Source organism: Photobacterium sp. AWH4_225 (assembly GCF_056158405.1).
The window spans coordinates 1,036,645-1,094,315 of the sequence record NZ_JBSWTF010000001.1 but is presented as its reverse complement, the minus strand read 5'-3'; the positions used below and the strand labels follow the sequence as shown (position 1 = coordinate 1,094,315).

The following is a 57,671-nucleotide window of genomic DNA, read 5'->3' as shown; positions in this document are numbered from 1 at the left end:
AAATCAAATCAAGCATCCGTTTACCGTGGGGATCGTCGATGACATCACCCACTTATCGCTACCTCAACCGAATACAATCGACATTGAGCCTGCGGGACGACTGCGTGCACTGTTTTATGGCTTGGGAGCCGACGGGACGGTCAGTGCCAACAAGAACACCATCAAGATCCTCGGTGAAAATACCCCGCTGCACACGCAGGGTTATTTTGTCTACGACTCGAAAAAGTCTGGCGGGATCACCACCTCGCACCTGCGCATTGACCCACAAGCCGTGGAAGCACCCTACCTGATAGAACAGGCTGATTTTATTGCCTGCCATCAGTTCCAGTTCATCAACAAACTGGAAATGTTCGAGAAAGCAGCGCCTAAAGCAACCTTGCTCATCAACAGCCCCCATGATGCCGACAGTGTCTGGCAACACCTGCCACGGGAAGTGCAGCAGGTGATCATTGGCCGCCAATTGAAACTGTATGTCATTGATGCCGTCAAACTTGCCCGTGAACTTGGGCTGAAAAACCGAATCAACACCATTATGCAGGCCGGTTTCTTTGCCCTTAGCAACTTGATGCCTCTTGAAGACGCACTCGCTCAGCTCAAAACCGCCATTGAGAAAAGCTATAGCAAACGCGGCCCGGCGATTGTTAAAGCCAACCATGCCGCGGTGGATGCCGCCGTTGCCCATCTGCAGGCAGTGGCTATTCCGGATGAAGTCACCAGTATTTTCCGTCGTCCACCGGTAGTCAGTGAAAATGCACCGGACTTGGTTAAGCGTGTCAGCGCCATGATGATGGCTGACAAAGGCGATCAATTACCAGTCAGCGCCTTCCCGGTTGATGGCTGTTGGCCGACAGCAACGACCCAGTGGGAAAAGCGTAACATTGCCCAGGAAGTGCCTGTCTGGGAAGAAGATCTGTGTACCCAATGTAATATATGTACCTTGGTGTGCCCACATGCAGCTATCCGCGCTAAAACCGTGTCCCCGGGTGAACTGATCGATGCACCTGACGGTTTCAAGCATACCGACTACAAACAACGTGATTTCAAAGGCCAGGCGTATACCTTGCAAGTGTCACCAATGGACTGCACCGGCTGTAACCTGTGCACCACGGCATGCCCTGCCAGTGACAAAGACAACCCAGCCCGCAAGGCTATCAATATGGTGCCGAAGCAGGACGTTGTTGAACAGCAAAGCACAAACTATGAGTACTTCTTACAACTTCCAGAAGTGGAGCGTATTGATATCAAGCGTATCGATGCCCGTACCAGCCAGCTTCTGCAGCCATTGTTCGAATATTCTGGCGCCTGCTCGGGTTGCGGCGAGACATCCTATGTCAAATTGCTTACCCAGCTGTTCGGTGATCGCTTAATGATCGCCAATGCAACTGGCTGCTCATCTATTTATGGCGGTAACTTACCGACCACACCGTATGCTGTTAACAGTGATGGACGTGGCCCTGCTTGGGCTAACTCGCTGTTTGAAGACAATGCCGAATTTGGCTTGGGTATGCGCTTGGCACTGGACAGTAAGCGCAACAATGCTCTGTCATTGCTTGATACCGCGCGCGATATTATTCCGTCAGAGTTGATTGAGCAGATCCGCGAGGATGCCTTCGATAGCAGCGAAGCCGCTGTTGTCCGCCAACGTAGCAACCTTACCCGGCTGCGTGCCGCACTGCCTTACTCTATGCGCCAGCTCGATGTTTGTGCCGACGACTTGGTAGCGAAAAGCAACTGGATTGTTGGTGGTGACGGCTGGGCCTATGACATCGGTTATGGCGGCTTGGATCATGTCCTTGCCGGCGGCGATAACGTCAATGTCTTGGTTATGGATACCCAAGGCTATTCCAATACCGGCGGCCAGCAGTCAAAGGCGACGCCAACCGGCGCGGTAGCCAAATTCGCCACCCAGGGCAAAACCAGCCAAGGCAAAGATTTGGCCCTCAATATGATGATGCATGGCAATGTCTACATCGCCAAAATCGCGCTGGGCGCCAACATGAACCAGACCATCAAGGCCCTGCAAGAAGCGGAAGCCTACCCTGGCCCATCTTTGGTGATCGCTTACTCACCTTGCATTACCCATGGCTTTGACATGGCAGAAGGCGTCGAGCATCAGCAACTCTTGGTAGATTCTGGCCTATGGCCGCTGTTCCGCTTTGACCCGCGCAGGATTGCCAAAGGCCGTGCCGCGCTGCAGATGGACTCCAAGCCAGCTAAGAAAGACATCGAGGAACTGATTGGCCGTGAAGCACGCTTCACCCAAATCAAGCGCAAAGATCCGCAGCGCTACGAGCAGAACCTCAACCGCCTTCGCCAGCAGGTTAACCACAAGCACCAGCTGCTTGAACAGCTAGCACAGTGGAAACCGGCGAAAGACACAGACAATTAATCCAAATTTATATCAACCCGCATTACAAAGCGGCTGGCCTAAGTCCCCCCCGACGGCCAGCCAGCAAAATAGTTAGGAGAATACATTATGGCTAACATCGGAATTTTCTTCGGTAGCGATACGGGCAACACAGAGAAAGTAGCAGAAAAGATCGCAACCAAGCTGACTTTGGAAGCTCAGGATATCGCAGGCAACAGCAGCGAGATCTTTGATGACTACGATTTACTGATCCTCGGTACACCTACCGCCAACTACGGCGAGATGCAGCCTGACTGGGATTACTTTGTCCCTGAGCTGGAAGATGCTGATCTCAATGGTAAAAAGGTGGCCCTGTTTGGCCTTGGTGATCAGGTCGATTACCCAGACAGCTTCCTCGATGCGATGGGTGAGTTGGCTGATATGGTTGAAGAGGCAGGCGGCGAGTTGATCGGCGAATGGCCAACCGATGGCTACGAGTTCAATGACTCACGTGCAATCAAAGACGGTAAATTTGTCGGCTTGGCTCTCGATGAAGACCGCCAGCCAGAATTAACCGATGATCGCATCGCAACGTGGCTGGCCTCTCTGGGTCTCTAACCGCTAAATGCGCTACGTAAAATAGAACAAAGGCTGCATCACACCTATGCAGCCTTTTTTGACCTGGGTTTCTGAGCCTATGCGCTCAGGTTTAGCGAAATGGCTATAACGGTTACTGTTGCAATGAAGAAGAAGGAGTATCGACGCATTCACCACGACGCATGCAGTCGAATTTAAACTTTAGGGTTTGCAAAGGACGCCGCCATACCAGTTTCGGCATAGCCCATCGCAGCACATGGTTGAAGTGCAGGCGTTTGGCTGGCTGATAACAGTGATTTTTGCACTGGATACAGTTAGGCTTTTCGTTACCAAGGCGGCATTTTTGTACGCGGCTTTCGACATACTCAATGAGCCCTTCACACTCAGGGCACATAATGGCACCACGGTGCAGCGTTTTGCAGTAAAGGCGAATCATCGCCTTTGCAGTATCCAACTCACGCTGCTGACGAGCTGGACTAGAAGTTTGAGAGATCATAGTGGCGCTATTATCCACTCAAGCAGCCGCATTTATATGATCTCGATCAAACCCGGCAGGCGAACAAACGAATCGCCCAACGAATTCACGGGGTACTAAAATAAAATTCTGCTTTCAACCTTCGCGTTTTTCCCTCATTAACCCAAAAGCATTATGCCCCTACCGCAGACACCGACAGGTAAGCCTGTGCACTTGCGATAGTCTGGTTCAAGGTTTGCTCTATTTCTTGGCACTCTTCAATCGATACTGGCTCATTTTGCTTAAATTTGGCTTCGGCCACACCACAGCATTCACGCAGAGGTCTTGCACTGAGGTTTGCAGCAACCCCCTTCAACGCATGGACAATATTAAGCGCATGCTCTTGCTGGCCGGGCTCCGAGGCCGCTGCAACCAAAACCAGCCCTTTCCCCGCATTGTCCTCGATAAAAATCTCCAGCAGCATACAGACGGTTTCCTCATCACCATCCATCGCTTCCCGCAAGGCATCCACATCGAGCCATGGCGAAAAAGCTGTTGTTTCAGATCCTTCATCTATACGAGGTGGCTCCGCTGTCATCACACGTGGGTTGTTAGCACTTGGCTTGTTGGCATTCGAGTCAGTTACAACGTGATGAGCCGTCTCTTTATGGCTAACTTCCTCTGGCTGCTCACTCTGTGGGTTCTCTTTCTGAGTCATTTCTCGAGACTTGATATCCGCACTTTCATCCAGAAAAGCTTGAATCGCCAACGCCGCTGGGGTGAATACCATCTTCAAAAGCTCACAGAGATTTTCCAGCTTTTGACTATCGGCTTGTTTTTTTACTTCACGCTCAACCTGCTCAGCCAAGGTATGGATTTGCTCGGTGCCCAAACTGGCGGATACACCTTTCAAGCTATGCGAAATCATCTGCACCTGATCGAAATCGCCGGCCTGCAGAGCCTTCACAATCTTATGGCCATCATCAAGGTGCTCGTCAACAAACACCTCCAGTAGCATGGTGACCATATCACGGTCACCATCCATGGTATCTAGTAAGTATTCGCTATCAAAAACCACCATGGCTTCCACGTCAGCAGACAAGCTTAACGGCTCAGATACCGGCTCAATAGTTGGTTTCATTTCGACCACCGAACCAGATAAGGCCTCTGCGTCCAATGGCGTTTCACCTCTGTTCTTCACCAGCAGGTTATACCCAGTCCCCAAAGCGGCCACCAGCGCCATCACAGAAAAAGCTATCAATGAATAACCAACAACTCCGGGCATGGTGGCTCCAAGATAGAGACTCGGCAACGCAACCACAATCAATCCGATGCCAATGACACTTAGTGTTGAATGACGAGAGGGCTTAGGGGAAGCAGAACCTTTGCCGGAAGCGTTTTTCATGGTCACTCCTGTCCATTACTACCAATGGAAAATACCTCAACCTTGGTATGGAAAAATAATCATATGAGTATAAAAAGCCATACAGATACTGTAGGCAAAAAAAATAGAGAGGTACAACCAAAATCGGGACTCGAACTAAAAAATACGCAACCAAACACTTAATAAAAATGGGCAACTCTGAGAGCTGCCCATTAATCATTATGTTAGCTGTCGCTATTAAGCCTGCGCAGCAGCTGATCTTTTAAGTTTGGCGGGGTACCTTTCAAGGTTAAGGTGTCGGTGTCGGCATCATAAAAGACGCGCTCGCCAAGCAGCATGCCATCAAAGTTGATGGTTACCCCGCCACCAGAGCCAACAAACTTAGTCAACTTTCGCATTGCGGTTCGGTCGGCAGGAAAACTTTCTTCCAGCTCATAACCTTGTTGAGATGTGAACTGGTAGAAGTCAGTACCGTCGTCCGATTCCGGAAGCTCGGCAGCCAGCTCTTTGACAGTGACTTCATCACCGGCCTGTAGCTGACTATTACAGTAGTCATACACCTGTTTGCGGTATTCCTGCTTCTCTTCCTTATCCATGCGAGAGTCGGCACAGAAATCTTCCACAGCTTGCATCAGCACTTGGTTTTGCTCTTTGACATCCAAACCTACTTCCGCCTGGAGGAAATCGAGGAAGAAATCAGCGATCTTGCGGCCAACACGCCCTTTGATATAAGTCAGGTAACGGTTCGAGTCTGCATCTGTCTCCCATGAAGACAAGTCGATACGGGCAACAATATCCATCTTAGAGACATCCAGATAGTCCGTCGCACTGATATCAAGCTGCTCTGTCACCTTCATGCTATGGCAAGTCGGCAGCAGGCCGATAAATAGGTAGTCAGTGGCCAGCGATTGGTATTCGGCAATCACCAGCGTACCGGTTTCGGCAAACGGATATTTCGCCAGTTCCGCCTGCAGGCGCTGGGCTGATTGGTTAGAAAATGTAAGAAAATCCAACTCACCACGACGAGCCTGTTTCAGCCAGTGGCCAAATTCGCTATCGTCAGAGAAGTGGCCGAACCCTTTGGCACCTTTGCTGCTGTATACACGGTGGAGCTCGGAAACCAGCTCCTCAGTTGCCGTGTTATTTTCAAGGGATTGTTTTCGTAGATGAATTTCCAGTTCATCGTTGTCATTCTTAACCAGTTGGTGAAGAATGACATTGGAAAGCGTGAGACTCATAATGGAAAAATTTCAGTAATTCTAATGTGTAGGTTATTATAAGTCGCTTTCCTTAACATTAAACAAGACTTCCTATGCCAATTACTTCAAAATACACCAATAAAAAAGTTGAACAAATCATTGAAGATATGTTCGATGTATTAGAGAAGCATGATGCTTCTGCAGAACTTGCACTGATGATCGTGGGTAACATCGCCACTAACATCATCAATGCAGATGTTCCTGCATCGCAAAGGAAGGCTATTGCAGACAAATTCGCACACGCTCTGCAGTCTTCCATTAAAGAAGATTAATCTTGTTTGCTTGTGACACAGCTATATAGGACTGGGAAACACTGACATCTATGGTCTCCAGCGGTAACAATTACAAAGAGAAAGTCTCTCAGCTTATCAGCTGGGGACACTGGTTCAGTTTTTTCAATATTATCGCCGCCATGCTTTTGGGTACGCGGTATATTGCCCATTCTGAGTGGCCAGCGTCCCTGCTTGGCCAACTCTACATGCTGTTCAGCTGGGTTGGCCATTTTGGCTTCCTGGTATTCGGGTTTTATATCCTAATCCTGTTTCCAGCCAGTTTTCTGATTCCATCACAACGCCTGATGCGACTGTTTGCCGTGTTAGTTGCCACTATTGGCCTAACCGGATTACTGCTCGATACCCATGCGTATGAGTCCCTTGAACTCCATTTGAGTCCTTTGGTGTGGGATCTCCTGCTCAGCGGCGAGCGCACCGAGCTCAATGCCCGCTGGCAATACCTGTTTATCACTGTTCCGGTGATTTTCCTGCTTCAGTTAGTGCTCTCCGAATGGTTGTGGCGCAAACTGAGAAAACTGACCCGCAAACATGTTGGGGTCCCTATCGCAACCGTGTTTGGGGTTTGCTTTATCAGCAGCCACTTGATGTACATCTGGGCAGACGCCAACTTGTACCGTCCAATCACGGCTCAGCGATCAAATTTCCCGCTGTCATATCCTATGACGGCGAAGACTTTCATGGAAAAGCATGGCTTGCTTGACCGTGAAGAATATACCGAGCGCCTTAACGCCCAGGGGATAGAAACCAGCGAACAGCTGCGTTACCCACTGGAAAAAATGGCTTTCGACGATCCGGGCACGGGCAAAAACCTGCTGGTTATCATGATTGATGGCCTGCGGAGCGATATGGTTGAGGCTGAAACCATGCCTTACCTATCGGCGTTTGCCAGCCAAAATTTATCTTTCGAGAACCACTACAGCAGCAGCAACGAAAATACCGCCGGTATTTTTGGCTTGTTCTATGGTTTGCCGAGCAGCTACATCAACAGTGCGCGCTCCAGCAACACCAAGCCTCTGGTGGTCAGCACGCTTGAAAAACGTGGCTATCAGTTCGGCTTATTCGGCGGCGACAACATTAGCCAAGATCCGATTTATTCCGAGGCGATCTTCAGCGGGCTGCCGCTCGAAGATATGACAGGCACAGATCAAGATGCCGAAGCGGTAGACAACTGGGCCACATGGCTTGATACCCAAGACAGCGACAAGCCTTGGTTTAGCTATATTGAGCTGACCTCGGTACAGAACTTCGAAGAAGGTGGTGATTACTCACCAAAATTCGAACCGTCATTGGGCTCGAACAATGTATCAGGACAAAATACCAACCTGATCCTGAAGAACAGTTACCGTAATGCCGCTTACTTTATTGATGAGCAGCTAATCCAGATCTTTGACCAGCTGGTAAGCCAAGACGTGATGGATGATACGATCGTTATCATTACGGCAAACCATGGCACCGAGTTCAACGAAACAGGCAGCAACAGCTGGGGTGCAAACAGCAATTACAGCCAATACCAGCTGAAAGTACCTTTGGTGATCCATTGGCCAGGCAGTGTTTCTTCTGTCAGCGACAGGCTAACGAGCCACCTTGATATTGCGCCAACACTGATGGAATCGCTATTCAATACCACTACACCGGCAACGGCCTACAGTAGTGGCAACAGCTTGTTCACCAACTCGACCAAGCGCCGTTGGATTTTGGCGGGTAACGAAAAAGACATTGTGATGATCCAGCCGACATCAACCACAGTAATTGATAAATATGGCAATTACTTGGTCTATGACCAAGAGTACAAGCGATTAGACTCTGCCAAACCTAAGCTTTCTACCCTGATGCAGGCCATGCACGAGATGAAACGCTTCAATAAAGCAGATTAATCTATTACCTCGCTAAATATTGAAAGAGGGCAGCCTAGTGGCTGCCCTTTTTATTGTCTGGCGATATGCGGGGGTGAACGCTATCAGAGGTAATCTTTATTATCGGCGTAGCATTGATCGTAGCCGTCATTCCAGCCATAAGCGTATTTATTATCCGCTTCCATTCTTTCCGGATCTTGGCGAAACCCCTCAAGGTGAGTGGCTGGTTCATTCTTGCGGCTAAAGCAGCCATCTTGGTAACCATCCAGATAAGGACGGGTAAAACCCAATTCGGACAGAGTCTCATGGCGGGTCTCGGCACAGCCCAAAAGTATGGCGGAAAAAAACAATATCCCCACAAGCTTCATTAAGTCAGTCATAAACATCCGTATATGAATATAAACACCTAAAATGTAGCCGAGTACACCTCACTCACCTGTCTTAGTTTCAATACTTCCGCTATCTTATAGCTCAAAGTGACTTGGGTTTATAAGGATCAAAAATGAACAAGACTGTCTTAATTACCGGTGCAAACCGTGGCGTAGGGCTGGCATTAGCCGTGGCTTATCTGGAATCCGGTTGGCAAGTCTTTGCAACCTGCCGGGATATTGCTAGCGCCGATGAGTTAACCCGCAGGCAGGATGTCTTTCCAAACCTGACAATTGCAGAGCTCGATGTCACAGATCATCAAGCCATCATGCATCTCGCCCAGTCCATGGAAACGGTAAACCTCGATTTGCTTATCAATAATGCCGGTTACTATGGCCCCAAGGGCTATGGATTTGGCAATACCGACGCCGAAGAGTGGCGCAGGGTGTTTGAAATCAACACCATTGCGCCACTCAAAATTGCCGAGGCCTTTTACCCCCAACTCAAGCAAGGCACACCGGGTGTTCTTGCCTGCTTGTCTTCCAAAGTTGACGGGTATTATTCACAAACTTTACACTAAGCCTATATCCTAATCAGATGTAGGCTTTTTTATTACATGAAGACAGCAATATCTTTGATACGAGTTTCAAAGGAGACTCAACAACACGGTCACGGTCTTGAACGTCAAGAGGATGATGTAAAGTTGTGGTTGAGCCGTAACCCAGAGTTTAACCTAGTCCATTCAATAGAAGCCCGTGGTGAGTCTGCTTACTATGGTAAACATTTAGAGCGTGAATTTGGTCGAGTGCTATCAGAGATAGAGCAAGGTTTACGCCCTGCCCCAGATGCTTTGTTAGTAGCAGAGTTCTCACGATTATCGAGATTAGATTACTTCACAGCTAATGCTTTAATCAGTCGAATCATTAACGTAATCCCTGAACTTGTTATCTGTGATACAGATTCTAGATACTCGAAAGAGAAGACGTTGACGACTGCTAAAGCGGTTGACCTAGTGATGAAGATTCAGCTTTCACACGAGGAGTCACACAACAAATCGAAGCACATCCGAAAGGCAAAGGCTGCACGAGTTGAACCTTTGAGAAGTGGAGAAAAGAGGGTTCACCAGTTACCGTTTTGGTTACATGACACAGGGACTTCATACGAGTTGCTACCTGATGGAGTTGCAGCCGTTCAACGTATCTATGAGTTGTATGTTGAAGGTAATGGTATTGTGTCCATTGCAAACAAGCTCAATGACGAAGGTTACAAGTTAACGACTTTCAGAGGTGCTAGTAATTGGGGTAAATCCACGATTGAAAGAGTGCTGTTTCAGACACCTCAAGTCATAGGTCACCATGTAGTCAAAGTCTCTTACACCCCAGAGCAAAGAAGAGTTAACCCCGACTTACCAAAGTTTGACCGTAGCAAAGATATTACTTTAGAAAACCTGTTCCCTGCTGCCATTGATACAGCCCTCTATGAGCGTGTACAGACGATGTTTAAGCTAAAGAAAGGCATTGGCAAGGGTAGACGTTCAACAACGAATACAAACGTGCTGAGAGGCTTATGCTCGTGTACATGTGGTTATGTAATGGCAATCACTACGAATAGACGAAAGTCTTCTAAAACTGGTGAAGAGGTTGTGTATTACTACTACAAATGCACTCGCAAGAATGGTGAAGGTTCTAGAAGTTCATGTAATAACAAATCCTCTAGATACGAGGCATTTATCCAGAAATTGCTTTACACCTTGCTAGATGATTCACTTTTTGTAGCAGATGTTTCACTACCTCAGAGGCTTTCAGACAAGCGCAATGAATTGGAAGTGTTAGAGCAGACCGAGACTACAATCATGCAGCGTTTATTGAATCCTGATTTGTCTAAGAGTATGGAAAAGATGCTGTCAGATGAATCATTGAAAGTTGAGTCACAGATTGAGTCACTAAGAGCAGAAATAACAGATTTGGAGTTATCCAAGTTGAACACTGCTGACCAACGATTCACGAACCTAGAGAAGTTAGATATATCGACTGTAGAAGGACGCTCAAATTTGCATAGAGCATTAAAACAGTTGTTATCGAAGGTAGAGGTTAATTTCACAGATGACGTTTGTAATGTGGTCTTACAGAGTGGTAAGAGCTACACCTTCAAACCTAGTGAAGTAGATGCTGGTGGATTGCCAGAGGCTTATGAAGCATTCATGTTAAGACAAGCAAGCCAAGAAAATGCGTTATCAGACTTTGAATTCAATAAATAGTGCTATTTGCTTGCTTCATTGACCTGCTCGACCTCAATATCTCGTGAAAAAAAAAAAATTCCTATCCGAGGGGGGGGTAAAGTGACGGGGTACGGTATAAGTTCCAACGCCTGTTTTCAAAATTGACAGAGACCGAGTTCCAACGCCTGTTTTCAGAATTGACAGAGACCGAGTTCCAACGCCTGTTTTGTAGATATGTATAGTGTTGCATATATTTACACATCCTTGTGTCTAGACGTAAAAAAGCCGCCCTATTATGGACGGCTTCTGTAGCTGGTGGAGGTTGTCTTGCTTACTTTTTCTGTAGTCTGTTAACAGTAGAAGGAGAGATACCCAATTGACTAGCCACCTTAGAGATTGACAGCCCTTGAGCACGTAATTCTTTCACCTTTTCGGCTGTAACCTTAGACGGTCGCCCTAGATGCTTCCCTGCTGCTTTAGCTGCTTCGATACCTTCTTGTTGACGTTCACGGATAAGCTCACGTTCCATTTGTGCCACACTTGCCAAGATACCAAGAACACCTTTTTGCGCTGCTGACATTTTACCGTTGAATGTAAGACCTTCCTTGTGAAATACAATGCTCACACCTTTGGATTGCATAAGCTCTACAATCTCGATTGCATCCCCTGCACCAGAACGACAAACACGGTCAAGTGAGTGAATGTGAAGAGTATCCCCTTCTCGCACATAATCAACCGTCTGACTCCATACAGGACGGTCAACAGTCTTAGCACTACATTTCTCCTCGAATACCTTATCAAGTTCAACCCCTGATAATTGACGGTCTGTGTTTTGGTCTGCTGTAGATACTCGGATGTAACCAACGTGTGACATGATTAAGCCTCCTTAGCTTCAAGGTAGTCAAAGTCTGCATAGCCAAAGTGTTGCTGTGCTGCTTTATGGATAGCGTAACTCTCACAGATTGCTTCCACTGTGAAAGTCTCCATTGAGTAACGCTTACGAACTACAAAAGTCTTCATGGTTGGTATCTCCTATGTCAAAACCTCTAAGACCTTTTCATTATACCTATCCCATAAGTGCATTCAAGACCTTTTGACATAGAATAATGAGATTATCTCAAAAGGTATACTTTTGACATACCCCACAGGTGTCAGAAGAAACAAGACACTCTCCACCAGCTTACTTTAATAATTATCTTACAGAACACCGTTCGTATTTCAGTACTTATAGAGCTTTCATAACTTCCACAAATTACAGAGGGTAAACCGCTATGAACATCCTTACTCCTTTTTCAAGATTACAAGCGATTATGCAAATGGGTGAATCTGAAAGGGCAAGTATCGCTCCATGAACGCCAGAAAAAGCCTCTTAGATATTTCTGACTCAGCACAACCAAAGTCATTATTTAAGTGACCTCTTTTTGGGCGGGGGAATTTGGAGTTGTTAAAAAAACGTTAGCTGTCTGTACAAGAATGTAAATTCGTGCTATACTCTTCTATGTGGTGCGAGTTGCATCCCCTTCAAAATACCCTCTTTTCAATATCGTTCAAAACTAATAAAAATCAACGCTCTAAAAGTCGTCATCCAGTGTTGTTCCTGACTGGCAGCTAACCTTTGTCTGTAGTTTTTCTGTTTTAACTAACATGCAAAAGTTATCAGGTTTGTTTCTGGCAAGTGACGCAAATATCCCTTAGTAATTCAATAACAAACATAAGAGGTATTTATGGCAAGACCCAAATCCCCTAAGTCTAAGTCTGCTCGTTTTGATTTAAGACTACATCCAGATGAGTTAGCGGTTTATGAGCACGTATCAAAGATTCTAGACAAACCAATTTCTCAGATAATCCGAGAAGAGATGGCTTCATTCTGCTCACAATTTGAAGGAGTAAGTTTGAATGACTAATAGTGAACTCAAAGAATTAGCTCGAAGTGAACTAGTAAAGATTTTGCAAAGTGATTCAGACAAAGCATTCACAGCCAAATGTAAGCTAATCCAATTAGTGCTAACCGACCAACTAGAGCCACCACAAGCCCCAGAAGCTTCGACCTCAGAAGTAGTGATAGAAGAATCTAGCACTCATGGGGATGAGTTACCCGACAACGTTCTTCAAATGATTAAAGAGGCAAGAGCTAATGCGTAGACCTATTGACCAACTAGCCCACGTAGCTAAAAAGCTAGGTTTAGTTGTGACAGAGGTTTATGAGCATGATTGGGACATAGACTTTTTAGCATGTGATGAATCTTTACTGCTGCTAGATGAAAGCAAGATACATTCAACCTCTTTCAGTGTAGTAAGTAGAGATTATCTAACTATCGCAAACTTAAACTTTCATCCTCGTGTTGATTACAGCAACGAAGAGCAAGCTTTTAAGGACTCAGTACAACAATTAATGAAACTAAAGGAGAGCATCCGATGAACTATGAATCAATAAAATACAGACAAGCCCTAGCAGATTTCAACTTGGCTAAGTCACGCAAACAGACACTTTCGACTCAACTACAGAAGGCTATGGGTTCAGAGCGTTTCCGCTTAGGTCGAGAGATAGAGCAAGCCAATAAAGAAATCCAAGAGTGTTCAGATAACCTTGAGTTAATCAAGAGTGCTGACAGTGCGCTCCACCAGCAACGCACCTCTAGCGGTCTACAACGAGCTTTAGTTTAGCTTATGAAGTATCAACAGAGCCTTGAAACCAAGAAGCTTGATTTAAAACTGCTTAGATTAAATCGACGAATCCTAGAGCTTTCCGAAACTATCTACAACGAGAGGCAAAAGCTTCTACGTTTGGAACGTAAAAGAAAGCTTCTACGAGAAGAAATAGAGTTGTCAGATGATTTAGACAGGATGACTTCAAGCAAAGCCAATAGAGCCTTACAGAGGGAGTTTTGAGCCAATGAGCCATTATCAATTAAAGACACAGCTTCAACGCAATCAACAACACATAGAGGCATTAGGCATCGAGTACAACTATAGTGAGTCGGCAATGACTCCAAGAGACTACGAGACCCTTTGCAAGTTACGTTCAGATTGTAGACTCATCAAAGCGAAGCTTTACCCTGCTGATGAAAACCTCATGAACGAGGCTATTTGCAAAGCAGACCGACTATTCAAATAAAACCAATCGCTCACTTTTTAACCAAAAATTTCACACCATTTCACACCAATTTCACACCAAATTTCCACCTAGTGTGTAGTGTTTATTCTATTACTATCAGTGCTTTACCGTTAAATTTCACACTTTTCACAGTAGCAACGAGAGTTTATTTAAAGACTGTAGTAATCACCTTTTTCACATGTTAAAATTTTGTGTGTGAAATTATTGTGAAATGACAGAGGAAACCCAATGAAACTTTACTTAAATCAATCCTTGCTAGATGTGGTTATGCCCTTGGCAAGACATTACAGCTTGAAGCCGATTGAGGTTTTAGAAATCGCCTTAACAGACCCAACCAAATACAATTCCATGATGGAGACCCTAAATGCAGACAGAGCCGACTAACCAAGAATTGCTATCAGCAATCGAGCACTTATCAGAGCGTCTAGATTTATTAACAGAGAAGCACAATGAAACAGAGACTCTTCTCGAAGTCACAGACAAGAATTTTCACGTACTTTCTAAATGTTTAAACAGCGTGACCGAGCATGTTACAGACTCTTCTTCTCAAGATTCAGATTTACCAGAGATTTCTTATTCAGAGTTTAGACGCCTAGCAACAAAGTATTTGAAACGTTTCCGAGCTTTAGAGCAAGGCTTGAAGGAACAGACGAACCAGTTTTACCCTGCTTCGGTAATGGCAGAGGTGAACAGGCATGTTTACGCAGTGGTGAACGGTACAGGTAACCGAGTTTACAAAAGCAAGGATAGCCACCAGCTAGTGAGTGCAGAGACCGTTTTCAATCTTTGCAATCGTTACGCTTTAGAGCAGAGATTATCGAAGCCTCATGCATGGCAACGTTGGTCAAAGAAATCCCAAGAGAATTGTTTAGGTTTGATTCATGAAGTTACGGAGGAAGTTTACGAGCCTCACACGGATAGAGTTTCAAATCTAGAAAAGACGGATTACGGCACATACATTTTAAACAAGTACGTCCCTAGTCCAATTACCCCGATAGCAAGTGCTCCCTCTTCACAATGGTTTGAGACCTTAGAGAGATTGTTCCCAGATGCAGATGAGCGTCATTACATGGTTAGTTACATGAAGCACATGGTTTCGCATCCAGAAACCCCGATGAACGTTTGCCCGTTGATAACAGGCGACCAAGGAACGGGAAAGACTTTTCTGTTTGAATCGGTGCTTGCAAAGTTGGTAGGTTTAAACAATTACAGTGCTCCCCGATGGAAAGACATGATAGCGACTCATAACGGTAGTTACTTCGATTCGGTTTTGGTGCTGGTGGATGAGGTTTACGCAGATAAGAAAGACAGTGCAGACAAACTCAAAGCTTTAGTAACGAACGAGTATTTGTTGAAACGAGTAATGAACAAGGACGGTCAGACCGAGCGTAGAACGTTTAATGCAGTAATCACCTCAAACGATGATAAGCCGTTGTACATGGAAGCAGACGACAGACGTTATTACATGCCAAGACGAATAGAGCACCTGAAAGATGTATCAGAGTCTGCTGATTTCTTTAGTGGTTACTCAGACATTTTGACAGATGAAGACAGTTTCGAGCTTCACAAGATTTTGCATTGGTTACTGGATTATTCGACAGATTTAACGGATTTCAAACATGCACCGATGACGGTGACAAAACAAGCGCAACTTGCAACAGATGTGAAAGGAGAGCGTAGAGCACTGTTAGAAGAAGCCTTGAAACATGAAGATGTAATTTTGGTTCACCCTGCTTCCTTAGCTGCTGCCAAGATTGGTTTAAGTGAGGGAGACATCCGCAAAGTTGTAAACGGTCTTCCTGATTGGTCAGAAGCCAAGAAAACAGGTAGTAAGCGAATGCACCAGAAACACGGTAAGAGTGGTTACAGTAAGCAAGCCCCTTTTGCTACAGATTGGATTCTGCACTACTTGAACGAGTTAGATTCAACGATGCCTCAACCGTCATACAAGTTTACTCAAGAGTTCGCTAGTTTACTGGACTTCGACTAATTAATTATTTTGTGATAAATACCTTTCATCTAAAGTCGGCAGCATGGCTGAAAACACCAGTGGTGGCGGCTATATCTACCGCTCCTCCAAAGCCGCCCTGAACTCAGTGGTCAAGAGCCTATCCAATGACTTGCTCCCCGAAGGCATCATTTCGATTGCCCTACACCCTGGCTGGGTACAAACTGAAATGGGCGGGCCAAATGCACTTATCGACAGCCAAACGTCAGCCCTTGGGTTGAAAAAGGTTATCGACAACCTAACGCCTGCCGATTCCGGTTTGTTCATGGATTACCAAGGTAATTACCTGCCTTGGTAACTATGATTATCTAACCAATAGCTCTAAGTACATCCTAACCCCAAACAAACCGTGATCTTGCTTCCAAGCAAATAATTACTGGCTGAGCAATCAGCCAGTTACACCCCTTTGTGTTATGCGTCGCATTTTTGCTAACTTACCAACAAAAATACGCTAATTTGCTGTATCCATTGGCCTTTCATCGTAAAAAATTCGCAACAATAGCATGAAATAGCCCTCGGATACGGTTTCTCGCCCAGCAACCGAACACAGACTTCCAACGCTAACCAACAAGGATGGAAGTAATTCGTACTACGCAACATTCTATTTTCTGGAAGGTCATTTGGCTCAGAGTACGCACATTCAAGACTTCTACGATCGGGTACTTACCTTAACCGGCAAGTCGCACGGCTTACGAACCACCTGCGAACAAATATGTAGGAATCTCCTGCTGAGCTTTGCGGTGGAGAACGCCACCTTGGTCGTCGCTTACAAATCGCACTGGAAGACCTTGCTGAATGTTGGAAACAAGGGAATCGAGTATCTTTTCCCGCCTGTTGAATATCAAGAGAACGAGACGTTTCCGTTTTACCAGATCACCAAGGCGATCAGATTAAAAAAAACCACCTTAACTGACCAAGAAGGTGTACGCCGACTATCGCTTCCCCTTGAGAGACGCTCGCAGGTTATTGGCTGCCTCATTGCTGATTTTCCCAAAACCGATCTCACTGAGCAGCTTGATGCCAAAGACTTTAGCTATCTGGGTGTACTGCTCGCTTCTGAGCTTAATGCCTCAATGATAGATGCCATCATTCAGGACGAACACAGCGGCCGGCGTATCGCAGAGCGCGAACTGCAAATTCGCCAACATGAGCAGCACAGTCTGCAGAAGCAACTGCAGGCCTTGCACGATATCTCCTTTAAGTTGTGGCGAGCCCACTCAATCGACAATATGTTGTTTATTGCTGTCGACGAAGCCAAAAAACAGCTCAATATCGACCGAATGGCTATCTTTTTGTTTAAACCGGGCAACCGAATGCAGGGTACCTACGGCACAGATATCCATGGCAATACGGTCAACGAAAATTATTTCGAGTCTGAAATACCTGATTTATGGTTTGCATCCCACATCCTACAACAGAAAGGGGAGTATTTAGCCATAGAGGAAAACACACCGCTTTACCATAACCTGAAAGTGGTCGGTTTCGGGTGGAGTGTATATATCTCTTTGTGGGATGAAGATACACCGATTGGCTGGATAGCCTGTGATAACCTGCTGAGCGGTATGCCTCTTCCCGCCCACTTACACCAGCTGTTGAAACAATTTGGTTTTATCGTTTCCCAGCACCTGGTCAGACGCCAAGCCGAAGAAAAGCTCATCCAGCTCAATACCGAGCTCGAGCTAAGGGTTGCGGAGCGCACCCAAGCCCTCCAGCAGGCCAAGGATAAACTTGAAAAAGTATCACTTGAAGATCCGCTCACCCAAGTGGCTAATCGGCGCCTGTTTGACGAGCGCTTTTCAGATGAATGGCGTCGGGCGGAGCGCCATGCGCTACCGCTTTCTTTATTGATCATCGATGTCGACCACTTCAAAGAGTACAATGACAGCTTTGGTCATGTCGCAGGGGATGAGTGCCTCAAAACCATTGCTAACACTCTGGCACCGATCGAGCGAAGAGCGGGTGCACTCTTTGCCCGCTATGGTGGTGAAGAGTTTGTTTTACTGCTGCCGGGGCAAGATCACAACGCTGCACAGTATGCCGCTGAGCGTTCACTGGAAGCTATTCGGGCGCTGGCAATACCGAGTACTGCAGGTAGTGAAGGCAAGTCGAATATCGTAACGATCAGCATTGGCGGTTGCACGATTACCCCTTCAACCAAAAGCTCTGCTGATACGTTCTTCAAACTTGCCGACACCGCCCTGTATGAAGCTAAATCAAACGGAAGAAACCAACTCTTTTTGATCAGTGATGCTGGCTAAACGGCTTTCTTCGATGTACGACGACGAGGCGAACGCGATTTTCCAGCAGAAGACGAAGAGCCAGTACTTGAGGATTTACGCCCGCCCTTACTACTCCCCTTACCACCACCTTTACTGTAGCGTCGTTTTTTAAACGGCTCGGGAGATTTCAAATCACGAAGGCTTTGCGGCACCTCGCTGGTTTTCACCTTTTCCATCAACTGGGTCACCTGTACTTCCAGCGCATCCATAAAAGGTTTGTAGGCACATTTCTTATCCGCCATATCCTGTAGCTGGTGTTCCCAGTGGGCAGTCATATCCGGATAGGTCGCCTCATCCGGTAAGGCATAGATCAGCCCTTTTCCGGCCTCAGTGGCATGGATACTTTTACCTTGACGCATCAGCAACTGTCGCTTGAACAATATATCGAGGATCCCGGCTCGGGTTGCTTCCGTGCCCAGACCATCAGTGTCTCGGAGGATCTTTTTCAACGAACTGTCTGAGACAAAGCGGGCAATCCCGGTCATCGCCTGCAACAATGTCGCTTCGGTAAATGGCTTTGGTGGCTCGGTCATCTTATCGAGGATCTCGCCATCACGGCAGGTCAGCACTGTACCTTTTTCAAGCGGCGGTACTTTGTCGGCAAGATCAGCTTCCTTGTCTGCCGGTTCATCGCGGCCAAGTAAGGCGCGCCATCCCGAAGACATCAATTGGCGTCCACGAGCCACAAAAAGACCGCCCGCAATAGTGAACTCCAGCTTGGCTTCACTGTATATGGCTGCCGGGTAAAACTGCATCAAATACTGTCTGGCGATCAGCTGATACACCTTCTGTTCACTGCCACTCAGGCTCGCGGCATTGACCGACTTGGGGGTGGGAATAATCGCATGGTGAGCATCGACTTTTTTGTCATTCCACGCTTTCGACTTGAGGCTAGTATCTGCCCCATCCACAGCTTTGCCAAGCTGGTTGTCAGTATTAGCAATCGCCTGGCATACGTCGCCGGCCTGTCGGTAGTGATCCATCGGCAAATAGCGACAATCCGAACGCGGATAAGTGATCACCTTGTGCTTCTCATACAACGACTGACAAGTAGCCAGAACATCGGCAGCGCTCATGCCGAAGCGCTTGGCGGCATCAATCTGCAGGGCTGACAGTGAGTAAGGCAATGGCGGCGCCTGCTTGGTTTCTTTACGCTCTGACGCTGTCACTTCAGCAGGCTGGCCCTTGATACGGCTAACGACGTTCTCGCATAGTTTGCGGTTCAGTATGCGGCCATCTTCATCCTGCCAAGGTTTGCAGGCTTCACTCGGCTTCCATCTAGCGCGGATCTCCTGCTGCTGGTAAGGAATCAGCGCAAAAAGCTCATAAAATGGCTTAGGCACAAAATTGGCAATTTCATCATCACGGCGGGTCACCAAACCCAATACCGGCGTCTGCACCCGCCCTACCGACAATACCCCCCGGTAGCCCCCTTTCTGGCCAAGCAGGGTATAAGCCCGGGTCATGTTCATACCATACAGCCAATCAGCACGTGAGCGGGCCAATGCCGAGACCGACAGCGGAATAAAATCACGGTTGCTGCGTAGCTTGCCGAGCGCCCGCTTGACTGCCGACGGGTTAAGGTCGGAAATAAGCAACCGCTGCATGGCCGCTTTTTTGCCTTGGGCAAGATTAACGTAGTCTATGACCTCATCCACCAGCAGCTGACCTTCCCTGTCTGGGTCTCCAGCGTGGATCACTTCCCCAGCCTGCTTGCACAGCTTGCGTACCACGCCCAACTGTTTCTTGGCAGATTTACGCGGTGACAACTGCCACTGCTGCGGCACAATCGGCAAGTCGGCCATATTCCATTTCTTGTACTTCTCATCATAGGCATCCGGCTCAACCTGTTCGAGTAAGTGACCGATACACCAGGTAACGATATCACCGTTGCCCGCCTCAATATAACCGTCATGGTTCTTGTGAGGACGCGGCAATACAGCGGCTATCGCACGCCCAAGGCTAGGTTTTTCTGCAATATATAGACGAGACATGATTGAAATTCAGTTGGATCGCGTAGGAAACTCTTGGCTGAACTATAAGAAAAAAGTGCGGAGAGAACAAGAAAATACTGGATATAGATACAGTTCCTGTTTTTACCCTTCGTGCCATAGCAAAAAGGCCCAGCTCAGCATAGCCAGGCCTTCACTATTTTTCGGTGTAAACCGCTGTTAAACCATCAATTGCGTTAAGCGCAATTGTCAGCCAACCATGCCTTCACATCAGCATATTCACCACGGAAGACGATACGATCAGCTTTTTTGCCAAGTTGGTAGGTGTACATTGGATCATAATACTGCTCCAGCAGCATGCTCAACCAATCGTAGTGTCCGGTTAGCTCACCGCTGGCCTGCATCGCTTTCACCGCCTGCTGTTGCACCTGTAACAATTCTTCATAGCGCTGGAAGCCCAAGCGCTTGCGAATGCTGAACATGCCACGCTCTAGATACTGGGCAAAACGGTCCCAGCCCTCTTGCTCACCGTATTCGGCGCAGAAATCACGCTGCATACGCACGACATAATCATCGAGCAAACGCTCAAGGCGCACGTCGAGCGGATCATCAACAATGGCAATCGGTGCTTGCTGCATGGCTTGGTTGATAGCCAGTGGTACACTGACCGAGCCAATGATCTTACCTTCATCTTCGTAGACGAAGTGGGATACCCCAGCGGCCTGCTTCTTGAGCATGGCGATCGCCAGTACATTTTCGAAGTTGATTTGGGTACGCTGTGCCGTTACATAACGGCCAAACGACGATCCGCGATGGTTGGCGGCACCTTCTAAATCAATACCGTTGGCAATTTCATTGACCATGATGGTCTTGCCGCATCCCGTATTACCACCGATCAGTGTCATTGGCTTAGTCGCCACCTCATCGATAGTGTCAATCAAAAAACGACGCAGTGCTTTATAGCCACCTTCAACAAACGGGTAATCAACACCGGCTTCTTTCAGCCACTGCTGGGTAATTCGCGAACGCAGCCCACCACGAAAACAGTACAAATAGCCGTTTGGATTAGCTTCACAGAAGGCTTTCCACTGGGCAACTCGCTCAGCTTTGATTTCGCCATGAACCAGCTCGTGGCCTAGAGCAATTGCTGCTTCCTGACCGCGCTCTTTATAACAAGTGCCCACGGCCTGACGCTCCTCATCGAGCATCAATGGTCGATTGATAGACGCCGGGAAGGCACCCTGTTCAAATTCTACTGGCGCTCGCATGTCCATCAACGGCGTATCATTGATAAACAACTGACGGAAATCTTGGCAATTTGGACGTGACATATTTAGCTAATCTCAATCAGGACAGTTTCATCGGCTGTGGCTTCAACCAATTCACCAATCGCATTGAGTTCGATACCGTGTTGCTGGGCCATAGCTTTCACTTCATGCTCGGCATCTGGCGTCACCGCCAACAACAAACCACCTGACGTCTGCGGATCGCAAAGCAAGGATTTCTGCTGCTCGGTCATTTCACCCAGGCGGTGGCCATAGCTGGCAAAGTTACGCTCAGTGCCACCCGGTACGCAACCTTGCTCGATGTAATCAAAAACACCAGGCAAATGTGGTACCTGAGAAAAGTCGATATTGGCTTTCAGGCCGCTGCCCTCACAGATTTCATTCAGGTGGCCCATCAAGCCAAAACCGGTCACGTCGGTCATGGCTTTCACGCCCGCAACGTTAGCAAAATCTGCACCCGGCTTATTCAGCTGGCACATCCAGTCACGGGCCAGGCCACGATGCTTATCCAGTAGCTTGGATTTCTTCTCTGCGGTAGTCAGCACACCAATACCCAACGGTTTGGTCAGGTACAGTTTACAACCCGCTTCAGCCTGATTGTTTCGCTTAACACGGTCTGTATCCACAATACCCGTCACGGCAAGGCCAAAGATTGGCTCTGGTGCATCAATAGAGTGGCCGCCTGCCAAAGAAATACCGGCTTCACGGCATACGGCACGACCACCTTCAATCACCTGCTGGGCGATTTCAGGCGCTAATACGTTTACCGGCCAGCCCAAGATGGCAATTGCCATAATCGGCTTGCCACCCATGGCGTAAATGTCACTGATGGCGTTTGTTGCCGCGATACGACCAAAATCATACGGGTCGTCGACAATCGGCATGAAGAAGTCAGTGGTACTTACCACTGCGGTACCGTTGCCAAGATCATAAACCGCCGCATCATCTTTACTTTCGTTACCTACAAGCAGGTTAGGGTCGGCAAACGGAGCGAGCTGCGTTCGAAGAATAGTATCAAGAACTTGAGGGGAGATTTTACAACCACATCCTGCTCCGTGGCTGTATTGGGTAAGGCGAACATTTTCCATGACACGCTCCGATAATTTACAAGAGCGATGGATTCTACTCCTGCAACCAGACCCTGTCATCCACTTGGATCAAAAAGGAGAGCCAATGGGCTCCCCTCTCGATTAAGCATTTCGTCGCTTATCGGCTTCGATTATGAGGTTACAAGTACTCAACAAATTGCGCCAAATCCCGTTCAGGTGCTTTGGCATCACGGCAACCCGGCGTCCCGAGATACAAGAAGCCAACGATCATGTCTTCACCTTCCACTCCCAAAGCCTGACGTACTACAGGATGGTAAGCCCACTTGCCGGTGCGCCAAAAGCCCGCAAACCCTTGGGCTACCGCTGCCAGTTGCATCGCCTGTACGGCACAACCTGCTGACAGGTGCTGCTCAATCACCGGCACCTTGTCATGCTGAGATACCTTGGCCACAACCGTTATCACCATAGGCGCCCTGAAAGGTGATTTACCCGCTTTCTCGATAGTCGCTTCATCGGCGCCATCGCTGTTGGCCGCTTCTGCCAAAATATCGGCGAGTTTCTGTCTACCATCCCCTTTAGAACCAGCACCTTGAGAGCTGTCTTCCTGAGAAACAATAAACCGCCACGGAGTCAGACCCGCATGATCCGGCGCTCGTAATCCGGCGCGAAGAATCGCCTCCAGCGCTTCTCCCTGCGGGGCAGGCGCAACCATTTTTGGCAGCGATCTGCGGTTGAGCAATAAGGTAAGTGCGTCCATAACAACCTCATTAAAATGTGTAGTTATAGTAGACGGTAGCACAGTTTTGGCGCGATAAATCCACGGTAAAAATGCGAGATTATGGAGTTGAGATCCTAGAACCTAGATCCTGGTTCCTAGAGAGCAAGGAACATGCTTTTCTCTTCCTAGGAACTAGGATCCAGGAACTCGTTTCTGATGTTAAAGCTTCGCCGCGAGCTCGACCCCTTGGCGGATCACCCGCTTGGCATCGACTTCGCCGGCAAGGTCAGCACCACCAATCACATGAACATTGATGTTCTTGGCCTTGAGCGCATCGGAAAGCTCATCTACCGAGGTTTGTCCAGCACACAGCACCACGTTATCGACATCCAGCACCCGCGACTGGCCTTCAACCGTGATGTGCAAGCCTTGGTCATCAACTTTGTCGTAACTCACGCCACTTAGTAGTTCAACGCCTCGTTTTTCCAGTACTTTCTTGTGGATCCAACCGGTTGTCTTGCCCGGCCCTTTACCCATCTTGCCCGGACGGCGCTGCATCAACCACACCTGACGCTGGCTAACGTATTCTTCGTGCGGATACAGCCCACCAGCATGCTCAATGGACTTGTCGATCCCCCAATCCTTAAGCCAATCATCCAAGCTTTGATGATCCGGTTCGGTCAGCATGGTAGAGACATCCACCCCAATCCCACCCGCACCGATGACAGCGACCCGCTGGCCCAATTCGACTTTGTCACGGATCAGGGTCTGGTAATCGATGACCTTTTCATGGTCGATACCAGGGATTGGCGGTCGGCGCGGTTGGACGCCGGTTGCAACGATCACTTCATCATAATCTTGCAAGTCATCGACAGACACGGCATGGCCGAGCTTCACATTCACCTCGGTTTGCTCTAGACGGCGGGTGAAATAACGAATAGTTTCCTTGAACTCTTCCTTGCCAGGGATCTGCATCGCCAAGTTAAATTGGCCGCCGAGGTGATCATTCTTCTCGAACAAATCGACTTCAAAGCCCCTTTCAGCCGCAGCAACAGCCGTTGCCATACCGGCAGGGCCTGCCCCAACAATGGCAATACGGCGCTGGCTGGCTGATGGCGACAAGATCAATTCAGTCTCGTAACAAGCCTGCGGATTGACCAAGCAGCTCGCTCGCTTACCAACGAACACATGGTCCAAACAGGCTTGGTTACAACCGATACAGGTATTAATGTCATCGGCCCGATCTTGTTCGGCTTTGACCACGAAATCCGGATCGGCCAAAAACGGCCGTGCCATCGACACCATATCCGCTTGATTGCTAGCCAGGATATCTTCCGCGACTTGCGGGGTATTGATTCGGTTACAGGTCACCAGCGGAATAGATATTTCCGACTTGAGCTTTTCTGTGACCCACGCAAAGGCCGCCCTTGGTACCTGGGTTGCTATAGTTGGGATCCTAGCTTCATGCCAGCCAATACCGGTATTGAGGATAGTCACGCCTGCTTGCTCAAGCTGCTTAGCCAGCATCACCACTTCTTCATGGGTGCTGCCCTGCTCCACTAAATCGAGCATCGACAGACGGAAAACGATAATGAAATCACGTCCCACGCGCGCTCGCACCGCCTTAACTAGCTCAAGCGGAAAACGCATCCGGTTCTCGTAGCTGCCGCCCCATTCATCGTAACGATGGTTTGAACGCTTACAGATAAACTGGTTGATCAGATACCCTTCCGAGCCCATCAGCTCCACGCCGTCGTAACCTGCCTCTCTGGCAAGCTCTGAGCTACGTGCAAACGCTTCGATAGTTTTCTTGATCTGGCGGGTACTCATCTCTTTCGGCGTAAATTTAGAGATAGGCGCCTTGATAGCTGAGGCACTGACAGCAAAAGGATGCATGGCATAGCGCCCGGCATGGAGTAACTGCAAGGCGATCTTCCCACCCTCATCATGCACGGCATCGGTAATGACACGGTGAGCCCGCGCGGCACGGCCTGAACTGAATTCGGCACTCAGCGGGTGAAGGCGACCACGAAAGTTCGGCGAGAAACCGCCGGTAACAATAAGACCAACACCGCCTTTAGCACGGGCTGCATAGAAAGCGGCCAGTTTCTTGAATCCGTCACGGGACTCCTCCAGGCCAGTATGCATCGATCCCATCAACACACGATTACGTAATTGAGTGAAACCAAGTTCAAGCGGTGATAACAGATGAGGGTAAGATTTATCGTCCATGGCTTCCATTCTTTATGTTGTTATGGTCTGACCAGTATACGAATCAGCCAACCATATTTCAAACAATCGTTTACATAAACGCAACAATATATTGATTTAGATCTAACTCTCTGTATAAAAACGTATGCCAAAGTAATGACAAGTCGTTTGTTCATTTTGGTGATAGCTGCTACGCATTTGCGTCCCTAAGCTACTCACGCAATTCGATTAATTACTGTATTTCCTCTTTTACTCGGTTAGCATATACAGTTACATACAGAACTAAATCATTATTATTACGTCCAATCTTATATAGATTGAGAAATAAGCAGGCCTCGAGCCTTGGCGAAAAATCAGGAAACTTCATGAAAGTGATCTTTAAAGGAATTGGCAAAATCTTCCGTTGGATATGGAAACTGATCAGCTTTACCCGCCAGCTGATCATCAACTTACTATTCCTCATTATCATTGGCGCGCTGTTCTTCGCTTTCACCGAGAGTGGCAAAGAGCCAGAGCTACCAGAACAAGCAGCATTAGTATTGGATCTTTCTGGGCCAATCGTTGAGCAGCGTAGCTATACCAGTCCGCTTGATAGCCTTACCAGCAGTGCATTCGGCAATGAACAAACGCAAGAAAACGTACTGTTCGACATTGTCGACACCCTGCGTACTGCCGCCACTGATGAGCGGATCACCGGTCTGGTGCTCAACCTACGTGACATGAGCGAAACCAACCTGACCAAGCTGCGCTACATCGCCAAAGCACTTAAGGAATTCAAGGAGTCCGGCAAGCCGGTCTATGCCATTGGCGATCACTACAAGCAAAGCCAGTACTACCTATCGAGCTACGCCGACAAAGTCTTCATGTCACCAGATGGCGGTGTCATGCTAACCGGTTACGGCAGCTATACCCTTTACTACAAGAGCTTGTTCGAGAAGCTTAACGTCAATACCCATGTCTTCCGTGTCGGTACCTACAAATCCTTTGTCGAACCTTATACCCTCGATGGTATGTCTGACGAAGCCCGTGAAGCCAACACAGCATGGCTAAACCAGCTTTGGGGAGCTTACACCTCTGATGTCGCTAATAACCGCCAGATTGAGGCCAGCACACTAACACCGCAGCTTGATCAGTTTGTTATCGAACTGAAAAGCGTCGATGGTGATTTCGCCAAACTGAGCGAAAAAATGGGCTTGGTCGATGAGCTCGTTAACCGTCCTCAGCTTCGCAAACTGCTTATCGATACTTTCGGCGAGAACGACGACCACAGCTTCAACCAGATCAGCTACTACGACTACCAGCCAACCATTGGAGATATCCAGCTACCAAGTGACAACCAAATCGCTGTTGTGGTCGCAAGCGGTGCCATCATGGACGGCCCACAGCAAAGGGGCAATGTTGGCGGTGATACCACTGCGGCCCTACTGCGCGAAGCTCGTCTTGATGACAAAGTGAAATCGGTTATTCTCCGTGTCGATAGTCCGGGGGGCAGCGCCTTTGCATCTGAAGTGATCCGTAACGAAGTCGATGCGCTGAAAGCGGCAGGCAAGCCTGTGGTGGTATCCATGTCGAGTGTCGCGGCATCAGGTGGTTACTGGATTTCATCATCTGCTGACAAGATCATGGCACAGCCAACTACCATTACCGGCTCGATTGGCATTTTTGCCATCTTGACCACGTTCGAAAAAGGCTTGGAGAAGATGGGCATTTACAGTGACGGGGTCGGCACAACGCCATTCTCCGGTGTCGGTGTAACCCGCGAGCTACCTGAAGGTATCGCCGAGATCTTCCAGCTGGGTATTGAGAACGGTTACCAACGCTTTATCGGCCTAGTCAGCCAAAACCGCGATATGACACTTGAGCAAGCAGACAGTGTTGCTCAGGGTCGGGTCTGGACCGGTAAGGATGCCCTAGCCCTGGGTCTTGTCGATGAACTCGGTGACTTCGATGATGCCATTGCCAGTGCCGCCGAACTGGCAACGCTGGGTGAAGACTACGAAGTACGCTGGATGGCTAAGCCGTTGAGTACAGCTGAAATGTTCATGCAACAGTTCAGCGCTGAAGCCAAAGCCTACCTCCACCAGATGGTGTGGGGAGAGTTGCCAGAAACAATGCAACCAGTTACACAAAAAGTTGTAACAGACCTTTCCACCCTTGGTAACTTCAATGATCCAAAAGGGCAATATGCCTTCTGTGTAAACTGCCCGGATCTTTAAAAGTGAGATCAGCCCGGCAAACGCCGGGCTTTTTTTACGCTACATACCCCGTATAATGCGCCCACCAAACCGATAATTCTGTACCTTCATATGGAAAGAAAACACATTTACATCGCCTACACAGGCGGCACAATTGGTATGCAGAAGTCAGACCATGGCTACGTACCAGTTGCTGGTTTTATGGAACAGCAATTGGAAAGCATGCCAGAATTCCATCGTGCAGAAATGCCAAAGTTCACCATCCACGAATATGATCCCCTGATCGATTCGTCGGATATGACGCCAGCGGATTGGCAGCGCATTGCTGATGATATTAAAGCGAACTACGACAAGTACGACGGTTTTGTGATCCTGCATGGTACGGATACCATGGCATATACCGCCTCTGCTCTGTCTTTTATGTTCGAAAACCTCGACAAGCCTGTGATTGTCACCGGTTCGCAAATTCCGCTTGCGGAGCTGCGATCTGACGGCCAGAGCAACTTGCTCAATGCCCTTCACGTTGCCGCGAATTACCCGATCAATGAAGTCACTGTGTTCTTCAACAACAAACTGATCCGTGGTAACCGCAGCACCAAAGCCCATGCAGACGGATTCGGTGCCTTTATTTCACCAAACCTACCACCGCTGCTGGAAGCCGGTATCAACATCCAACTCAACAATGTTGAAATCGACAAGAAGCCGGAAGGTGCATTCAAGGTCCACAACATTACCCCACAGCCGATTGGCGTGATCACCATGTACCCGGGGATCTCACCAGAAGTGATCCGCAATACCCTACGCCAGCCGGTCAATGCGATGATCCTGCTGACCTTCGGTGTCGGTAATGCCCCGCAGAATACAGAACTGCTGGAACAGCTAAAGGAAGCCAGCGACCGTGGTGTGATCGTCATGAACCTGACCCAGTGCCTGTCGGGCAAGGTCAACATGGGCGGGTACGCAACAGGTTGTGCCCTGGCCGATGCCGGCGTCTTAAGTGGTTACGATATGACGCCAGAGGCTGCTCTGGCCAAGCTGCACTTCCTGCTAAGCCAAGAGCTTCCGGTAGAAACCGTACGCAGCCTGATGCAACAAGACCTGCGTGGCGAGCTAACCCTCTAAGCCCCCCACTTTGCATCACTAAAGCAAATCAAACGGCAGCCTTGGGCTGCCGTTTTTATTGTTCTTCTCTCAAAATCAACTACTCAGCTACACTTTGACTATTCCTGTCAGCGAAAGGCCTTGCGTACATTATGATCCTACATGGCTCCTCGATTTCACCGTTTGTCAGAAAAATCATGCTGGCCCTTGCCTATAAAGGGATCACCTACGAGCTTCAGCCCCTCAACCCCTATGTCGAAAAAGAGCTGGCTCAAAAGCGCCATCCGCTGGGCAAAGTACCTGTATTGGAAGTCGATCAGCACAGCATCATGGACTCGACGGTGATAGCCCACTACCTTGACGATCAGTTCCCTGTTCCCCCTTTGTACCCCGGTAACGCACTGACCAGAGCTAAGATCCGCTGGCTGGAAGAGTATGCAGACACCCGTCTCACTTCATTGATCGGCGGGGTGCTGTTCTACCAAAAAATACTGAGGGGAAAAATGCTCGACAAAGAGGTTGATGAAGAAGCGGTCGAGCAGTGCCTCGAGCATCACCTGCCCAGAGCTATCCAATACTTGGAAGAACAGCTTCCAGAGCAAGGCTATATTGGCGATCATTTGTCGATGGCGGAAATCAGCCTGTGGAGCGTATTGCGAAGTGGTTGGATGGCAGGGTTGCGTTTCTCCCACTACCCGTTACTAGATAACTATTTGGCCTGTATCGAACAGGAGCCGTGGGTGGCTAACTTAGTTGGGGAAGAAGACCACGAGCTGTCAGGCTTCTATTGCCCGCCCGTGGTATTGGGTACGATTAAATAAAAGAGTAAGTGCGGCTGGGTGCTAACTTACAGTTGGTCATGCTCGAAACGAGCAATATCGTCAGTCGCCCTCTCTGATACTGAAGTATTGTCACCCGAGAACTCTTTTTTCAGCTCCGCCTTGGACTTAAATTTAATCTCCCCTCCTTTTTCCACTGTCATATGCGCAGCTTCGGCATTGTGGCGAGACTGATAGAGCATAACAGCCTGCATAGAAGAGTCACGCTGCTCAGGTGTCAGCGGTGTGCCGTCTGGCCATTTACCAATTTCAACGGCAGTGGCAAGGCGCTGGTAAACTTCTGGGGTCATAGCGTTAAGCAGTGTCTCGAGTTCCATGGCTGTTCTATTTTCCTTTTATTAGCATTTCTTGCTCGCAGTAATAACAGTTTCCTCTAAAGCTCGCCAAGAATACGTCGATAAAATGCTTGGGGGATCACACTGCTGAAAATCAGCGGCCCGCCGCAGTCTTTTATCTCTATTTTGATAAACTCGTTAACAAGATTCACATTATTGAAGTTACTGAAAAGCCAAATGAGAAAACCCGCGCGACAACTCACCCTATTATTGGCCAGCTTGGTCTTGCTCAGCGGTTGCTTCGAACGTCACCGTTCAACGGACAGCTTGTGTCAGGCTGAGCCACAACTATGTGCTGACACCAACCTCAATGATGGTCAGTGCCGCCTCCAGCGGGTCAACCTTATTTGGCAACGTTACGATGTGCTAAAAAACCCGACAGATAAAGAGAAGTTCAAAGAGCTCAAATATACCTACGACTACCAGAAATGCTTGGAGTATGCCGCGCGTATTGAGCCAACCGAACTGAAAGAACGAAAAACCCTCCGTACTCAGGCAATGCTAAGCGCGTATGCCTCGATAAAGCGCCTCAACGAAGAGCTAGCACAATCAAACGACCCGGAAATCCTGTATTTTCGCTGGAGTCAGGGTGATCAAGATGCCTTACGCAAGTTCCTGAGACTAGAAGGTAGCGAGGTAATGGAAACCCCAGAGATGCAGTTGGCACTGGCGACCTTCTATACCACCAAAGATCAGGAGAAGACGGTTGTCTTGCTCAAGCGTGCCCTGGAGCTTTACGGAAGCCGGCCGAAGATTAAACCAGAAATCATCCAAAGCTTAGCCACTTTATCTCATCAGCACGGGGAGACTGAGAAAGCCTACCTGTGGGCTAAAGTCGGCAGTGAGCTGTCGATGCCTGTGGCAAGCCAGGATAAATTGAATGCGTTTTACCCGATGAGCACAGAGCGACGCAGCGAGCTGGATGGTCAGGCTGTCAGCATTGCCCAGTCTCTTCGAGACGGCGATTTCAATGCCAGCATGGCCTATTAAGTTTTAGACTCCCTTCCCACCATCGCTTGCAAATAAAAAACGCCCTGCGGTTTAAAGCAGGGCGTCTTAATAAATTATAGAGGTGTGCAATGCTATTTAAGCATCGCCTTGTTGCCCGCTTTCCACATCCTCGTTATTAAAAATCAAGGATACCGAGTTCACACAATACCTTTCCCCGGTGGTTTTCGGCCCATCGGGGAAAACATGCCCAAGATGGCTGTCGCAATTGGCACAACGGATTTCAATCCGGTGCATGCCATGGCTGTTATCTTCCAGATAGCGGATAGCATCTCGCTCAATGGGTGCGTCGAAGCTCGGCCAGCCACAGCCTGAATCATACTTACCGCTTGAATGGAACAATGGCGCCTGGCAACACGTACAGCTATAAACACCTGTTTCGCGGTTATGGAGCAGTTTACCTGAGAATGGCGCTTCGGTTCCTTGCTCACGACAGATGTGATACTGCTCTTCCGTCAGTTTTTCACGCCAGTAAGAATCTGATTTGGCTGACATTATACTTCCTTCTTTTATTATTCACGTTATCAATTTTGAAAAATGGTTGCCATTTGCGTCAACTGTGGCACATACTTTCTGCTCGAAAGGATTTTACATCTTCACTGCTCATTTAAGCATATTTTGAATGAGCTTCGTGTTGATATTAAAAGTTAATAACAGCAATGATTGATATTCATACAACTTCTGTACGAATTTGCAGCGTTGTAGTGGGAATGTAAAAAAGATCCGAACTTTTTTTTGACCTTACGCAATTTAAGTTCGTTTTTCACTTGCAGCATCACATTAGATTCTGTAATTTTACTACCAGTTATCTTTCATTAGAAATTAAGTTGTGGAGCAACTGTAATGACTATCAAAGTAGGTATTAACGGTTTTGGCCGTATTGGACGTTTTGTTTTCCGTGCTTCTGTAGAGCGTAACGACATCGAAGTTGTTGGTATCAACGACCTTATCGACGTTGAGTACATGGCTTACATGCTTAAGTACGATTCAACTCACGGCCGCTTCAACGGTACTGTTGAAGTAGAAGGTGGCAACCTAATCGTTAACGGCAAAACAGTTCGCGTAACTGCAGAGCGTAACCCAGCGGACCTTAAGTGGGACGAAATCGGTGTTGACGTTGTTGCTGAAGCAACAGGTATTTTCCTAACTGACGAAACTGCTCGTCAGCACATCACTGCTGGTGCGAAGAAAGTTGTTCTAACTGGTCCATCTAAAGATGCGACTCCAATGATCGTTATGGGTGTTAACCAAGACACTTACGCTGGTCAAGACATCGTTTCTAACGCTTCTTGTACTACGAACTGCCTAGCGCCAATCGCTAAAGTTCTTAACGACAAGTTCGGCATCGAGTCTGGTCTTATGACTACTGTTCACGCAACTACAGCTACTCAGAAGACTGTTGACGGTCCTTCTGCTAAAGACTGGCGTGGTGGTCGTGGTGCTTCTCAGAACATCATCCCATCTTCAACTGGTGCTGCTAAAGCTGTAGGCGTTGTTCTTCCAGAACTAAACGGCAAACTAACTGGTATGGCTTTCCGCGTACCAACTGCTAACGTTTCTGTAGTTGACCTAACAGTTAACCTAAAAACTGGCGCATCTTACGAAGCTATCTGTGCAGCAATGAAAGAAGCTTCTGAAGGCGAACTAAAAGGCGTTCTAGGTTACACTGAAGATCAGGTTGTATCTCAGGACTTCATCGGTGAAGTACAGACTTCTGTATTCGATGCTAAAGCTGGTATCGCTCTAACTGATAACTTCGTTAAAGTTGTATCTTGGTACGACAACGAAATCGGTTACTCAAACAAAGTTCTAGACCTAATCGCTCACATCTCTAAGTAATGTAAGCTTTTAGCTAGATAATAAAAGGCGACGCTACGGTGTCGCCTTTTTTGTATCTGTGTATTGTACCCGTAGTTTTTTTACTTCCACACATGATATAGCGATAATAAGCAGCTAAAAAATAATTACAAATTTAACAAATATTTTTTAATAGAGACCTTTATTTTTTAAATAAAAATAAGTGTAAAATTGACTGTTACTTTTCCACCAAGGTGGCAATCATTTATACATTGCTACAACCAAAGGATAGTCTGATGGATTTCAATACTCTTCCAACAGTGGCGGCCTTATCCGATGCTGTCACTATCTGTGAATACCAAGGGATCAAAATTGTAAGAATCAGCCATGACCAGGCTGAAGCCGGCATTTCTCTGCATGGCGGACACCTTGTTTGGTTCAAGCCAAAGGGTGAAGACGATGTAATTTGGCTGAGCGAAAAAGCAGAATTCGATACCGCAAAAGCCATCCGCGGTGGGATCCCTGTCTGCTGGCCTTGGTTTGGCAAGGCCGCAGCACCATCACACGGCTTTGCCCGTAACAGTGAATGGGCCCTGAAAGAGCATCGTGAAAACGATAATGGTGTAATTGTTGCTTTAACACTAACTGACACTGAAGCAACACGCGCAGTATGGCCGCACAAGTTCAGCAATGTATTGACGTTCGAAATTGGCTCGACCCTAAAAGTCTCGCTGACCTCCACCAATACCGACGACTCCGAGTGGAGTTTCTCTGGCGCACTTCATACTTATTTCAATGTAGAAAGCATCCACAACACCACCATCACTCAAATGGGTGGCGAATACCAGGATAGCACTCAAGAAGGTAAAATCTGTCAAGGTGGCGAGGAACTGAGATTTGAAGGTGAAGTTGACCGTGTTTACACGCAACCAGAATCTACAGTGATGATCCAAGACCACCAGCGTCGTCAGATTGCCGTGACTAACAGCGGTCATAATGCAGCCGTAATTTGGAACCCATGGCAGGAGCTTTCAATTAGCATGGCCGATATGGCCGACGATAGCTTCGAAACCATGGTATGCGTCGAATCAACCATTCACAACAGCAACAGCGTCACTCTTGCTCCTGGTGAGTCACATACCCTGACCACCGAAGTCAGTGTGAAACGCTAACAGCAAACTAGCTGTAAACGGGCAATGGCAATCATTATGAATGATACCTGACTGGTCTAACCGTCAGGTATCAATTCTAACGGCTCAAGCCAGCATTTGCGTGTTTGCTTCAATCAGTACCCAACCATTGCCATCGGGATCAGCAAAAGTCGCAAACCGTCCCCCAATTAAGGTCACAATCTCTGAGAGCGGCACTCCCCGGCTCGACAACTCATCATGGGTCGAGTGGATATCATCCGTCTGCACCACTAAACCCTGAACCGAGCCAGCTTTCATGCCACCAAAAGGCATCACCAAGCTAATTGTTGTCTCTGCCCCTCTTGGCGCGAGCTGAATCCAGCGTTTATGCTGATCCGCTTGATGGTCACGGATGAGCTCGAATCCCAACATATCGCGGTAAAACGCTAACGCCTGGTTTTGATCAGAAACGGGTATAGACACAGTATCAACACGAGAAATACTCATTAAATAGGCTCCCCCAACTCTCGGTACTTTTTTAGCTTAAGCCAGAGATTTTGATTTAGCTCTCAAAATAACTCCGGCTCGCATTTTTTTGACACTCCTCATTTAAACAATCAAATCAACGTTTCCCGCGCCGACTCCATGCTTATTTGCAATAATCACGATGGAAAATCTATTTTTTTGCAAAAAAGCCATCATGCCCTCCCCCAACGCCATTTATCACCATCTTGCAGCAATGAAATCCTTTGCATTCAGTAAATAGCTCTGAGCTGGAAATAAAATTCACCACATATGACTATCCATTTGTTCAAGCCACACCAATCACATTCCATCAACATTTTCGTGATTTTTTTTAAACACCAGCTCTTGCAGAACGCGATTTATAGGAGGATAGTAGATTAATGAGCAAAAATTATTCAGCTTGTAAGGAACACCGAAAAAGGAAATTTAGTTTATAAACCAACAACTCAGTCAAGCAATTTAATCAGTTAGGTCTAGTCTTAAGATATGGGGGATGTGAAAGATTTGTGTTTTCGTCCTTTCTAATTGATTAAAGAACGATTCAGGGGGCATACCATGAGTATTTTTGACCACTATCGTCAACGCTATGAAGAATCCAAGGATGAAGAGCTTTCATTGCAAGAGTTCCTTGAGATCTGTCGTAACGATCGTAGCTCTTACGTCAATGCAGCAGAGCGTCTGCTGATGGCTATCGGCGAACCAGAAATGATTGACACAGCTCAAGACCCACGCTTGAGCCGCCTTTTCTCCAACCGCGTGATTTCCCGCTATAAAACATTTGAAGATTTTTATGGTATGGAAGAAGCGATTGAGCAAATCGTTTCCTACCTCAAACATGCCGCACAAGGCCTAGAAGAGCGTAAGCAAATCCTCTATCTACTTGGTCCTGTAGGGGGCGGTAAATCATCATTGGCTGAAAAACTGAAAAGCCTCATGCAGAAGGTGCCAGTCTATGTGCTAACAGCCAACGGTGAGCGCAGCCCGGTTAACGATCATCCATTCTGTCTGTTCGACAAAGGTGAAGATGGCGATATCCTCAAGAAGGAATATGGCATTCCTGATCGCTACCTGAATACGATTATGTCTCCTTGGGCCGCCAAGCGCCTGCACGAGTTCGGTGGTGACATTACCAAATTCAAAGTCGTGAAAGTGCGTCCTTCTATTCTTGACCAAGTCGGTATTGCCAAGACCGAGCCCGGCGATGAGAACAACCAAGATATCTCGTCACTGGTTGGTAAAGTAGATATCCGTCAGCTTGAGCACTTCGCTCAGGATGACCCAGATGCCTATAGCTACTCCGGTGCACTCTGTAAGGCCAACCAAGGCCTGATGGAATTCGTCGAGATGTTCAAGGCACCGCTTAAAGTCTTGCACCCACTACTTACCGCGACGCAAGAAGGTAACTACAACGGTACCGAAGGGCTATCAGCACTGCCGTTTGACGGCATCATCTTGGCGCACTCAAACGAATCTGAGTGGCAGTCATTCCGTAACAACAAGAACAATGAAGCCTTCCTTGACCGTGTCTTCATTGTCAAAGTGCCATACTGTCTGCGTGTTTCCGAAGAAATCAAAATCTACGAGAAACTGCTGCAGAGCTCTGAGCTATCAGCGGCACCTTGCTCACCTTCTACCTTGGAAATTCTTGCCCGCTTCTCGGTGCTTTCTCGTCTGAAGGAGCCAGAGAACTCGAGCTTGTACTCGAAGATGCGTGTCTATGACGGTGAAACGCTCAAAGATACCGACCCGAAAGCCAAATCTTATCAGGAATACCGCGATTACGCCGGTGTTGATGAAGGGATGGCCGGCCTGTCTACCCGTTTCGCATTCAAGATCCTATCTCGCGTGTTCAACTTCGACCACTCCGAAGTGGCCGCTAACCCAGTCCACCTGTTCTATGTCCTAGAGCAGCAGATTGAACGAGAGCAGTTCCCGCAAGAGTTGGCCGAAAAATATCTTGAACACCTCAAGGGTTACCTAACACCTAAGTATGTCGAGTTTATCGGTAAAGAGATCCAGACCGCTTACCTAGAGTCCTACTCTGAGTACGGCCAGAACATCTTTGACCGCTATGTCAGCTATGCCGACTTCTGGATCCAAGACCAAGAATACCGTGACCCAGAAACCGGACAGCTATTCGACCGAGCTGCTCTGAACAACGAGCTGGAGAAAATCGAGAAACCAGCAGGCATCAGCAATCCGAAAGATTTCCGAAACGAAATCGTCAACTTCGTACTGCGTGCCCGTGCCAGCAACGCCGGTAAGAACCCGAACTGGACCAGCTACGAGAAACTTCGTACGGTTATCGAGAAGAAAATGTTCTCCAATACCGAAGAGCTGCTTCCAGTGATTTCATTCAATGCCAAAACATCTACCGAAGAGCAGAAGAAACATGATGACTTCGTTGCTCGTATGATGGAAAAAGGCTACACCCGTAAGCAGGTACGTCTACTTTCCGAGTGGTACCTACGCGTACGTAAGTCTTCTTAAGTTAGCGTGGATGGGATGAATAAGGGGAGAGCTTATGGCGCATTTTATAGACCGAAGGCTCAACGGTAAAAACAAAAGCACGGTAAACCGTCAGCGTTTCCTGCGTCGTCACAAGCAACAGATCAAAGAGTCTATTGCTGATGCGGTAAACAAGCGCTCGATTACCGATGTGGAAAGCGGTGAAGATATTACGATTCCGAACCGTGACATCCGCGAGCCAAGCTTTCACCAAGGCCGTGGTGGACAACGTGAAGTTGTCCACCCGGGCAACGACCAGTTCAGCCCCGGAGACCGAATTGAACGCCCCCAAGGAGGGGGCGGCCAAGGCGGTGCGGGTGAAGGACAGGCTAGCCCAGATGGTGAGGGCCAGGATGAATTCGTATTCCAAATCTCCAAAGATGAATATCTCGATCTGCTCTTTGAGGATTTGGAACTGCCAAACCTCGAGAAGAACCAGCTCAACAAAATTGTTGAGTGGAAAACTTTCCGCTCGGGCTACAAGTCGTCCGGCGTACCGGCCAATATTGCCATTGTAAAATCGCTCCAGAATTCCCTGGCGCGCCGAACGGCAATGACAGCAGGTAAACGCCGCCAACTTCGCGAGCTAGAGAAAATGCTGGATCTGCTCATGAACACCGAACCGGCTCAACCTTTCGAGGAAGAGCGGGTGAAAAACGAGATCCAGGCACTACGACAGAAGATCAGCAGCGTACCGTTCATTGATACCTTTGATCTACGCTACAAAAATTATGAGCGTCGACCTCAACCAAGCAGCCAGGCGGTAATGTTCTGCTTGATGGATGTCTCGGGCTCGATGGATCAGGCAACAAAAGATATGGCCAAACGCTTCTATATCTTGCTGTACCTGTTCCTCAACCGAACTTACAAGAATGTCGACGTAGTGTTTATTCGCCACCATACCCAAGCCAAAGAGGTGGATGAGCACGAGTTCTTCTACTCCCAGGAAACTGGGGGCACCATAGTGTCGAGTGCACTGCGGTTGATGAATGAGATTGTGAAGAAACGCTACTCTCCTTCCGAGTGGAATATCTACGCAGCACAAGCGTCGGATGGGGATAACTGGGCGGATGATTCACCGGGCTGTCGAGAGCTGCTGGACAAAGAGCTCCTGCCAGTTACCCGTTACTACTCATACATCGAAATCACACGCCGGGCACACCAAACACTATGGCGGGAATATGAGGCGCTACAAGCCAGCCACAGTAACTTTGCGATGCAGAACATAAGGAGTGTGGAAGACATTTTCCCTGTATTCCGGGAGCTATTTAAAAAGCAAGTCAGTTAACATCGCTTTAGGGGGAATGTGCTATGGAGACAGTCGCCAAATCTAAGACACTCAGTGACGGTCCAGATTGGACATTCGATTTGTTGGATCAGTATCATAAGGAAATCAAGCGGGTAGCTGACCACTACCGGCTTGATGCCTACCCCAACCAAATCGAGATCATCACTGCCGAACAAATGATGGATGCTTATTCCAGTATTGGTATGCCGATTAACTACCATCACTGGTCATTCGGTAAGCGTTTCATCGAAACCGAGCGGGGCTACAAACACGGTCAAATGGGCCTCGCCTACGAAATTGTGATCAACTCAGATCCCTGTATTGCCTATTTGATGGAAGAAAACACCATCACCATGCAGGCTCTGGTTATGGCCCACGCGTGCTACGGCCACAACTCGTTCTTTAAAGGCAATTACTTATTCAAGACATGGACCGATGCCAGCTCGATCATTGACTACCTGTTGTTCGCCCGTAAATATATCACCGAGTGTGAAGAAAAATACGGCGTCGATGAAGTTGAGAGGTTGCTGGATTCTTGCCATACGCTGATGAACTATGGCGTAGACCGTTACAAACGACCACAGAAGATTTCTATGGTCGAGGAAAAAGCGCGTCAGAAAGCCCGGGAAGATTACCTACAAACGCAAGTCAATTCCTTATGGCGTACTATCCCGATACAGCATGAGGAAGAAGTCGAAGCCGAAGAAGTGAGATTCCCGGCAGAGCCACAGGAGAATATCCTCTACTTTATCGAAAAGCATGCCCCATTACTGGAGCCATGGCAGCGTGAAGTGGTCAGGATCGTGCGTAAAGTCAGCCAGTATTTCTACCCGCAGAAACAGACCCAGGTTATGAACGAAGGGTGGGCAACCTTCTGGCATTACACCATCCTCAATCATCTTTATGACGAGGGCTTGGTAACGGATCGTTTCATCATTGAGTTCTTGCACAGCCATACCAATGTGGTGGCTCAGCCGGACTATAACAGTCCGTATTACAGTGGTATCAACCCCTATGCCTTGGGCTTTGCCATGTTCCAGGATATTCGCCGGATCTGTGAAAACCCAACCGAAGAGGATAAATACTGGTTCCCGGATATTGCCGGCAAGGACTGGCTGGATACGCTGCACTTTGCCATGGAGAACTTCAAGGACGAAAGCTTCATTAGCCAGTTCCTGTCTCCTAAGGTGATGCGTGATTTCAAACTGTTTGCTGTCAATGATGACGACCGCCATAACTATGTTGAAGTCAGCGCGATTCACAATGAGGAAGGCTACCGGATGATCAGAGAGAAACTGTCATCCCAGTACAACCTGAGCAACAATGAGCCGAATATCCAAGTTTGGAACGTTGCTTTGAAAGGTGATCGCTCGCTAACCTTGCGTTATGTTCCTCATAACCGGATCCCGTTAGCCAACAGCCACCAAGAAGTGCTCAAACACCTGCACCGCCTATGGGGCTTTGATGTGACATTGGAAGAGGAATTACCGGACGGCCGCTCCCACATTTTGGGGACTTGCCCGAACCGGGCCCAGTACAATACGGAGATATAATTGCTACACAGCTGTTAATATTCAGATACAAAAAGGAGATGCCGAGGCATCTCCTTTTTTATGCTACGCAGAAAAAACTCGAATTACTGCTCTTCTTCGTACAGGTAACGAGCAATTTCAATACGGTTGGCATACCAAATCGCCCCACTCTCGCGACCGTATTTGCGGATACGATCAGCGACCATGTCTGGTTGGCTGTTATCACAGTAAGACTTCATATCACGGTAGAAGTCGAGTGCTAGTTCACACGCTTCCTTAGACATGAAGTAGTAACCACCAACACGGGTGTAGATTTTGCGAAGGCCATTGATAGTCAGTACGTACAACGTATTGCCCGACTTAGAGGCCAAGCCCTGGAACATACGGTAGTCGAAGTAGTTGAATGCGCGGGCACGGGAAATCGCCTCACACAATTCAGGATCGTCTTTGCCGTATTTATCAACAATCTTCTTCACCTCCTGCATCAGCTCTGCTTTGTCTTCGCTTTGCTCGATGTAGTCAGAGAAACTGTCGGCTTTCAACAAGGCTTCGCACTCTTCAATCACGTGGTTGATCAGCGCTGAAGACTCTTCCGGGTTACCCTTAACGGCATAACGCATATAAACGCTACTGATGTCGGTACGAGCTGAAAGCAAATCTTCCAGAACGCCCTGAACATCTTGGCCGTCGAGTGTAATAAGGGTGTCGAGAATATTCAGGCCAGAGGTGTCCATGTAGTTGTTCACCCGGGTCGGCTTACCGTGTTGGATAGTTAACCAACCATCACGAGCCAGACGCTGCAATACCTCACGAAGAGTCGTTCGTGTAACACCAATTAGTTCAGACAACTCTCGTTCTGCGGGAAGGATTGAGCCCTGTGGGAAGTGATTATTCCAGATACTCTCAATAATATATTTCTCAGCAAATGTTGCTGGGCTATCAGCCTTTATAACCATCTGATCAGTTTTCCAGTTGCTTCTTGCTCTATTTTTATTAACTCATCATACCACCAGTCTTTACCTAATGCCTACCTAATTACTAAAAGAAGTATCCTAGTTATCTATTTATAACCATGCAGTCTGTAGTGTTTGATATGCACCCGGTATATCTCAAGCACGCAAAATTCCGCTCAAATATTCGTCGGACTAAAACTTGACTGAGCTCAACGTAAAATGAAAATTGTAAGCATATATTTCATGGCTACGTGGAAAATACCTGTACAAGCCATGTTTTAGGATGAATGTTCATAATCTTAAATAAGTTCATCTCTAAGCACTTGACTGCGATGGATCACGCGGTAGAGTTAGCACGTTTTCACTCTGGGAGCTGAATGGATGCTGCTGCCTGCTTTAAGTTAAACACCATCAAGGAAATGGTCTTTAGCTTAGAGGGTCTCAATAGAACACTTAACCAGAACAATAACATAATGGTTATCCTGCTCTCGGACTTCAAAAGGCAAGATAGCAACGCAGCTCATAATTATTAGTATTTGCGTATATCAAGAGACTCGAACAAATGGCAATTTCGCTAGGGAACGCCTTTATAAAAAACTTCCTAGGAAAAGCACCCGACTGGTACAAAGTCGCGATCATTGCTTTCCTGATCATCAACCCGATTGTTTTCTTTTTCGTTGACCCATTCGTTGCAGGCTGGCTACTCGTTGTCGAGTTCATCTTCACCCTGGCGATGGCGCTGAAATGTTATCCTCTGCAGCCTGGCGGCTTACTGGCTATCGAAGCGGTCGCTATCGGGATGACCAGCCCCGAGATGGTCAAACACGAATTGGTTGCCAATATTGAAGTTCTATTGCTACTGATCTTCATGGTCGCCGGCATTTACTTCATGAAACAATTGCTGCTTTATATCTTCACCAAGATACTGATCGGCATTCGTTCAAAAACCTTACTGTCATTGTCATTCTGTGTCATGGCGGCCTTCCTGTCTGCCTTTCTGGATGCATTGACCGTGATCGCCGTTGTGATCAGCGTGACCATTGGTTTCTACAGCATTTACCACAAAGTAGCTTCAGGCCAGGAGCCTCATGCTTCGCACGACCATACCTCGGACAGCCATATCCTGGAAGTCAGCCGAGATGACCTGGAAAACTACCGAGCATTCCTGCGCAGCCTACTTATGCACGCGGGTATCGGTACCGCGCTGGGTGGTGTAATGACCATGGTGGGTGAACCGCAAAACCTGATCATCGCCGATCAGGCTGGTTGGTTATTCGGCGAGTTTATCCTCCGCATGCTACCTGTCACCCTGCCGGTATTCCTTTGCGGTATCGTCACCTGTGTGTTGGTCGAGAAGTTCCAGATCTGTGGCTACGGTGCCCGTCTTCCTGAAAACGTTCGCCGTATCTTGGTTGAATTCGACAATGAAGAACGTAAACGCCGTACCAACCTAGACTACGCCAAACTTGTGGTACAAGTTATCATTGCCATCTGGCTGATCGTTGGTCTTGCAATGCACCTTGCAGCTGTTGGTCTCATCGGCCTGACAGTCATTATTCTTGCCACCTCGTTCACCGGTATTACCGACGAGCATGCACTGGGTAAAGCATTTGAAGAAGCACTGCCGTTCACCGCGCTTTTGGCTGTATTCTTCTCGATTGTTGCAGTGATCATCGACCAGCACCTGTTTGCGCCTATTATCGAAATGGTATTGAGCCTGGAAGGTAGCATGCAGATGACCATGTTCTACATTGCCAATGGCCTACTTTCCATGGTGTCTGACAATGTGTTCGTCGGCACGGTGTATATCAATGAAGTCAAAGCGGCATTGCTGGATGGTGTCATTACCCGTGATCAGTTTGATATGCTAGCCGTAGCAATCAACACCGGTACTAACCTACCGTCTGTGGCAACACCGAATGGTCAAGCAGCCTTCCTGTTTGCTTTGACATCGGCACTGGCACCGCTCATTCGCCTGTCTTACGGCCGCATGGTATACATGGCGCTGCCATACACCATCGTGCTGTCACTGGTTGGCTTGGCCTGTATCGAGTTCACGCTGGTACCAATGACACAGTGGTTCTATGACCTTGGCTGGATCACCCAGGGAGCGGTGGAGGCTGCTTCACAAATTGCCCCGGCGGTTGGCCATTAATTGAATTTTTTCAATATCTGATTGTCTGTATTAAAGCCCTGAATCATCAGGGCTTTATTGTATTTTTCATTACTGATTGGTGCTAATATTTATTTTTTAGGCCTAATTACTGACAGAAATTAGCACTTTCTTGGTCATTATGAGTAATGGCTAAGTGCTAAACCGGCTGAGTGATGGATGGTTTTTCATCACCTATCGATAGCCGTTTTAGCAGTTAACCTTTTACCCGGGAACACCGTATGTATTTTTTAAATACTTTTTCTAAAAACCGTCTATCTTGGGCTATCTTGCTAGCCTTCATCATCTTTTTTGAAGCCTGTGCCCTGTTCTTCCAGCATGTGATGAAACTTGATCCGTGCGTGATGTGTATCTACGAGCGCGTCGCCATGATGGGGATCGGCATTGCTGCACTTGTCGGAATGATTGCACCGAAGAACAGTGTGATTCGCTGGACAGGCCTTGCAGGCTGGGCCTATAGCTCATACCAAGGGTTGGCATTGGCACAAGAGCACATCGGCTATCAATTCCCTGAATTCCCATGGTCAGCGACTTGTGCACTGGATGTTAACTTCCCTGCTTGGGCGCCACTGAACCAGTGGGTACCTTGGATGTTTGAAGCCTCTGGCGACTGCGGTAAGATTGTTTGGCAGTTCTTTGGCCTTTCCATGCCACAGTGGTTGGAGATCATCTTCGCAGCCAACTTGGTGGCTGTTGCGGTTATTGTGATTGCGCAGATCCTTGGTACAAAGAAGAGCTAATCTCGATTTCTATGTCGACTAACAATGCCCAGTCTTATAGCTGGGCATTTTTGTATTCATACCAAACCGAAACTGGAAGCCTGAGGAAGTTTATTTTCAAACAGCAAAAAGCCGCATCCTTTCGAATGCGGCTTTTTTGAAGATGGCGGTGAGGGAGGGATTCGAACCCTCGATACGTTGCCGTATACACACTTTCCAGGCGTGCTCCTTCAGCCACTCGGACACCTCACCAAATTGTATTGCCAAGGCATGTCGCCTCAACAGGGTCGCTACTATAGTGGCTGAGGCCGTAAAGGTCAACAAAAAACATAACACAATCAATTGAGTGTTTACTATTGCAGCAAAGTTCCCGAATTACCGGTGAACAGTGCCACCTTCTTCACGACCCTGTTACAATACTTCGTATAAAATCGTGTTTTTCCAGCGGCAGCCTTGCGTTGGACCAACCCAGACACCAAATATACGAGAGCGAATTATGTCTTCATCTTTACGCACACTGCTGGAAAACCCGCAGCTGGCTCAACAGTTGCTTTCCGAAGCACAGACCCGTGGCTTTGTAACAGCAATGGCGGCAGCCCCTCACCTTATCAATCCGTCTGAATGGCTGGCCTTCATGTGGGGCGGCGAAGAGTCTTCTCCTTTCACAAGCCAGGAAGAACTTGAAAGCTATGCTAATGCCATTATTGACCTATGGAATGAAAGCCGCCAAGCACTGCTTGAAGGCAGCTGGCAATGGCCGGAAGGTTGTGCACTCGATGACAAAGAGTTGGTCTCAAGCGATGCTCGCGAATTTTCTGAAGGTCTGCTTCAGGGCTGGCAATTGTCTCGCGATGACTGGGAAACTATTATGCCGGAAGAGAGCGAAAACAACGCACTGCTTGGCGGTGTATTGCTTTGCTTCAGCCTACTTTACGATCCGGAAAATGCGATGGAAGCCCTTTCCCAAGAAGGTGCTGACGGCCTAGCTCAGTTCGAAGAGATCTTTACCTCAGTACCAACAATGCTATGTGGCCTGACCATCCGTGGCTACCAGCTGGTCAACGAAGGCGAAGCAGAAGCCTAACGTCTTAGCAGACAAGTTAAAGGCGGCCACCAAGTATAGGTACTTAGGATACTTTTACTTAGTGGCCGCTTTTTTGTATCTATTTTATCTGTTTGGCTTCTTTATCCTGACTCACGAGCAAAGAAAGCACGCAGGCGTCCGCGCTGATGGCGATAGATCATCACCGCAACCGGAATGTTCATCAATACGCCGTACAACAACGGAGTCAGTGCCAACTCAGGCTGTTTGAGTTGAACGACGGCAACGAATATGGCTGTGCCAGCATTTTGGATCCCTACCTCGATGGCCAATGTCTTGGTCAGTTGCTCCCCACCTTTGAGCAATCGGGCAACAATCACACCCAATGCCATCCCCAACAAGCACAAGGAAATCGCCACGATCGATGCACTTGAGAACAGCTGCTGGAACACCTTAGTGTTGGCAGCCAGTGTGATCGCTACAGTAAACATCAATACCCAAATCGACGAACGCCCCGCCCATTTGGCAAACGTTTCGAACCGTTTTCCACGCCCCAGATGATGGCATAGCATCCCAATTGATACCGGCACTAGAGTCACCATGACCAATTGCAAAATGGCCGTTTTCAGTGGCAATACCAGTTGGCTTTCGCTCAACACAACAGGAAGCAATAAAGGTAGACTAAAAGGGATGATCAAACTGCTGACAGCAGTCATCGAGATTGATAGTGCAGTATTACCGCCGCACAAGTGAGTAATCACATTCGATGAAGCCCCGCCTGGAGCCAGTGCCAATAACCACAACCCCACTGCGACCACTTCGGGCAAGCCAAGGAGCTGGATCAGAGCCAGTGCGATCAATGGCAAGCCGATCAATTGGGCAGACAGTCCCAGCAACACAGCCATCGGGTAGCGACCAACCCGTTTGAAGTCCGCCACAGACAGTGTCAGGCCCACACAGTACATCATCCATGCCAGCGCGATGGGCAACGCAACCGTCAGCATTGTCTGTCCCATTCGAGATCTCCTTCCTTAAAACGTAGAGTCTACTCCAATATGCGCTGTGGCACATAGAAAAAGAGCGACCCGAGGTCGCTCTTTTAACTGAAGCTTCATGCTTTACGCATTGCCCTTCACACTCACCTGTAACTGGGCAGCAAAGTCCAGCATGCGGTTCAGCGGGATCAGTGACTTTTCACGTAGCGACTCGTCGACAAAGATCTCATGCTGCTCACCGCCTTCACGCAGGCCCTGCTCAATCGCCTTAAGGCCATTCATTGCCATCCACGGACAGTGGGCACAGCTGCGACAAGTCGCCCCCGCACCGGCAGTTGGCGCTTCGATCAGCTCTTTGCCCGGTACCATCTGCTGCATCTTGAAGAAGATACCTTTGTCCGTAGCAACGATCAGTTGCTGGTTAGGAAGCTCTTTCGCTGCCTTGATCAACTGGCTGGTTGAGCCCACTGCATCAGCCAACGCCACAACGCTGGCTGGTGATTCTGGGTGAACCAGTATCGCTGCATCCGGATACAGGTGCTTCATATCACGCAGTGCTTTGGCTGAGAACTCGTCATGCACGACACATTCGCCCTGCCACAGCAGCATATCCGCACCGGTTTCTTTCGCGATATAGGAGCCTAGGTGGCGGTCTGGGCCCCAGATAATTTTCTTGTCTTCGCTATCTAGGTGCTCAACAATTTCCAGCGCGATACTTGAAGTTACCACCCAGTCAGCGCGGGCTTTTACCGCAGCGGATGTATTGGCGTACACCACGACAGTGTGGTCTGGATGAGCATCACAGAACTTGCTGAACTCATCAATCGGGCAACCAAGGTCGAGTGAACACTCGGCTTCCAGTGTCGGCATTAATACACGCTTTTCCGGGGTCAGGATCTTGGCTGACTCGCCCATAAAGCGTACACCACAGATCACCAGCGTTTTAGCCGGGTGCTGGTTACCGAATTTGGCCATTTCTAGCGAGTCGCCAACAAAGCCGCCGGTCTCTTCCGCCAGAGCCTGGATTTCAGGATCGGTGTAATAGTGGGCCACCAGCACTGCGTCTTTTTCCTTTAGCAATGCCTTGATTTTTGCCTTGTACGCCTGCTGCTCGTCGGCAGTTAGCGGCGTTGGCTTAGGTGGAAACGGATAGACCATTTCAGAGGGATCAAATGTTAGACTCATAGCTCGGTTGCTCTATTGCTGTCCATGTACAATCCGCGCATTATACACCGCAAACGTTCAAATAGCATGGATCAAAAAAGGCCGTATAAACGGCCTTCTTATATCTATCCAGGCAAGCGCTTAGAGCTTATCAAGATTACTTTGAGCCTGTCGCGAACTGGTTGAGTTCGGATAGGCAGAAATCACTTGCTGGTAGTATTTCTTCGCATCTTCTGTTTTCTTGCTACGCTCGGCAATAATACCCAGCTTCAGCAAAGCATCAGCGCGCTTGTTGGACTTCTCGAAACTGGCAACCGCGGTGAATTGCTCTGCCGCATCAGGTAGCTGGTTCTGTGTGAAGTAAAGCTGACCAAGCCAGTAGTGTGCATTCGGCTTGTAGCTTGATTCAGGATAGGTAGTAAGGAAACCTTTGAATGCAGTGATCGCACCGGTGTAATCCTTCTCTTTCAAGATCAGGTTCACGGCAGACTCATAGGCTTCGTTTTCACTCACGTTACCGGAGTAAACTTCGGTGCTTGCCTTATCCGTTGCTTTTTCTTCAGCTGGCTTCGTTTGAGGTTGACGGCTCAGGGAGTCAATCTCACGGTAGAGTTCTCGCTGACGCTCAAGCATCTGGCTAAGATCATAGCTGTTTCTCTCTACGATCCCTCGTAGCTCATCCATTTCGGTTGCCAGCTGATCCAGTTGCCGTTGCATATCCAACTGCACCTGGTTGCGGGCCTCAATCATCCTTTCCAGACGTTCCAGGCTACCGCCCTGCGCACTGTTACCGCTAATTTCAGTAACAGGAGCAGGTGCGGCGACCACCTGGGTCGCCGCACCAACCAGCAACGTAAATGCGAGCTTTCGCATTGTGTTACTGTTCATCGTAATTACCTATTTGGCTTAGTAAACCAGAACCGAACGACGGTTCTTGGCGTAGTCAGCTTCAGTGTGGCCTAGAACTAGAGGCTTTTCTTCACCGTAGCTAACAATTGAGATCTGGCTAGCAGATACGCCTAGTGCCTGAAGGTACTTAGCAACTGCGTTTGCACGGCGCTCACCTAGGGCGATGTTGTACTCTGGCGTACCGCGCTCATCAGCGTGACCTTCAACAATCACTTTAACTTCCGCGTTGTCGCGAAGGTATTCAGCGTGTGCAGTTAGCATATCCTGGTAGTCAGGCTGGATTTCAGCGTTGTCAAACTTGAAGTAAACAGTTTGCTCTTGACGTAGCTGCTGGCTACGTAGCTCCTGCTCAGATAGTACTGGCTCTTGCTCAACAGGTGAAGTTACAACTGTTGATTGCTCAGTTGTTGAACCTGTGTTGGTTTCTGACGCCGCAGAGCTATCAGTGCTTTCGCTTGAGCTACATGCCGCTAGAGTGAACATTGGCAGCGCAATTGCCAAACCCTTTAAAACTTTGTTCAGTTGCATTTTATTTTCCTTTATTATTACTAGTTACTGCTAACTTACAAGAAAGGTCCCCAGGCAGGAGCCCTTACCCGCCCGTTAGTAGCAGGTAATCTTGCTTTAAATCGCCCATCAATCGACACTAATGACAACTCGTTAGACTTGTTATTTACCGAGCTGTAAATCACCATGCCGCCATTTGGCGCAATGCTTGGTGACTCATCCAAAAATGTCTTGGTCAGTACCTGCACGGCATTGGTTTTCAAGTCTTGTTTGGCAATGTTGTAGCCGGACTCAGACCTATTCACCATAATCAGGAACCGACCATCAGGCGTCAATTGACCACCGAGGTTCTGACTTCCTTGCCAAGTCAGGCGCTTAGTCGAACCGTCAGCTAAATTTACTCTATATATCTGTGGGTTACCACCTCTGTCTGAGGTAAATATCAAAGAGTCACCGCTCGGATCCCAAAATGCCTCGGTATTGTTCGCACGGCCACGGGTGATCTGCTTCAATTCCTTGGTTTCCAGGTCTTTAATGTAGATCTGCAAGCTACCGCTCTTCGACAGTACTATCGCCAGCTTCTTGCCGTCTGGCGAGAAGCGCGGATTACCGTTGTGACGAGGGAAAGAGGTCACCATTTCACGGGTACCCTTGTAGATATCCATGATAAAAATCTGGGCCTGCTGGTTCTCGAAGCTCACGTATGCCAGCTTGCTGCCATCCGGCGACCATGACGGTGACATCAATGGCTGCTGGGATTTCAATACAAGGCGCTCGTTGAAGCCATCGTAATCTGCCACGCGCAGCTGATACGGATACTGTGCCTTATCATCAATCACTACATAGGCAATGCGAGTAAGGAACGCTCCTTTTTCACCGGTCAGCCTCTCGTAAACGATATCTGAGATACGGTGAGCATAATGGCGTAGACGCGACTCTTTTACCGTTGCACGGTTATTGATCATCAAGTGATCTTTGGTCATTACCAGCTCGCCGTTTTCCAAGCCACGGCTCTGGCCGCTGGTCAGCTGACCGCGAACAACGTCAATCAACTGGTAATTGATGACATAGTTGCCCTGCTCGTTTATGGTTACCGTGCCGGTTACCAGGGCATCAACGCCCATTGACGTCCAAGCGTTGTAGTCAACCTGCTCTTCACTCGAAGGTGTTTGCGGCATATTGCTGGTCGACACCGGCGAAAACTTACCGCTTCGACGCAAGTCAGAAGCAATGACAGCCGAGATATCAGTCGGCATTTTGCCGGCACCTTCCCACTTAAAAGGCACGACCCCGATAGGACGGGCAGAATCTACCCCTTCGGTGATCACCAATTCCAACTCTGCATGTGCGATTTGGCTGAAACTCAACAGAGCCACGCACAAACCCATTAACCAACGTTTCATCATTACTCCTTCCTTATTGCGGGCTTACTGTTAGTCTGATATTGCGAAGCTGCTCGACAACGGCTGGATCTTCCGGCATCGGGAACTGGCTAACCTTCACCACCGCTGCTTTCGCTGCACGGCATACGGCACTGTCGCCACCGTCTTCCGACGCATCAAGCACCAAACCATTGCTCGACAAACGCATACGGATCACACATTCCTTGCCGATAAAGTTTTGCTCTACCAACAAGTTTTGCTGAATCATCTGGGTATAGATGGCTCCGTAGCGCTGGGTTTCATCCGCTACAAACTGGCCGCGGGCACCGCCACGCTGCTCAGACTCAGCTTCAAGTCCAGCGAACATATCATTCAGTGCCGCTTCCTGCTGGCGCTGAAGTTCACGGGCCTCGGCCGCTTTACGTTCGGCTTCCTTACGGGCAGCCTCTGCTTTGCGGGCTTCTTCTTCGGCTTTCTTCTTGGCAGCAATCTGTGCCTGGCGCTCTGCTTCTGCTTTTGCGGCAGCAGCTTCTGCCTGGCGCTTCGCTTCTTCAGCTTTGCGCTGTTCAGCGACTTGACGCTGGCGCTCTTGTTCAGCTTTTTTGGCTGCTTCCTGCTTCGCTTTACGCTCAGCTTCAGCCTTGGTGGCTTGTTCACGGGCTACCCGTGCTGCTTCATCCGCTTTGCGCTTCTCTTCCGCTGCTTTGGCTCGCTCAGCCGCGACGCGCTTACGCTCTTGCTCGGCTTCACGGGCTTCTTTTTCCGCTTTCAGCTTATCCGCCTTTAGCTGGCGCAATCGCTGTTCTTCTTCCTGACGCATCTTTTCCAATGCATCTGCTTGCTGCTCCAAACGCTTCAGCCTGTCCTGCTCGGCAGCTTGTGCTGCTTCACGCTGCTGGCGAATGCGCTGTGCTTGCTGATTCACCAAAGCCGGATCGACCACCACCGCCTGAACGATGTTTCCCGATGGCTTGGGTTTTGTCATGATGAAATCCGTTCCCCACAACAACATAGCGACCAGTGAACCATGCATAAGTAACGAAACAATGAAGGCAGCACTATATTCTCTTTTCTTCATCCTGCCTGCCCGCTTATTGCTCTAGAGGTTCGGTCATCAAACCTACTGATCCAACACCAGCCTGATTAAGGGCATCGAGAGTTTCGATGATATAAGCATACGGTGCACGCGCATCACCACCAACCAGCACTGCGGATTCAGGGTTAAGCTGCAATTCAGCGCGAACACGTGTCAGTATATCGTTGAGACCTAGCCCGCGTTGCATATCCTGATCATCAACACTGATCCCCAGGTGGCCGTCTTGGTCAACTTCGACAATAATCGGTGGCTTTTCGTTATTCTCACCAACCAGTTCTGCTGCCGTCTTGGCCGTTGTGGTGCTCGGCAAATCAACGTCAACGCCCTGGGTAATAAAGGGAGCTGTTACCATAAAGATGATCAACAAGACGAACATCACGTCGATATAGGGAACAATGTTTATCTCACAAGTAACCTTGCGTTTTTTCGGTTGATAAGCCATTGCTTTTACTCCTGCTGAGCAGCAAATGCCTGGCGGTGCAGGATGCTAGAAAACTCTTCCATGAACGTGGCGTAAGAGTGCTCAAGCTTGGCCACCTGGTTGGTCAGCTTGTTAAAGAAAATAACTGCAGGGATTGCCGCGAACAGACCAATCGCTGTAGCAATCAGAGATTCAGCGATACCCGGAGCAACCATTGCCAGCGTAGCTTGCTTAACCGCACCAAGGGCAATAAAGGCATGCATTACACCCCACACCGTACCGAACAGGCCGATATATGGGCTGATTGAGCCGACGGTTGCCAGAAATGGCAGGTTGGTTTCAAGCTCTTCCACTTCACGTGACATAGCAACACGCATCGCACGCCCAGTCCCTTCCATCACCGCTTCCGGCGCTTTGCCGTTGTTGCGATGAAGTCGGGCGAATTCTTTGAAGCCCGCATGGAAGATTTGTTCGGTGCCGGTCAGGTTGTCTTTGCGCGCTTCTACCTCTTGGTATAGCTGAGACAAATCGACCCCCGACCAGAAGCGGTCTTCGAAGCGCTCCACATTGGTTTTAGCCCGTGACAAGACTTGGGAACGTTTGATGATCATGGTCCATGAAGCAACGGACATACACATCAAAATGATTACAACGACCTTACCTAGCAGACTCGCCTGCAGGAAAAGATCTAAAATCGAAAGTTCAGTCACTTAGTTATCTCCGATAAAATATGTTCTGGGATCTTGATAGGTTTCAACGTATCGGGGTGGACACAGGCTACCTGAATCGATGCGCTACACAAGGTTTGCCCGCTAGTGTTAACTAAAACCTGACAAAATTCGATTGAAGCCCGGCGTATAGTATTAGGCCAGGTTCGTACAACAAGTTGATCATCCAATTTGGCGCCTTTGAGGTAATCGATCTCTAAATGACGCACAACAAAACTGACTTTTTCGGCGAACAAGTCGTTAAGACTGACACCGACAGAGCGGAAGAGTTCCGTCCTCGCCCGCTCAAAAAACTTTATATAGTTAGCATGATAAACAAGGCCACCTACGTCAGTGTCTTCGTAGTAGACCCTGATCGGCCATTCAAACGGATGCTCTTCGGTCATTATCATTCCAACCTTGGTGTTCTATCACGTGTGCCAATGTATTTAGGCTTTTACTCAAGGGCTTACTATACCTAACTTGGCTACCAGATTGGAATCATGCATTAACAGTTAACAGGCAGAGTTTTACTTTTTGATGATCTTGTCACTGCCTGTACTTCCCTTTCCGCTATCTAACTGATGGCATTTTATCCATATATAAAAAAACAGCCCATTACTCAATTGCAATGGGCTGTTTCAATTGTATGTTTTTGTATCAGCGTAAACAGTTTGAAATCAGTTTGTTACGTCAAACGCAAAAACAAAATGTAAGCCAAGATAGGCAACGAGATGTACGGGGTGAAAAACACCTGCCAGTACCAGCGGCGAGGCACAAAGCCCACACCAAAGACCATAGCGGCACACGTTGCCCAAATCAGGGCTGGCGAGATAATCGGTCCGAATCCGCCAATCGCCTGAGCAAAAAGTGTGGGCTCCCACACCACCAGCCCCGCAGATGCCATCGACATCAGCAGTGACGCAATGCGCAGCAGACCGAAGTCCAGCCACTGGTGGGCACTTTTCACCCAGTGATCGAGGTTACTCACCGGTATCCTCTTTATCCATATTTTCTGTCGCTTCAAGCCACAGCGCGTTGATGATACCGAATGAGCAAGCAAGTAGCACACCCAGGATCCAAGCGAAATACCACATAGTCTGTCTCCTTAGTACAGTGAGTTCTTGTTGTCTTCGATATATTTGGTATCAAGACGGCCAAACATCTTGTAGTAACACCAAGAGGTGTACGCCAGGATAATCGGAACCATCACCGCTGCAACACCGGTCATGATGTTCAGTGTCAGCTCAGAAGACGTTGCGTCCCACATGGTCAAGCTGTGGTTTGGAACCAAGCTTGAAGGCATGATGAACGGGAACAATGCAAAACCAGCAGTCAAAATCACACCTGCCATCGTTAGGCTAGAGGTGATGAAAGCCAGTGCACCGCGGTTGGCACGTGAGAACAATACTGTCAGTACAGGCATCGCAACTGCTAGAGCCGGTGCAATCCACAATAGTGGGTACGCATCGAAGTTTGCAAACAGGGCACCGCTCTGGCGCATAACTTCTTTGGTCAGCGGGTTAGAAGGCGCGTTAGTCATGATTTCAGACGTCACGATGTAGCCTTCGATGCTCTGAGCCCAGATACCTGCGATAGCAAAACAAACCGCCGTACCTACTGAGGTTAGCATTGCTACACGGCGAGCGCGTTCGCGAATAGCGTCAGTGGTTTTCATCTGCAGGTATGCAGCACCTTGGGTAGTGATCATCAGGATGCTCACGATACCGCATAGCAGTGCAAACGGGTTAAGCAGGCCGAAGAATGAGCCCTTGTAAGTCGGGATCAGAAACTCGTTCAGCTCAAACGGTACACCCTGCATCAGGTTACCGAACGCCACACCGAAGATCACTGGCGGTACAAAGCTACCCACGAAGATGGCTTTATCCCACGCTTCACGCCATTTTGGATCTTCAATCTTCGAACGGTAGTCAAAACCGATCGGACGAAGCCAAAGTGCCGCTAGCGTGATGATCATCGCAAAGTAGAAACCAGAGAACGCTGTTGCGTAAACCAGTGGCCATGCCGCAAACAGTGCACCACCTGCGGTGATCAACCATACCTGGTTACCGTCCCAGTGCGGGGCGATAGAGTTAATCATTACTCGGCGTTCGCTGTCTGTCTTACCGATAACTCGGGACAGTACACCGACACCCATGTCAAAACCATCTGTGACTGCAAAGCCGATGCATAGCACACCGATCAGCACCCACCAGATAAATCGCAATACTTCATATTCAAACATTGCTCAACTCTCCCTGATTATGCTTCAACCTGACGCGCAACAACATTCTGTGGTGCATCATTCGTTTCAAAGTGGTAGCGGCCAGTTTTCAGGCTGCTAGGACCTAGACGAGCAAACTTGATCATCAGGTACAATTCAGCAATCAGGAACACTGTGTACAGCGCAATAATTGCTAGCAAAGAAGTGATGATATCTGATGGTGCCAGGTTAGACACCGCCATTGATACCGGCAGGATCTCACCCACTGCCCATGGCTGACGTCCGTATTCTGCAACGAACCAACCCGCTTCTACTGCGATCCAAGGAAGTGGCAAGCCGTAAAGCGCGGCTTTCAGTACCCACTTGTTCTCGGTGATCTTATGACGGCAAGACTGAACAAATGCCGCACCGATAATTCCCAGCATCAGGAAGCCACATGCCACCATGATACGGAAGCTCCAGAATAGCGGCCATACTGTTGGGATAGAGTCATCCGCAGCACGGGCGATATCTTCTTCTGTCGCATCAACCACGTTTTCAGCGTATGGCTTAAGCAGGAAGCCGTAGCCAAGGTCGTGTTTCACCTCATCGAACGCTGCGATGTTTTCTGGTGTCTTGTCACCAGCACGCAGTTTCTCAAGCAGACCGTAAGCAACCATACCGTTACGGATACGCTCTTCGTGTTCGTCTTTCAGATCACGCAGACCAGTTACTTCAGTGTCGAAAGAACGCGTGGCGATAATACCCATTACATATGGGATCTTGATCGCATAATCCGTTTCCATCGTCTCCTGGTTTGGCACACCAAACAGCGTAAACGCAGCAGGCGCTTCTTCTGTATGCCACTCAGCTTCGATAGCCGCTAGTTTGGTCTTCTGTACGTCGCCTAGCTCGTAACCTGATTCATCACCAAGCACGATTACAGATAGGATTGACGCCATACCGAATGCTGCTGCAATCGCGAATGAACGACGGGCAAAGGCGATATCACGGCCTTTAAGGATGTAGTAAGAACTGATAGCCAGTACGAACATCGCACCTGTTACGTAACCAGACGCTACAGTGTGAACGAATTTCACCTGAGCAACCGGGTTGAGTACCACTTCTGCAAAGCTCACCATTTCCATACGCATGGTTTCGAAGTTGAACTCTGCACCTACAGGGTTCTGCATCCAACCATTTGCTACCAGAATCCACAACGCCGAGAAGTTAGAGCCAAGAGCAACTAGCCAAGTAACAGCAAGGTGCTGACGCTTGGATAGACGATCCCAACCAAAGAAGAACAGGCCAACTAAGGTAGATTCAAGGAAGAAAGCGATAAGTGCTTCGATAGCCAGCGGCGCACCGAAAATATCACCTACGTAGTGGGAGTAGTATGCCCAGTTAGTACCGAACTGGAACTCCATGGTAAGACCCGTGGAAACACCAAGGGCGAAGTTGATGGCAAAAAGCTTACCCCAGAACTTGGTCATGTCCTTGTAGATTTGCTTTCCGGTCATTACGTAAACCGACTCCATGATGGCTAGTAGGAAAGCCATACCGAGAGTCAATGGGACGAACAAAAAGTGATACATCGCAGTTAATGCGAACTGTAACCGCGATAGTTCGACGATATCAGTGAACATTGAGAACTCCTTCTTTCGCCAGGCTGACTGACGACAGTACAACACAGTGCACTTATGGTTGGGCTTAGCAAAATGTAGCCAAACATAGTCGCAATTTTGTCACCTTCCTGGTTGCCATTATTTAAATAATCAGTGGCATCCCTGATATGTTGCGATACTGTACCAAATTAGTTAATTTGTTGTTAAGCTACAGCTAATAAAGTCATTGCTAATATTACTGGCATTCGGCGTCTGGCTCAATGGATTTATCGCACAATTTGCTTTGATAAATATCAATAAACCCTGCTCATTTATTGACCACCCGCACCTTGGTTGACCCAGATCAAACTATTGACCGCCATTTAAACAACTGGAAGCTCGATATTAAAACCCTACTCTTCTAAATCTTGAGTGGTGGTATTAATGCCACTTCACATTCTGTTTTATCCCTTCATATTCCCGGTATTTATCCTTAGAAAAAAAATGATTGAACATGTTTAAAGGGGTCAATTTATGACCAAAAAATTCCTGTTCACTACTGACAAATCAATAGTTACATTGACTATCAATAGCAAATACGGATTAGTTTAATTTATGCGAAAGTAAAATTTAACTCGCTTTTTGTTTAATCAAAAACACCTATAATCAGCGCCAGAAACAGATAAAGCCGCCCAGAGAGCAAAAGTCATCTTTTTGGCGGGTTGTAGACTGTTTCCCCAACCATTTTGATTTAGATTGAGGAAGTAGATATGGCTCGTATTTTTGAAAAAATCGTTGCACTTTACCAACCAAGCTTTGCGGAAATGTACAAAAGCAACCGCTAGAACTTGCTCACAAAGCATTCAGGTGCTTTAGCAACTTCCATATGTACAATATTTTATTTCTTTGACTACCGCTCAATTTGTCACAGAGTTGTAACGTTCAAAACAGCGGTTAAACAAAAAAACAGTTGTGTTAGGTGTTAAAAACAAAAACGAGGCCATTTGGCCTCGTTTTTCATTTAAGCCCAAGTTTAATGGGAACTTCCGCTGCTGCTATTGCCCATTGCGCTGGTAAACTCTTCCATTGGCGGCAAATTACCCCTCGGATCATACTCGTAGTGCTTTGCCACGACTTTCTTATCGCAGTCACAATCAGTTTTCGTTGTCTTCTCGGCATTTTCTGCCCAGGTCATAGTGCTTGCCAGGGCGAATATGGCTGACATCAATAATCCAGCTTTAACCATCTAACACCTCCTTATTGATCTTTATGAGTATAGATGGTTATCACTGTTATCTAACTGAATTTGATACTCTTAACCCCTATGCCAATTCATTTCCCCCTCAGACAAGCAAATCAGTGACCGCATTAGCCGACTCTACAACAGCATCATGGTATCCGCTGATAGCAAGCATCTTGCTTACCAAGACGTCAACCAACACCATCGAGCCAACCTTTCCAGCTAGCGCCCCGCCATTCACAGCCGTCTCTGCAGCTGCTGCGACCAGTTGGTAATCAGCCAACTCCGACAGCGGGCTCGATTTGACATTACTCAGGGCAAGGATCGCGCAGTCAGTTTGGTGGGCAACCTTTACAGCATGCAATACATCCTTGGTCGAGCCTGAGCTTGATACCACAACCAACGTGTCATGGTGGTCAAACTGGGAAGCCGATATTGCTGCTAAATGCATGTCTTGGTAACACGTTACCCGTTTACCTAACCTCAGTAGCCGGTAGCTCAAGTAGTCAGCGACAATACTACTGGCCCCTACCCCCAATACGGTGATCTGCCGGGCATGGTGAATATGGCTAACAAACCTTTCGATACTTGGCTCGTCAATTAACTGCTTGGTCAAACGCAAGGCTTGGTCGACTTCATTGAAAACCGGATAAGGATCAGGGCCTTGATCAGGCGCTTCTTGCTGGCCGCATTCAAGGGTCAGGGCCAGCTTGAACTCTGCATAACTGCGGTAGCCGAGCTCCCGGCACAGGCGACTGACACTGGAGACACTGACCTGAGCCTGCAAGGCCAGATCAGTTACTGTCAGCCTGACCACTTGTTGTGGGTTCTCCCGTATGTAACCCGCCAATTGAGTTAATGTCGGACTCAGGGTCGGCATAAGCTGCTGGATATTGGCAAACAGCG

Annotated in this window: 53 protein-coding genes, 1 tRNA gene and 1 pseudogene (2 of these 55 only partly in view); 24 read left to right on the top strand and 31 right to left on the bottom strand. The window is 48.2% G+C overall.

All coding sequences use genetic code 11. The features are described 5' to 3' along the window. Window positions 1–2,389 carry the 3' portion of a pyruvate:ferredoxin (flavodoxin) oxidoreductase gene (gene nifJ / locus ACXAD4_RS05485; protein WP_475239389.1) on the top strand. It extends 1,184 nt beyond the left edge of the window, so the window shows 2,389 of its 3,573 coding nt (coding positions 1,185–3,573); the start codon falls outside the window, past its left edge; it ends in the stop codon at window positions 2,387–2,389. Window positions 2,390–2,476: 87 nt separating this feature from the next. After that, a complete protein-coding gene (gene fldA / locus ACXAD4_RS05480; RefSeq protein WP_475239387.1) occupies window positions 2,477–2,965 on the top strand; it encodes a flavodoxin FldA in 489 nt (162 codons plus the stop codon). A 112-nt stretch (window positions 2,966–3,077) separates the two neighbouring features. Here fldA and ACXAD4_RS05475 read toward each other — a convergent pair whose 3' ends face one another. From ACXAD4_RS05475 to yejK, 3 genes are all read right to left on the bottom strand, one after another. Further along, complete coding sequence (locus ACXAD4_RS05475) at window positions 3,078–3,440, bottom strand: nitrous oxide-stimulated promoter family protein (RefSeq protein ID WP_475239385.1); 363 nt, start codon at window positions 3,438–3,440, stop codon at window positions 3,078–3,080. Between the two features lie 151 nt (window positions 3,441–3,591). Next, on the bottom strand, window positions 3,592–4,803 hold the full coding sequence (locus ACXAD4_RS05470; RefSeq protein ID WP_475239382.1) for an Hpt domain-containing protein: 1,212 nt from the start codon (window positions 4,801–4,803) through the stop codon (window positions 3,592–3,594). A 203-nt stretch (window positions 4,804–5,006) separates the two neighbouring features. Beyond that, window positions 5,007–6,020: a nucleoid-associated protein YejK gene (gene yejK, locus ACXAD4_RS05465; protein WP_475239379.1), complete on the bottom strand. Its 1,014-nt coding sequence runs from the start codon at window positions 6,018–6,020 to the stop codon at window positions 5,007–5,009. Between the two features lie 74 nt (window positions 6,021–6,094). Between yejK and ACXAD4_RS05460 the strand changes: the two genes are divergently transcribed. Continuing rightward, window positions 6,095–6,313, top strand: coding sequence for a YejL family protein (locus tag ACXAD4_RS05460; protein ID WP_107298617.1), 219 nt, complete (start codon window positions 6,095–6,097; stop codon window positions 6,311–6,313). Window positions 6,314–6,363: 50 nt separating this feature from the next. After that, window positions 6,364–8,208, top strand: a complete 1,845-nt coding sequence (locus ACXAD4_RS05455) for a DUF3413 domain-containing protein (RefSeq protein ID WP_475239376.1) — start codon at window positions 6,364–6,366, stop codon at window positions 8,206–8,208. An 83-nt stretch (window positions 8,209–8,291) separates the two neighbouring features. Here ACXAD4_RS05455 and ACXAD4_RS05450 read toward each other — a convergent pair whose 3' ends face one another. Continuing rightward, on the bottom strand, window positions 8,292–8,567 hold the full coding sequence (locus ACXAD4_RS05450) for a hypothetical protein (protein ID WP_475239372.1): 276 nt from the start codon (window positions 8,565–8,567) through the stop codon (window positions 8,292–8,294). Between the two features lie 122 nt (window positions 8,568–8,689). Between ACXAD4_RS05450 and ACXAD4_RS05445 the strand changes: the two genes are divergently transcribed. Together ACXAD4_RS05445 and ACXAD4_RS05440 are read left to right on the top strand one after the other, a co-directional pair. Then, complete coding sequence (locus tag ACXAD4_RS05445; protein WP_475239369.1) at window positions 8,690–9,136, top strand: SDR family NAD(P)-dependent oxidoreductase; 447 nt, start codon at window positions 8,690–8,692, stop codon at window positions 9,134–9,136. Between the two features lie 36 nt (window positions 9,137–9,172). Then, complete coding sequence (locus tag ACXAD4_RS05440) at window positions 9,173–10,813, top strand: recombinase family protein (protein WP_475239366.1); 1,641 nt, start codon at window positions 9,173–9,175, stop codon at window positions 10,811–10,813. 292 nt (window positions 10,814–11,105) lie between these two features. On the opposite strand, the gene ACXAD4_RS05435 is transcribed toward ACXAD4_RS05440, so the two are convergent. Both ACXAD4_RS05435 and ACXAD4_RS05430 read right to left on the bottom strand, forming a co-directional pair. After that, window positions 11,106–11,648, bottom strand: a complete 543-nt coding sequence (locus ACXAD4_RS05435) for a recombinase family protein (protein ID WP_095571040.1) — start codon at window positions 11,646–11,648, stop codon at window positions 11,106–11,108. A gap of 2 nt (window positions 11,649–11,650) precedes the next feature. After that, window positions 11,651–11,794 (bottom strand): hypothetical protein, encoded by a 144-nt coding sequence (locus ACXAD4_RS05430; protein WP_171346450.1) that lies wholly within the window; start codon window positions 11,792–11,794, stop codon window positions 11,651–11,653. An 876-nt stretch (window positions 11,795–12,670) separates the two neighbouring features. Here ACXAD4_RS05430 and ACXAD4_RS05425 point away from each other — a divergent pair. The 6 genes and pseudogenes from ACXAD4_RS05425 (at window position 12,671) to ACXAD4_RS05400 (ending at window position 18,155) form a co-directional block, all read left to right on the top strand. Next, window positions 12,671–12,916: a hypothetical protein gene (locus ACXAD4_RS05425; protein WP_475239363.1), complete on the top strand. Its 246-nt coding sequence runs from the start codon at window positions 12,671–12,673 to the stop codon at window positions 12,914–12,916. Next, a complete protein-coding gene (locus tag ACXAD4_RS05420) occupies window positions 12,909–13,193 on the top strand; it encodes a hypothetical protein (RefSeq protein WP_475239360.1) in 285 nt (94 codons plus the stop codon). The genes ACXAD4_RS05425 and ACXAD4_RS05420 overlap by 8 nt, the downstream gene beginning before the upstream one ends. Then, entirely contained in the window at window positions 13,190–13,438 is a 249-nt protein-coding gene (locus tag ACXAD4_RS05415; protein WP_475239357.1) for a hypothetical protein, read from the top strand. Before ACXAD4_RS05420 ends, ACXAD4_RS05415 begins: the two co-directional genes overlap by 4 nt. An 815-nt stretch (window positions 13,439–14,253) precedes the next feature. Next, window positions 14,254–15,879, top strand: a complete 1,626-nt coding sequence (locus ACXAD4_RS05410) for a primase-helicase family protein (RefSeq protein ID WP_475239354.1) — start codon at window positions 14,254–14,256, stop codon at window positions 15,877–15,879. 22 nt (window positions 15,880–15,901) lie between these two features. Further along, window positions 15,902–16,195 (top strand): annotated as a pseudogene (locus ACXAD4_RS05405) (SDR family NAD(P)-dependent oxidoreductase); the annotation flags it as partial. Window positions 16,196–16,517: 322 nt separating this feature from the next. Next, a complete protein-coding gene (locus ACXAD4_RS05400; protein WP_475239351.1) occupies window positions 16,518–18,155 on the top strand; it encodes a GGDEF domain-containing protein in 1,638 nt (545 codons plus the stop codon). On the opposite strand, the gene ACXAD4_RS05395 is transcribed toward ACXAD4_RS05400, so the two are convergent. The 5 genes from ACXAD4_RS05395 to ACXAD4_RS05375 all read right to left on the bottom strand — a co-directional run bounded on the left by ACXAD4_RS05395 (window position 18,152) and on the right by ACXAD4_RS05375 (window position 25,413). Then, entirely contained in the window at window positions 18,152–20,170 is a 2,019-nt protein-coding gene (locus ACXAD4_RS05395) for a DNA topoisomerase III (protein WP_475239348.1), read from the bottom strand. The genes ACXAD4_RS05400 and ACXAD4_RS05395 overlap by 4 nt on opposite strands. A 194-nt stretch (window positions 20,171–20,364) precedes the next feature. Then, window positions 20,365–21,459 (bottom strand): tRNA 2-selenouridine(34) synthase MnmH, encoded by a 1,095-nt coding sequence (gene mnmH / locus ACXAD4_RS05390; protein WP_475239346.1) that lies wholly within the window; start codon window positions 21,457–21,459, stop codon window positions 20,365–20,367. A gap of 2 nt (window positions 21,460–21,461) precedes the next feature. Beyond that, window positions 21,462–22,502, bottom strand: a complete 1,041-nt coding sequence (gene selD / locus ACXAD4_RS05385) for a selenide, water dikinase SelD (protein WP_475239344.1) — start codon at window positions 22,500–22,502, stop codon at window positions 21,462–21,464. 139 nt (window positions 22,503–22,641) lie between these two features. Then, window positions 22,642–23,220 carry an NAD(P)H nitroreductase gene (locus tag ACXAD4_RS05380; protein ID WP_475239341.1) on the bottom strand — a complete coding sequence of 193 codons (579 nt, stop codon included), beginning with the start codon at window positions 23,218–23,220 and terminating at the stop codon, window positions 22,642–22,644. Window positions 23,221–23,400: 180 nt separating this feature from the next. Continuing rightward, the gene (locus tag ACXAD4_RS05375; RefSeq protein ID WP_475239339.1) at window positions 23,401–25,413 is read right to left on the bottom strand and encodes an NADPH-dependent 2,4-dienoyl-CoA reductase; all 2,013 of its coding nucleotides are present in this window, start codon (window positions 25,411–25,413) and stop codon (window positions 23,401–23,403) included. 344 nt (window positions 25,414–25,757) lie between these two features. Between ACXAD4_RS05375 and sppA the strand changes: the two genes are divergently transcribed. The 3 genes from sppA (at window position 25,758) to ACXAD4_RS05360 (ending at window position 29,509) form a co-directional block, all read left to right on the top strand. Then, window positions 25,758–27,608, top strand: coding sequence for a signal peptide peptidase SppA (sppA, locus tag ACXAD4_RS05370; RefSeq protein WP_475239337.1), 1,851 nt, complete (start codon window positions 25,758–25,760; stop codon window positions 27,606–27,608). Between the two features lie 90 nt (window positions 27,609–27,698). Continuing rightward, window positions 27,699–28,709 carry an asparaginase gene (gene ansA, locus ACXAD4_RS05365; RefSeq protein WP_475239335.1) on the top strand — a complete coding sequence of 337 codons (1,011 nt, stop codon included), beginning with the start codon at window positions 27,699–27,701 and terminating at the stop codon, window positions 28,707–28,709. A 131-nt stretch (window positions 28,710–28,840) separates the two neighbouring features. Beyond that, the gene (locus ACXAD4_RS05360) at window positions 28,841–29,509 is read left to right on the top strand and encodes a glutathione S-transferase family protein (protein WP_475239333.1); all 669 of its coding nucleotides are present in this window, start codon (window positions 28,841–28,843) and stop codon (window positions 29,507–29,509) included. A gap of 26 nt (window positions 29,510–29,535) precedes the next feature. Here ACXAD4_RS05360 and ACXAD4_RS05355 read toward each other — a convergent pair whose 3' ends face one another. Next, on the bottom strand, window positions 29,536–29,844 hold the full coding sequence (locus ACXAD4_RS05355) for a YeaC family protein (RefSeq protein WP_475239332.1): 309 nt from the start codon (window positions 29,842–29,844) through the stop codon (window positions 29,536–29,538). A 195-nt stretch (window positions 29,845–30,039) separates the two neighbouring features. On the opposite strand from ACXAD4_RS05355, the gene ACXAD4_RS05350 reads away from it, so the two are divergent. After that, window positions 30,040–30,852 carry a DUF2989 domain-containing protein gene (locus ACXAD4_RS05350; RefSeq protein WP_475239329.1) on the top strand — a complete coding sequence of 271 codons (813 nt, stop codon included), beginning with the start codon at window positions 30,040–30,042 and terminating at the stop codon, window positions 30,850–30,852. A 96-nt stretch (window positions 30,853–30,948) separates the two neighbouring features. Here the strand turns inward: ACXAD4_RS05350 and msrB are convergent, their stop codons facing one another. Beyond that, window positions 30,949–31,365: a peptide-methionine (R)-S-oxide reductase MsrB gene (gene msrB / locus ACXAD4_RS05345; RefSeq protein WP_475239327.1), complete on the bottom strand. Its 417-nt coding sequence runs from the start codon at window positions 31,363–31,365 to the stop codon at window positions 30,949–30,951. A 348-nt stretch (window positions 31,366–31,713) separates the two neighbouring features. On the opposite strand from msrB, the gene gap reads away from it, so the two are divergent. Both gap and ACXAD4_RS05335 read left to right on the top strand, forming a co-directional pair. Continuing rightward, window positions 31,714–32,709: a type I glyceraldehyde-3-phosphate dehydrogenase gene (gene gap, locus ACXAD4_RS05340; protein WP_039459186.1), complete on the top strand. Its 996-nt coding sequence runs from the start codon at window positions 31,714–31,716 to the stop codon at window positions 32,707–32,709. 254 nt (window positions 32,710–32,963) lie between these two features. After that, entirely contained in the window at window positions 32,964–33,839 is an 876-nt protein-coding gene (locus ACXAD4_RS05335; protein WP_475239325.1) for a D-hexose-6-phosphate mutarotase, read from the top strand. An 84-nt stretch (window positions 33,840–33,923) separates the two neighbouring features. Here the strand turns inward: ACXAD4_RS05335 and ACXAD4_RS05330 are convergent, their stop codons facing one another. Beyond that, window positions 33,924–34,304, bottom strand: coding sequence for a VOC family protein (locus ACXAD4_RS05330; protein ID WP_107298600.1), 381 nt, complete (start codon window positions 34,302–34,304; stop codon window positions 33,924–33,926). 573 nt (window positions 34,305–34,877) lie between these two features. Here ACXAD4_RS05330 and ACXAD4_RS05325 point away from each other — a divergent pair. The 3 genes from ACXAD4_RS05325 to ACXAD4_RS05315 are packed head-to-tail and all read left to right on the top strand — an operon-like array spanning window position 34,878 to window position 39,671. Then, the gene (locus ACXAD4_RS05325; protein ID WP_475239323.1) at window positions 34,878–36,812 is read left to right on the top strand and encodes a PrkA family serine protein kinase; all 1,935 of its coding nucleotides are present in this window, start codon (window positions 34,878–34,880) and stop codon (window positions 36,810–36,812) included. 34 nt (window positions 36,813–36,846) lie between these two features. After that, entirely contained in the window at window positions 36,847–38,118 is a 1,272-nt protein-coding gene (locus ACXAD4_RS05320) for a YeaH/YhbH family protein (protein WP_475239321.1), read from the top strand. A 23-nt stretch (window positions 38,119–38,141) separates the two neighbouring features. Beyond that, window positions 38,142–39,671, top strand: coding sequence for a SpoVR family protein (locus tag ACXAD4_RS05315; RefSeq protein ID WP_475239319.1), 1,530 nt, complete (start codon window positions 38,142–38,144; stop codon window positions 39,669–39,671). 83 nt (window positions 39,672–39,754) lie between these two features. Here ACXAD4_RS05315 and fadR read toward each other — a convergent pair whose 3' ends face one another. Continuing rightward, complete coding sequence (fadR, locus tag ACXAD4_RS05310; RefSeq protein ID WP_475239316.1) at window positions 39,755–40,606, bottom strand: fatty acid metabolism transcriptional regulator FadR; 852 nt, start codon at window positions 40,604–40,606, stop codon at window positions 39,755–39,757. A gap of 559 nt (window positions 40,607–41,165) precedes the next feature. On the opposite strand from fadR, the gene nhaB reads away from it, so the two are divergent. Both nhaB and dsbB read left to right on the top strand, forming a co-directional pair. Next, window positions 41,166–42,758 (top strand): Na(+)/H(+) antiporter NhaB, encoded by a 1,593-nt coding sequence (nhaB, locus tag ACXAD4_RS05305; RefSeq protein WP_475239314.1) that lies wholly within the window; start codon window positions 41,166–41,168, stop codon window positions 42,756–42,758. 239 nt (window positions 42,759–42,997) lie between these two features. Next, the gene (dsbB, locus tag ACXAD4_RS05300) at window positions 42,998–43,516 is read left to right on the top strand and encodes a disulfide bond formation protein DsbB (RefSeq protein ID WP_475239312.1); all 519 of its coding nucleotides are present in this window, start codon (window positions 42,998–43,000) and stop codon (window positions 43,514–43,516) included. Window positions 43,517–43,659: 143 nt separating this feature from the next. Here dsbB and ACXAD4_RS05295 read toward each other — a convergent pair. Then, window positions 43,660–43,747, bottom strand: a tRNA-Ser gene (locus tag ACXAD4_RS05295). 244 nt (window positions 43,748–43,991) lie between these two features. On the opposite strand from ACXAD4_RS05295, the gene ACXAD4_RS05290 reads away from it, so the two are divergent. Then, window positions 43,992–44,579, top strand: coding sequence for a UPF0149 family protein (locus ACXAD4_RS05290; protein WP_475239311.1), 588 nt, complete (start codon window positions 43,992–43,994; stop codon window positions 44,577–44,579). A 101-nt stretch (window positions 44,580–44,680) separates the two neighbouring features. Here ACXAD4_RS05290 and ACXAD4_RS05285 read toward each other — a convergent pair whose 3' ends face one another. The 15 genes from ACXAD4_RS05285 to ACXAD4_RS05215 all read right to left on the bottom strand — a co-directional run. Next, on the bottom strand, window positions 44,681–45,553 hold the full coding sequence (locus ACXAD4_RS05285; RefSeq protein WP_475239308.1) for a bile acid:sodium symporter family protein: 873 nt from the start codon (window positions 45,551–45,553) through the stop codon (window positions 44,681–44,683). A 102-nt stretch (window positions 45,554–45,655) separates the two neighbouring features. Then, complete coding sequence (gene nadA, locus ACXAD4_RS05280; RefSeq protein WP_475239306.1) at window positions 45,656–46,717, bottom strand: quinolinate synthase NadA; 1,062 nt, start codon at window positions 46,715–46,717, stop codon at window positions 45,656–45,658. Window positions 46,718–46,837: 120 nt separating this feature from the next. Continuing rightward, the gene (gene ybgF / locus ACXAD4_RS05275; protein WP_475239305.1) at window positions 46,838–47,584 is read right to left on the bottom strand and encodes a tol-pal system protein YbgF; all 747 of its coding nucleotides are present in this window, start codon (window positions 47,582–47,584) and stop codon (window positions 46,838–46,840) included. An 18-nt stretch (window positions 47,585–47,602) separates the two neighbouring features. Further along, a complete protein-coding gene (gene pal / locus ACXAD4_RS05270) occupies window positions 47,603–48,133 on the bottom strand; it encodes a peptidoglycan-associated lipoprotein Pal (RefSeq protein ID WP_107298589.1) in 531 nt (176 codons plus the stop codon). A gap of 35 nt (window positions 48,134–48,168) precedes the next feature. Continuing rightward, the gene (tolB, locus tag ACXAD4_RS05265) at window positions 48,169–49,518 is read right to left on the bottom strand and encodes a Tol-Pal system beta propeller repeat protein TolB (RefSeq protein ID WP_475239302.1); all 1,350 of its coding nucleotides are present in this window, start codon (window positions 49,516–49,518) and stop codon (window positions 48,169–48,171) included. A gap of 10 nt (window positions 49,519–49,528) precedes the next feature. Continuing rightward, entirely contained in the window at window positions 49,529–50,572 is a 1,044-nt protein-coding gene (gene tolA / locus ACXAD4_RS05260; protein ID WP_475239300.1) for a cell envelope integrity protein TolA, read from the bottom strand. Between the two features lie 13 nt (window positions 50,573–50,585). Continuing rightward, window positions 50,586–51,032 (bottom strand): protein TolR, encoded by a 447-nt coding sequence (tolR, locus tag ACXAD4_RS05255; RefSeq protein WP_475239299.1) that lies wholly within the window; start codon window positions 51,030–51,032, stop codon window positions 50,586–50,588. A gap of 5 nt (window positions 51,033–51,037) precedes the next feature. Continuing rightward, entirely contained in the window at window positions 51,038–51,721 is a 684-nt protein-coding gene (gene tolQ, locus ACXAD4_RS05250) for a protein TolQ (RefSeq protein ID WP_317523373.1), read from the bottom strand. Beyond that, window positions 51,718–52,125: a tol-pal system-associated acyl-CoA thioesterase gene (ybgC, locus tag ACXAD4_RS05245; protein WP_475239297.1), complete on the bottom strand. Its 408-nt coding sequence runs from the start codon at window positions 52,123–52,125 to the stop codon at window positions 51,718–51,720. Before ybgC ends, tolQ begins: the two co-directional genes overlap by 4 nt. A 281-nt stretch (window positions 52,126–52,406) precedes the next feature. Continuing rightward, entirely contained in the window at window positions 52,407–52,709 is a 303-nt protein-coding gene (gene ybgE, locus ACXAD4_RS05240) for a cyd operon protein YbgE (protein ID WP_475239294.1), read from the bottom strand. Beyond that, on the bottom strand, window positions 52,702–52,815 hold the full coding sequence (cydX, locus tag ACXAD4_RS05235) for a cytochrome bd-I oxidase subunit CydX (protein WP_317523376.1): 114 nt from the start codon (window positions 52,813–52,815) through the stop codon (window positions 52,702–52,704). The genes ybgE and cydX overlap by 8 nt, the downstream gene beginning before the upstream one ends. 11 nt (window positions 52,816–52,826) lie before the next feature. Beyond that, window positions 52,827–53,963 carry a cytochrome d ubiquinol oxidase subunit II gene (cydB, locus tag ACXAD4_RS05230; RefSeq protein WP_475239292.1) on the bottom strand — a complete coding sequence of 379 codons (1,137 nt, stop codon included), beginning with the start codon at window positions 53,961–53,963 and terminating at the stop codon, window positions 52,827–52,829. A 17-nt stretch (window positions 53,964–53,980) separates the two neighbouring features. Then, window positions 53,981–55,567, bottom strand: a complete 1,587-nt coding sequence (cydA, locus tag ACXAD4_RS05225; RefSeq protein ID WP_475239289.1) for a cytochrome ubiquinol oxidase subunit I — start codon at window positions 55,565–55,567, stop codon at window positions 53,981–53,983. Window positions 55,568–56,558: 991 nt separating this feature from the next. After that, the gene (locus ACXAD4_RS05220; RefSeq protein WP_475239287.1) at window positions 56,559–56,771 is read right to left on the bottom strand and encodes a hypothetical protein; all 213 of its coding nucleotides are present in this window, start codon (window positions 56,769–56,771) and stop codon (window positions 56,559–56,561) included. 97 nt (window positions 56,772–56,868) lie between these two features. Further along, window positions 56,869–57,671, bottom strand: the 3' portion of a protein-coding gene (locus ACXAD4_RS05215) for a MurR/RpiR family transcriptional regulator (protein WP_475239285.1). It continues 19 nt past the right edge of the window; 803 of the gene's 822 nt are visible here — the last part of the coding sequence; the start codon falls outside the window, past its right edge; it ends in the stop codon at window positions 56,869–56,871.

What these genes read in the sequence shown, in the direction of transcription:
- fldA (WP_475239387.1), top strand. Translation starts at nt 2,477, where the DNA reads ATGGCTAACATCGGAATTTTCTTCGGTAGCGATACGGGCAACACAGAG.
- ACXAD4_RS05475 (WP_475239385.1), bottom strand. Translation starts at nt 3,440, where the DNA reads ATGATCTCTCAAACTTCTAGTCCAGCTCGTCAGCAGCGTGAGTTGGAT.
- ACXAD4_RS05470 (WP_475239382.1), bottom strand. Translation starts at nt 4,803, where the DNA reads ATGAAAAACGCTTCCGGCAAAGGTTCTGCTTCCCCTAAGCCCTCTCGT.
- yejK (WP_475239379.1), bottom strand. Translation starts at nt 6,020, where the DNA reads ATGAGTCTCACGCTTTCCAATGTCATTCTTCACCAACTGGTTAAGAAT.
- ACXAD4_RS05460 (WP_107298617.1), top strand. Translation starts at nt 6,095, where the DNA reads ATGCCAATTACTTCAAAATACACCAATAAAAAAGTTGAACAAATCATT.
- ACXAD4_RS05455 (WP_475239376.1), top strand. Translation starts at nt 6,364, where the DNA reads ATGGTCTCCAGCGGTAACAATTACAAAGAGAAAGTCTCTCAGCTTATC.
- ACXAD4_RS05450 (WP_475239372.1), bottom strand. Translation starts at nt 8,567, where the DNA reads ATGACTGACTTAATGAAGCTTGTGGGGATATTGTTTTTTTCCGCCATA.
- ACXAD4_RS05445 (WP_475239369.1), top strand. Translation starts at nt 8,690, where the DNA reads ATGAACAAGACTGTCTTAATTACCGGTGCAAACCGTGGCGTAGGGCTG.
- ACXAD4_RS05440 (WP_475239366.1), top strand. Translation starts at nt 9,173, where the DNA reads ATGAAGACAGCAATATCTTTGATACGAGTTTCAAAGGAGACTCAACAA.
- ACXAD4_RS05435 (WP_095571040.1), bottom strand. Translation starts at nt 11,648, where the DNA reads ATGTCACACGTTGGTTACATCCGAGTATCTACAGCAGACCAAAACACA.
- ACXAD4_RS05430 (WP_171346450.1), bottom strand. Translation starts at nt 11,794, where the DNA reads ATGAAGACTTTTGTAGTTCGTAAGCGTTACTCAATGGAGACTTTCACA.
- ACXAD4_RS05425 (WP_475239363.1), top strand. Translation starts at nt 12,671, where the DNA reads ATGACTAATAGTGAACTCAAAGAATTAGCTCGAAGTGAACTAGTAAAG.
- ACXAD4_RS05420 (WP_475239360.1), top strand. Translation starts at nt 12,909, where the DNA reads ATGCGTAGACCTATTGACCAACTAGCCCACGTAGCTAAAAAGCTAGGT.
- ACXAD4_RS05415 (WP_475239357.1), top strand. Translation starts at nt 13,190, where the DNA reads ATGAACTATGAATCAATAAAATACAGACAAGCCCTAGCAGATTTCAAC.
- ACXAD4_RS05410 (WP_475239354.1), top strand. Translation starts at nt 14,254, where the DNA reads ATGCAGACAGAGCCGACTAACCAAGAATTGCTATCAGCAATCGAGCAC.
- ACXAD4_RS05395 (WP_475239348.1), bottom strand. Translation starts at nt 20,170, where the DNA reads ATGTCTCGTCTATATATTGCAGAAAAACCTAGCCTTGGGCGTGCGATA.
- mnmH (WP_475239346.1), bottom strand. Translation starts at nt 21,459, where the DNA reads ATGTCACGTCCAAATTGCCAAGATTTCCGTCAGTTGTTTATCAATGAT.
- selD (WP_475239344.1), bottom strand. Translation starts at nt 22,502, where the DNA reads ATGGAAAATGTTCGCCTTACCCAATACAGCCACGGAGCAGGATGTGGT.
- ACXAD4_RS05380 (WP_475239341.1), bottom strand. Translation starts at nt 23,220, where the DNA reads ATGGACGCACTTACCTTATTGCTCAACCGCAGATCGCTGCCAAAAATG.
- ACXAD4_RS05375 (WP_475239339.1), bottom strand. Translation starts at nt 25,413, where the DNA reads ATGGACGATAAATCTTACCCTCATCTGTTATCACCGCTTGAACTTGGT.
- sppA (WP_475239337.1), top strand. Translation starts at nt 25,758, where the DNA reads ATGAAAGTGATCTTTAAAGGAATTGGCAAAATCTTCCGTTGGATATGG.
- ansA (WP_475239335.1), top strand. Translation starts at nt 27,699, where the DNA reads ATGGAAAGAAAACACATTTACATCGCCTACACAGGCGGCACAATTGGT.
- ACXAD4_RS05360 (WP_475239333.1), top strand. Translation starts at nt 28,841, where the DNA reads ATGATCCTACATGGCTCCTCGATTTCACCGTTTGTCAGAAAAATCATG.
- ACXAD4_RS05355 (WP_475239332.1), bottom strand. Translation starts at nt 29,844, where the DNA reads ATGGAACTCGAGACACTGCTTAACGCTATGACCCCAGAAGTTTACCAG.
- ACXAD4_RS05350 (WP_475239329.1), top strand. Translation starts at nt 30,040, where the DNA reads ATGAGAAAACCCGCGCGACAACTCACCCTATTATTGGCCAGCTTGGTC.
- msrB (WP_475239327.1), bottom strand. Translation starts at nt 31,365, where the DNA reads ATGTCAGCCAAATCAGATTCTTACTGGCGTGAAAAACTGACGGAAGAG.
- gap (WP_039459186.1), top strand. Translation starts at nt 31,714, where the DNA reads ATGACTATCAAAGTAGGTATTAACGGTTTTGGCCGTATTGGACGTTTT.
- ACXAD4_RS05335 (WP_475239325.1), top strand. Translation starts at nt 32,964, where the DNA reads ATGGATTTCAATACTCTTCCAACAGTGGCGGCCTTATCCGATGCTGTC.
- ACXAD4_RS05330 (WP_107298600.1), bottom strand. Translation starts at nt 34,304, where the DNA reads ATGAGTATTTCTCGTGTTGATACTGTGTCTATACCCGTTTCTGATCAA.
- ACXAD4_RS05325 (WP_475239323.1), top strand. Translation starts at nt 34,878, where the DNA reads ATGAGTATTTTTGACCACTATCGTCAACGCTATGAAGAATCCAAGGAT.
- ACXAD4_RS05320 (WP_475239321.1), top strand. Translation starts at nt 36,847, where the DNA reads ATGGCGCATTTTATAGACCGAAGGCTCAACGGTAAAAACAAAAGCACG.
- ACXAD4_RS05315 (WP_475239319.1), top strand. Translation starts at nt 38,142, where the DNA reads ATGGAGACAGTCGCCAAATCTAAGACACTCAGTGACGGTCCAGATTGG.
- fadR (WP_475239316.1), bottom strand. Translation starts at nt 40,606, where the DNA reads ATGGTTATAAAGGCTGATAGCCCAGCAACATTTGCTGAGAAATATATT.
- nhaB (WP_475239314.1), top strand. Translation starts at nt 41,166, where the DNA reads ATGGCAATTTCGCTAGGGAACGCCTTTATAAAAAACTTCCTAGGAAAA.
- dsbB (WP_475239312.1), top strand. Translation starts at nt 42,998, where the DNA reads ATGTATTTTTTAAATACTTTTTCTAAAAACCGTCTATCTTGGGCTATC.
- ACXAD4_RS05290 (WP_475239311.1), top strand. Translation starts at nt 43,992, where the DNA reads ATGTCTTCATCTTTACGCACACTGCTGGAAAACCCGCAGCTGGCTCAA.
- ACXAD4_RS05285 (WP_475239308.1), bottom strand. Translation starts at nt 45,553, where the DNA reads ATGGGACAGACAATGCTGACGGTTGCGTTGCCCATCGCGCTGGCATGG.
- nadA (WP_475239306.1), bottom strand. Translation starts at nt 46,717, where the DNA reads ATGAGTCTAACATTTGATCCCTCTGAAATGGTCTATCCGTTTCCACCT.
- ybgF (WP_475239305.1), bottom strand. Translation starts at nt 47,584, where the DNA reads ATGAACAGTAACACAATGCGAAAGCTCGCATTTACGTTGCTGGTTGGT.
- pal (WP_107298589.1), bottom strand. Translation starts at nt 48,133, where the DNA reads ATGCAACTGAACAAAGTTTTAAAGGGTTTGGCAATTGCGCTGCCAATG.
- tolB (WP_475239302.1), bottom strand. Translation starts at nt 49,518, where the DNA reads ATGATGAAACGTTGGTTAATGGGTTTGTGCGTGGCTCTGTTGAGTTTC.
- tolA (WP_475239300.1), bottom strand. Translation starts at nt 50,572, where the DNA reads ATGAAGAAAAGAGAATATAGTGCTGCCTTCATTGTTTCGTTACTTATG.
- tolR (WP_475239299.1), bottom strand. Translation starts at nt 51,032, where the DNA reads ATGGCTTATCAACCGAAAAAACGCAAGGTTACTTGTGAGATAAACATT.
- ybgC (WP_475239297.1), bottom strand. Translation starts at nt 52,125, where the DNA reads ATGACCGAAGAGCATCCGTTTGAATGGCCGATCAGGGTCTACTACGAA.
- cydX (WP_317523376.1), bottom strand. Translation starts at nt 52,815, where the DNA reads ATGTGGTATTTCGCTTGGATCCTGGGTGTGCTACTTGCTTGCTCATTC.
- cydB (WP_475239292.1), bottom strand. Translation starts at nt 53,963, where the DNA reads ATGTTTGAATATGAAGTATTGCGATTTATCTGGTGGGTGCTGATCGGT.
- cydA (WP_475239289.1), bottom strand. Translation starts at nt 55,567, where the DNA reads ATGTTCACTGATATCGTCGAACTATCGCGGTTACAGTTCGCATTAACT.
- ACXAD4_RS05220 (WP_475239287.1), bottom strand. Translation starts at nt 56,771, where the DNA reads ATGGTTAAAGCTGGATTATTGATGTCAGCCATATTCGCCCTGGCAAGC.